The organism is Rhodococcus sp. HM1, assembly GCF_023218075.1.
In the GTDB taxonomy this organism is placed as follows: Bacteria; Actinomycetota; Actinomycetes; order Mycobacteriales; family Mycobacteriaceae; genus Rhodococcus.
Map to the genome: position 1 here is coordinate 1 of NZ_JALPTB010000033.1, position 56,841 is coordinate 56,841.

The window sequence follows — 56,841 nt, forward strand, 5'->3', positions numbered from 1 at the left end:
CCACCCGCCCCGGTCACCGCCTACCGCACGCCTGGTTGCTCGACGGCGACAACAAGATCTCCACGCACGACCTGATCCAGCCCGGCCGACTGGTGCTCATCGTCGACACCGACGGGCAGACCTGGGTCGAGACCGCCGAAAAGCTCGCCGAACAGCGCGGCATTCCCCTCGATGTCGTCACGGTCGGTCGACGTGCATCCGTGCGCCCGGTCGGCGACCACTGGCACGACATCCGCGGCATCCGTGACGACGGTGCGATTCTCGTGCGGCCCGACGGCCACATCGCCTTCCGCGCGCAGTCCATGCTCGATCACCCCACCCATGCGCTCGAGGCGGCGTTCGCCGCGTCGACGGCAACGTCCTGATCGAAAGGCCCCTCCCATGTCCTTCACTTCGAGCGGTCAGGCCGCCACCGATCCCCGTCGGATCGACGCTCTCACCACCGCCGCGCGCCTGGAGCGACTGCCCGTCGGCTCCTGGCACTGGAAACTGACCGCACTGGTCGGCATCGGCGCGTTCTATGAATACTTCGAGGTATTCCTCGGCGGCGTACTCGCCGCGGTCCTCGGGCCTCTCTGGGAACTGAGCACCTACGAGAAGGCCGGCCTGATCGCCTCGGTCTTCCTCGGTATGTTCGTCGGCGCCATCACCCTCGGCCGCGTCGCCGACCGCGTCGGTCGCAAGAAGATGTTCCTGATCAACCTCAGCATCTATCTGGCGTTCTCGCTACTCGCCGCGTTCTCCCCCAACGTGTGGTTCCTCATCGCCTGCCGGTTCATCGCCGGTATCGGTGCCGGCGCCGAAGCCGCTCTGATCCCCACCTATCTCGGCGAGTTCATCCCGCGCCACCGCCGCGGCCGGTACATCGGCTACGCGTTCACCCTCGCGTTCGTCGCCTACCCGCTCGTCGCCCTCGCCGGCGCCCCGCTGGCGAAGACCCACTTCCTCATGGACGGCTGGCGCTGGCTGCTCGTACTCGGTGCCAGCGGCATCATCGTGCTGCTGTGGATGCGGCGGAACATGCCCGAATCCCCCCGCTGGCTGGTCTCGGTGGGCCGCACCGCCGACGCCGACGCCGAACTGCGCAAAATCGAAGACGACGTGCGCCGCCGCACCGGGTCCGACCTGCCCGCCCCCGACTACACCGCCCTGCCCCCGGAGGTCGACGAACACCACAAGGCCAAGATCTCGGACCTGTTCCGCGGCAACACCCGGAACTCCATGATCGCCGTCGGATCCCTGTGGACCATCGGCGTGCTCGCCTACTACGGCTTCAGCTCCCTGGCGCCGGTGCTGCTGGTGGACAAGGGATACGACATCACCAAGTCCCTGTTGTACACGGCCGTGATTGCAGCCGGTTACCCCTTCGGCGCTCTGACCGCGGCGCTCGTGGCAGAAAAGCTCGAACGCCGCACGCTGACGGTGGTCACCGCACTGGCCACCGCCGTCGCCGGTCTGGTCTTCGGGTATGGATCCGGTGACGCCGTCATCATGGCCGCAGGATTCGCCATGGGCTTCGCCTCCAACGTCCATTCGAGCGGCGTGAACATGTATGCCTCCGAAGTGTTTCCGACGCGTCTGCGCTCGACCGCCATCGGACTGTGTTACGGATCGGGCCGGTTGTTCGCCTTCCTCATGCCCTTCCTCGGATTGACGATCCTCGACACCTTCGGCGGCTCGACCGTACTGTTGCTTTCAGCTGTCCTGTTCGCCATCACGGCGGTCCTCGTCTGGATCTTCGGACCCAAGACCACCGGCCGATCCCTCGAAGACATCTCGGAAGCCGTACCCACCGAGCGTTGAGGCACCGGTTCGGGGTTCCGCATCGACCCAGCGGAACCCCGAACCCCTGTTCCGAGGGCCCACGAGGCAGAGCACACCATCGAGGAGGATCATGTCCGTGTATTCCGGCAACCGCGCAAACGGCATGACCACTTCCCGTCGGCCTCGAGCCGGGGCTCCGGCCGTATTCCCGGTCCCCCGTCAGCGGTTGGCGATCGTCGGGCCGGATGTCGACCATCCGGCGGTCCTCACCACGAAACGACTCGCCGACAAACTCGGATGGCCCCATCTCGTCGTAACGGACCGCAGCAAGCTCGTGTGGGCAATCACTGTCAACAAGCCCGCACTCGTCGCTGTCGTCGGAGACGCGGACAACACTGCCCATCTCGACGACATCGGAGCACTACGGAACTCCTACAAGGGACCGATCGCCGTGCTCGGCGCACTGTCACCACAACTGACGGTGTCGGCGCTCGTCAACGGTGCCGACAGCGTCCTGCGGTCGGACCTGCGCGACGACGAACTCGGCGCGCGATTGCTCGCTTTGGTGCGGCGCACTGCCGAAGGCTCCGAATCGGGAGCGCGATACCTGACCGCGGAAGGCTTGCGTGTCGACCTGTGGCGGAAGGAAGTCACTCTCGATCGTACACCGCTCCACCTTTCCTCGACCGAGTACCGATTGCTGGTGTGCTTGATGGAAAGCGCGGGGCAAACGGTTCCCTGGAATCGGATCCTGCATCGTGTGTGGGGATGGGCCGACGCCGACGTCAATATGCTGCGTATCTACATCACCCGACTGCGCAAGGCGCTGGGCGAGACAGCGGCGTCCTCGAAGTTCATCAAATCCGTTCGCGGGCACGGATACATGTTCGCTCAGCCCGTGATCGAAGCTGCCGATCGTGAATCCGACACGGTCGACGGTGAATTACCTATGATGCAGCGCCTCGCCGCGAAGTGCACCGAACTGGCGACCGCCACGGATATTACGGGAGCAGCTTCTCGTATCGCGGAAAGTCTTGTCACCGAAGGCACCGTCGACGCGGTCGGACTGCACCTGACCGATGGTGAAATACTCCGACTGGTAGGTCATTTCGGATTCACAACCGAATGGGAACAGGTGGCCCGTGAACTCGCGCTCGCCGACGATCGCTATGCTTCCATTCAGTCGGTTCGTCGTGCGCAGCCGGTGCAGTTGCTTCGGCGGCGTTCCCACACCTTCCCCGGCACCAACGCCGCCGTCTCGTCGGATGCTCCCGGAACGTATCTGTTCGTTCCGATCAGCCATGCCGGAGAGACGATCGGCACCATGGGTGTCGTCCGCAGATCCGACGAGCCGTTCGGACCGTTGACCATCTCGTATCTCCAAGCCGTCGCCGCCCTGTGCGGAGCATGCCTAGGCCCGCAATGGGATTCGGGTCGCTCATCCCGCGCCGGGCGCCCCTGACCGATCACAACCACGGCCGTACCGTCGCGCCGTGAAGGAGGAACCACCATGTCCATCGTGTACACCGACGCCGCAACCGCCCTCGACGGTGTCCTGTTCGACGGGATGACCCTCGCCGTCGGAGGTTTCGGGCTCAGTGGCGTCCCTGTCGACCTCATCGAAGCCGTACGCGATTCGGGCGTGAAGGATCTGACCGTGGTGTCCAACAACATGGGTATCGACGGCAAGGGTCTGGGCATCCTGCTCGAAGACGGACAGGTCCGCAAGGTCATCGCCTCCTATGTCGGCGAGAACGCTCTGTTCGCGCAGCAGTATCTTTCCGGCGCCCTCGACATCGAATTCAATCCTCAGGGAACACTCGCTGAACGCCTGCGGGCCGGCGGAGCGGGGATCCCGGCCTTCTACACGGCCACAGGTGTCGGCACCGAGGTTGCCGAGGGTAAGCCGCATGCCGAATTCGACGGCCGCAACTATATTCTCGAGCGGGGCATCGTCGCCGACGTCTCCCTGGTCCGTGCTCATCGGGCCGACACGGACGGAAATCTCACTTACCGGTACACCGCCCGGAACTTCAACCCCGTCGTCGCGGCTGCTGGCAAGGTGACGATCGCCGAGGCCGAGGAAATCGTCGAGATCGGTGCTGTCGCACCCGATGCCGTGACCACCCCGGGCGTCTACGTCCAACGCGTCGTCAAGGCCTGCGCCCGGACCAAGGACATCGAACAGCGCACGGTCCGTCCCCGACCGGTGAGCGCCTCCGTCTGAACCCCTCGACCTACTTTCGAAAGGAGCTTCACCATGCCGTGGACTCGTGACGAGATGGCCGCCCTGGCGGCGTCCGAACTGAACGAGGGTGCCTACGTCAATCTGGGCATCGGGATCCCCACACTCGTGGCCAACAACCTGCCCGAAGGCCGCCGGGTGATCCTGCAGAGCGAGAACGGCCTGCTCGGGATGGGACCGTTCCCCTACGAGGGGGACGAGGACGCCGATCTGATCAATGCCGGCAAGCAGACCGTGACGATCGTGCCCGGTGGCAGCATCTTCGACTCGTCCGAGTCGTTCGGGATGATCCGCGGCGGCCACGTCCAGGTCGCCATCCTCGGCGCGATGCAGGTCTCCGCATCCGGAGATCTCGCGAACTGGAGCATTCCGGGCAAACTCGTCAAGGGCATGGGTGGCGCGATGGACCTGGTGGTCGGCACGCCTCGGGTGATCGTGCTGACCGAGCACGTTGCGAAGGACGGCTCCCCGAAGATCGTCGAGACGTGCACTCTTCCGCTGACCGGGGTAGGTGTCGTCGACTGCATCGTCAGCGACCGCGCCGTCTTCGACGTCGTCGACGGCGCGCTCGTGCTGCGCCGCCTCGCCCCCGGCGTCGACGTCGACGAACTGCGCGCGATCACCGGCGCTCCGTTCACGGTCGCCCTGGACGAGGAGCTGGTGGCATGAGCCTGCGCGACCGCTTCGGCACCGACGTCCTGGCCACCGGATGGGGTCATTCCCCGTTCGGCAAACTCCCCGACCAGACCCTCGAATCGCTTGTGGTGTCCGTCGCCCGCGACGCACTCGACACCGCCGGCATCGAACCCGGTCAGGTCGACGAGATCTACTTCGGCCAGTTCAACTCCGGAATGCACCCGCTCGGCTTCGCTTCGTCGCTGGCCCTGCAGCTCTCCGACGACCTCGCCGGGGTGCCCGCCACCCGCGTCGAGAACGCCTGCGGCTCGGGCAGCGCCGCGGTTCAGCAGGGTATCCGGGCCCTGCTGGCCGGCACCGCCCGCACCGTGCTGGTGATCGGTGCCGAAAAGATGACCCACGCCGGTCCCGACGTGGTCGGAGCCGCGCTGCTCGGCGCCGACTACGAGTCCGCCGGCAAGGAGTCGACGACGGGCTTCGCGGGGCTGTTCGCCCGAGTCGCCGATGCCTATGCCGATCGGTACGGGCCGGTCGCCGACCCCCTCGCCCACATCGCCGCGAAGAATCACCGCAACGGGGTCGCCAATCCGTACGCGCAGCTGCGCAAGGATCTCGGCTTCGACTTCTGTGCCACGGTCTCCGAGCGCAACCCGATCGTCGCCGGGCAGCTGCGCCGCACCGACTGCTCCCCGGTCTCCGACGGCGCCGCAGCCCTGGTGCTGACCACGGAACCGGTCTCCGGGGCGGCGCAGGCGCCGGTGCGGATCGCCGGGTTCGGGCAGGCCAACGATTTCCTGCCCGCCGCCAAGCGGGATCCGATCGAGTTCGCGGGCAGTGTCACAGCCTGGCAGCGCGCCATGGCCATGGCCGGCACCACCGTTGCGGATCTGGACTTCGCCGAGGTGCACGACTGCTTCACCATCGCCGAACTCGTCCTCTACGAGGTGATGGGGCTGGCCGAGCGCGGGAAGGGCCGGCAGGTGCTCGACCACGGCACCGTCCTGCCCGGCGGTGCCCTGCCGGTGAACCTGTCCGGCGGGCTGAAGTCCAAGGGGCATCCGGTGGGCGCGACGGGGGTGTCCCAGCACGTCATCGCCGCGATGCAGCTCAGCGGCACCGCCGGGGACATGCAGCTCGGTCGCGCCCGTCGAGGTGTCGTCCACAACATGGGTGGCCTCGCGGTGGCGAACTACGTCAGCGTGCTCGAAGCCGTCTGATCCCGTACGGGTGCTTCGGTCCGGATCCCGATTACGGATCCGGACCGAAGTGTTTCTGCCGGCGCCGGATCGGCCCGCCGAGCGTGCACTTGTTGTCGATATTTCCGGCATTTTTCGACAAGACGTGCACGCTCGACGCCCGGCACAGGGAGCGAAAACAGGTACCCCACCCCGCCGGTCGGCCGTTCCCGGAATCCTGCGCGCACACGATCCTCGAAGGACCGAAACGCTCCTTCCACCGGGAGGCACACATGCCCGAAACACCGGCCCCGCTGTCACCCGCTGCGGTGAGCGAACATGCTGCACCGATACCCCTGCGACGTCGCCGCTCCCATTCCCCCACCCGCATCGCGGACCGCGGCGCCCGGAGGTACCACGTCCAGCCGAATGCGGCGGCACCCTCGCACGACGTCGACTGGGTCCGGCGTTCCCTCATGACCTGCGACTTCCTCGCCGGCGTGCAGTCACTGGATCCCGGGGACCGGAAGCTGGTCGCCTTCGCCGTCGAATGGGCGCCCTTCGGCGGGGCCGGCCCGGAGGAACTGTTCATCACCTTCGGCGTGGGACGGACCAGGTTCCTGCATCTGCTGCAAGCCGCGATGATGACGAGACCGACCGACTCCGTACGACTGCGCGCCACCAAGTCCGCTCTCCGCGACGAGCTCCTCAGCGCATGGCGAGGATCGACGCCGGGACCTAGTCGTGCGTCTGCTCCGCAACCCAGGCCGCGACCTGCGCCCGGGAGGTGAAGCCGAGTTTGGCCAGGATGTGCTCCACATGCCCTTGTGCCGTGCGCGGTGAGATCACCAGGCGACGGGCGATGGCCTGGTTCGTCAGGCCCTCGCCGATGAGGTCGGCGACCTGACGTTCCCGCTTGGTCAGTCGCACCGACGTGTCGGTGTCGCGCGTGGAGGTGGCCGGCGGCTGCTCGTGGAGGGCGTAGGCAATGGCCGCGTCGAAGCCGAGTTGTTCACCTCGGCCGAATGCCGCGGCGAATGCTTCCCTACCGAGGTGCTGTCGGGCCTTCCGTTCGGATTCCCGATGGTAGGCAAGCAGATTGGAATGTATCACCGCAGCACTACCGATCGACCGTGCCATTCCTTCCGCCGCCCCCATCAGGACCGCTGCCCGCTTCAGGTCGCCCAGGTCGCTGGTGATCCAGGCCAGAGCCTCGAGGCACGACGTGACCACGCGCGGGTACCGCACCTGCCGGGCCAGGTTCAACGATTCCTCCAGGAGCCGCACCGCACGATCCGGTTCTTCCCGTCGCCACACGTCAACGGCCAAGGCCCACAGCGAAAGTGAACGATACATCTTGCCGCCGTGTCCTTCGGTCATTGCCAGCACACGTTCGTGACATTCGACGGCCTCCGGTATCCGGTCGGACAGCCCGAGGGCCAACCCCAGCGAATACAGCATGCCGATCTCGCGGGTGGGTTCCCCACGTCCACGGAAATGAGCGAGGGCGGCCTCGAGGTGAGAAATGGCGTGCGGGAGGTCGCCGCTGTGGAGCGCCAGCGAACCGTCGGCGGCATCGACCAGAGCGCGCATCAGGGGATCGTCGGTCTGCGCGATCAGCCTGCGCCCTGCCTCCAGGAACCCGGCTGCCGCCTGCAGGTCGCCCTGCACACTGGCCATCACGGTCGCACGGTAGAGCGTTTCGACCCACTCGACCGTGGGCGGCCCGCTCTGGCGGGCGAGCAGCCGTTCGTACCAGCGTCGCCCCTCGTTGTAGAAGCCTTGGGAGGCCCAGAAGAGGTAGAGCTCGCCGGCGATGCGCAGCCCGGCGGCGGGATCGTCCTCGAGGCTGAATTCGAGGGCCTCGCGCAGGTTCGGTAGTTCCCGCCTGAGGCGGGCGATCCAGTCGAGCTGACGCTCGCTGACCCACTCGGCCCGCGCGGCGATTGCCAACGCCTCGTACCAGTCCCGATGGAGGCGGCGCAACGCGAGCTCCTCGCCGGACTGCTCGAGTTTCTCGACACCGTAGTCGCGCAGCGTCTCGAGCATCCGGAACCGCACCACCGACCCGGCCTCCTCCCGGATCAGGATCGACTTGTCCACCAGGGAGGTCAGCGTATCGAGCAACTCGCCCGCGGCCAGGCCCTCGCCGCACACGTGCTCGGCCGCGTCGAGATCGAAGCTGCCCGCGAACACCGCCACCCGTCCCCACACGAGTTGTTCGGTGGCGGTGCACAATTCGAAGCTCCAGTCGATGCACCACCGCAGGGTCTGCTGCCGCGTCGGCGCACCCCGGGTGCCGCGGGTCAGCAAGGCGTAACGGTCGGTCAACCGTTCGAGGATCTGCTCGGGCGACAGCGCCCGCAACCGGGCCGCGGCCAGCTCGATCGGCAGCGGCAACCCGTCGAGCCGATGACAGATCCCCGCCACCGCCGCCGCATTCTCCTCGGTCAGCGCAAATCCTGGCACGGCGGCCGCGGCGCGGTCGGCGAACAATTTCACCGCGTCGTAGCGAGACAGCGCCCGCAACGAGTACGGCCGCTGTGGATCCGGAACGCCCAGCGGCGGAACTCGCAGCACGGCCTCTCCGCCGAGGCCCAACGGTTCGCGGCTGGTGGCCAGAATCCGCACTCGCGGACACCCCCGCAGAAGCCGGTCGGCGAGTGCGGCGGCCGCGTCGATCATGTGCTCGCAGTTGTCGAGAACCAGCAGCATCTCTTGCGGGGCGAGGAACTCGAGCAGCGCCTCCCGCACCGGCCGCGCCGAATGGTCCCGCAGCCCCACGGCGGTGGCCACCGCGTCGAGCAGCGACGACTCATCGTGCAGTGCACCGAGCTCGACCAGCCGCACCCCGTCGGCGTAGTCGCGCTGCACCGCCGCCGCGACATGCACCGCCAGGCGCGTCTTGCCGACACCGCCGATCCCGGTCAACGTCACCAGCCGCGAACCGGCCCGCAGGTTCTTCGCCTCGGTCAGCTCGTGCCGGCGGCCGACGAAACTGGTCAGGTCCAGCGGCAGATCGCCGGTCGCGCCCGCCCTGGCGGCAGCCGCGGTGCGACGTCGCTCACGCGGCACTCGTTCGGGGCCCCCGGCCTCCGCGACCTTCCCGGCCCCGACCTCGACAGACGCGCCCTCGACGGACCCGGCTTCGTTCTCGTTGCGCAGGGCCATCTCGTCGACCGGGAAACCGTGGGTGCGTTGCAAGGCTCGTAGTTCCTCCCCAAAGTCCGCAGCGGTAGCCGGACGCTGGTCCGGGGTCCGGGCCATCGCCCCCGTGATCGCCTCGGACACATCCTCGGGGATCCCGTGCTCCCGCAGGTCCGGTACCGGTTGCGAGGTGATCCGCAGGAACTGCGAGACGACCTGCTCCCCGCTGAGCCGTTCGAACGCGGCGTGACCGGTCAGCGCACTGAACAACGTCGCCCCGAGACCGTAGACGTCGGCGGCCGGACCGGGCGGATCCCCGGCCAGCACTTCCGGCGCGGTATAGGCCGGCGACCCGGTCACGGCGCCGGTGGCCGTCTTGAAACCGCCCGCGATCTGCGCGACACCGAAGTCGGCCAGCTGGGGTTCGTCGTAGTCGGTGAGCAGAATGTTCGCGGGTTTGACGTCGCGGTGCACGATCCCGAGCCGGTGCGCCGACTCGATCGCGCCGGCCATCTTCACCCCGAGCCGCAACGCTTGATCCAACGGCAGCGGACCCTGGCTGCGGATCCACGCATCGAGAGACCCCTGCTGGTGGTAGGGCATCGCCAGGTAGGGACGGCCGCTGCCGGTGGTACCGACCTGCAGGATGTGGACGATGTTCGGGTGCCCGGTCAGCCGTCCCATCGCCTGTTGCTCCCGGAAGAACCTCGCCCGGTTCTCCTCGTCGAGATCGACGGTGAGCACCTTGACCGCGACCGTGCGATCCAGGTCGGTCTGGGTGCATCGGTAGACCACTCCGAACCCGCCGTGGCCGATCTGCTCGACCCCCTCGAAACCGGCAGCGGCCAGCTCCCCGGCCGGGTCGGGTGGGTATGTCTGCGTGTCGAGCGGATCCGCTGCGCTCATCGGAACGTGCTACTCACTCCGTCGACTCGTAGTTCGCACGCACCGGTCCCGACGGCACGACCGGCGCAAGTTCCTCCGTACGCCCCCACCTCCTGGGCGTCCCCTCAAGAATATCGCCGCGTGTCGTCCGGGGATCACGCCGAATTGCGGTCGACCGAGGACGCCGTTACGTCGCGAAGGAGCACCTGACGCGAACTACATCGGGACACAACAGATGTTGCGGCTCGCAACTATTTCTCGGCGACGATCTGGATGAGATTGCCGCACGTGTCGTCGAAGACGGCGACGACCGCGGTGCCGATGTCCGTGGGCGGCATCGTGAACTCGACACCCTTGGCGGTGAGCCGGGCATGCTCGGCCTCCACGTCGTCGACGGCGAACTGCGCCAACGGGATTCCGTCCTCCCGCAGGGCGTCCCGATACGGCTTGACCGCCGGGTGCCCCGCGGGTTCGAGCAGCAGCTGCGGTCCGTCCGGTGCGTCGGGCGAGACGACGGTGAGCCACGAGGCGTCACCGATCGGAATGTCGTGGTGCTTCACGAAACCGAGCACGTCGGTGTAGAAGGCGAGGGCGGCTCGCTGGTCGTCGACGAACACGCTCGTCAGGTTGATCCTCATCGGTCTGTCCTTTCGCGAGTGGGCCACCGCTCGGTGATCCGGGCGAGCGGTGCGGGGTCGAAGTAGTGGAACTTGGATCGTCCGCGTCGCTCCGTGACGACCAGTCCGGCGGACTCGAGCACCGCGAGATGCTGCGAGATCGCCTGGCGTGTGAGACCGAGACCGTGACGCATCGCGAGCACGGAACAGATCTCGAACAGCGTGCGGCCGTCGCCGGCCGCGAGTTCGTCGAGGATGATGCGGCGCGTCCGATCGTCGAGCGCGTGGAAGACGTCGGCCACGAGCCCCACTATAGGCAAGTGGCCACTTGCCTATCAAGTGCCGACCGACCGCGACCGGGCGTCGTACCATCGGACCCATGCGCGCTGCGTCGCTCGTCGATTCGTTCGAGGAACACCGGCCCCACCTGTTGTCGGTCGCGTACCGGCTCACCGGCAGCGTCGCCGACGCCGAAGACGCCGTCCAGGATGCCTGGCTACGACTGGACGGCGCGGATTCCGACGGCATCGAGGACCTGCGGGCATGGCTGACCACCGTCGTCGGCCGGTTGTGCCTGGACCGGCTGCGCTCCGCGACGGTCCGGCGCGAAAAGTACATCGGCCAGTGGCTGCCCGAACCGATCGTCACCCCGCTGACCGGCGCCACACCCCCGGATCCGCTCGAACAGGTCGTGCAACTCGAGGACAACCGCCTCGCCGCGCTCGTCGTGCTCGACACCCTCACTCCCGCGCAACGGGTCGCGTTCGTCCTGCACGACGCGTTCGCCGTACCGTTCGGCGAGATCGCCGACATCCTCGGGGTGGAACCCGCCGCCGCCCGGCAACTCGCGTCCCGCGCGCGCCGCGTCGCGGGCGCCGCACCCCCACCGGTGAGCGACGACGAGCACAACGCCGCCGTGCAGCGGCTCATGGAGGCGATCGCCACCGGCGATCTCGAGGCGGTCGTCGCGGCACTCCACCCCGACGCCCGCATGATCGGCGATGCGAACGGCACCACCCGCACCGCCGTCAACGTCATCGTCGGACCGGAGAAGGCCGCCCGGTTCTTCCTCGGCCTCGTCCAGAAGTACGGCGAACAGTCCCTGCTCGGCTTCACGCCCGCCCTGGTCAACGGGCAGCTCGGGTTCGTCAACAGCGGATCCCCCGGTGACGCGACCCACCAGGGATTCCCGGGCCGCATCATGGCGTGCACGGTCGTCGACGGACAGGTCTGGGCGGCCTACGACATCGCGAACCCCGAGAAGCTGCGGCGCGTCAAGGTGCCGTCCCCCTGGACCGACTGACAAGAGCTGGGAGCACCCGCATGGAACAGCGCCTGAGCTTCGTGACCCTGGCCGTCGACGACGTCGCCCGCAGCCGCGCATTCTACGTCGACGGGCTGGGCTGGACGGCGACCGTCGATGCTCCGGGCGAGGTCCTCATGATCCAGGTCGGTGCGCACATCGTCCTGTCCCTCTGGGATCGTGCGCACTTCGAGGCCGAGGTCGGTGGAACCACATCCCGCGACGGCATCCCTCCGGTCACACTCGCGCACAACGTCGCATCCCACGACGAGGTGGACAGCGTGCTCGCCACGGCCCGTGCCGCAGGCGCCGGAACCGTCACCGGCGGTACGGACCGCGAATGGGGCGGTTACACCGGCTACTTCTCCGATCCCGACGGCTTCCGCTGGGAGGTCGCCTGGAATCCGGGGCCGGTCGGCGAACTCGTGCTGCCCTGAACGGCCGACTGGTCCGCCCACGGCACGCGGCAGGCGTCGGTGCTGAAGCCCTGGTCGTGGATGCCCAGCGCCGAGTTCATGCGGGCCCGCATGTTCTCCAGCGCGATGTTGTAGGTCAGTTCCACGAGCCCGGCCTGCCCGAAGCGGCGTTCGAGGTCCGCGACCTGCTCGTCGGTGACGTCCTCGCGGACGTTGCCGGTCATCGCATCGGCGTACTCGATGGCGGCGCGTTCGTCGTCGCTGTACAGGTCCGAGGTCTTGTAGTCGGCGATGTGCTCGAGTCGCTCGGTGTCGAGTCCGTCGAGGCGCTGCAGCATCGTCCCGAAGTCGACGCACCACGAGCATCCGACGTTCCAGGCCGTGCGGTACACCGCGATCTCCCGCACGTTCTTCGGCAACACCTTCGACGCCCGCTGCGCGAGCATTTCGTGCACGGCGTTGCTGCGCATCAGGCCCGGATGGTGGGCGAGCACCGTGAACGGCTCGGGCACCTCCCCGAACATCCGCGCGGCCATCTTGTACGCGACCTTGGTCGCAGGGCCGGCCTGGTCGGGGGTCACCACGGGAATGCGAGCCATGATCGTCTCCGTTCGTCACCGGCCCCGTATGGGCCGTTCATCTTCTTGGACGAGGTAGCCTTCCCGAATGTGACACTACTGCCCGATCGAACCCACCGCACCCCCGCTACGCTGGCGAAATGGCTGAGATGACGTCACCGCGACCGGTCCGCACGGTCAACCGGCTCCGACCGTTCGCGTCCACGATCTTCGCCGAGATGACCTCCCTGGCCATCCAGCACGACGCGGTGAACCTGGGGCAGGGTTTCCCCGACACGGACGGTCCTGCGGCGATGCTCGAGGTGGCCCGTCAGGCGATCTCGGACGGCGTCAACCAGTACCCGCCCGGTCCGGGCACGCCGGAGTTGCGCCGCGCGATCACCGACGACCGCGCCGCCCGGTACGGACTCGAATACGACCCCGACGGCGAGGTGCTGGTCACCGTCGGCGCGACCGAGGCGATCAGCGCCGCGATCCTCGGGCTCGTCGAACCCGGTGACGAGGTGCTGCTCACCGAGCCGTACTACGACTCGTACGCCGCGTCGGTGGCGCTGGCCGGGGCCTCCCGGCGCGCGGTCCCCCTGGAACGCTCCGGATCCGGTTTCGTGCTCGACGTCGACGCGCTGCGCGCCGCGGTCACCGACCGCACCACCATGCTGGTCGTCAACACCCCGCACAATCCGACGGGCACCGTGTACGACGACGCGACGCTGACCGCGGTCGCCGAACTCGCGTGCGAACGAGATCTGCTGGTGCTGTCGGACGAGGTGTACGAGCATCTGGTGTTCGACGGTCGCCGGCACACCCCGCTCGCGTCGTTGCCCGGCATGGCCGAACGCACCGTCACCGTGTCGAGCGCGGCGAAGATGTTCAACGTGACCGGCTGGAAGATCGGCTGGGCGCTCGGGCCGCGCGAGCTGATCGACGGCGTGCGCGCCGCCAAGCAGTTCATGTCGTTCGTCGCCGGGGCACCGTTCCAGCCGGCGGTCGCGTACGCGCTGAAGCACGAGCAGGCCTGGGTCGCCGCACAGCGCGACGACCTGCAACGCCGGCGCGATCTGCTGTCCACGGCATTGGCCGACGCGGGATTCGGTGTACTCGATTCGGCGGGAACATATTTCGTGTGCGCGGACGTCACCCCGATCGGCGTCACCGACGCTGTCGAGTTCTGTCGCAGCCTGCCCCGGCGGATCGGTGTCGCCGCGGTGCCGGTGAGTGCGTTCGTCGATCATCCCGAACGGTGGAATCATCTGGTGCGGTTCGCGTTCTGCAAACGCGACGAGATTCTCGCCGAAGGTGTGCGACGGCTGCGGACCCTGCGGGAGGCGCACTGACGTGTCGGCTCCCACCATTCCGTCCGATTTCGTGAGCCGGGCGGTCCAGCTCGCTGCCGCCGAAGGAGTCGATCTGGCGCCGGCGCTGGATGCGGCGCGGATCAGCCGGGCGGTGCTGGCGCAGCCGCACGCGCGCCTCACACCCGAGCAGGTCAGCCGGTTCACCCAGGTGACGTGGCAGATCACCGACGACGAACTGTTCGGACTCGGCTCGGGACCGGTTCCGCGCGGATCCTTCCGGGTGATGTGCCTGACCCTCATCCACTGTCCCGACCTGTCGCATGCCCTGACCCGCATGATCGAGGTCAACCGGGTCATGCGGACGCTGCCGACCCTGACGCTGACGCCGGGCCCGGAAACGACCTTCCTGGATGTGGGACTCCCCGACGTGGTGACCGAAAAGACCCGGGTCACCGTCGATTTCCTGTTGATGCTGCTGCACCGCTTCGCGGCGTGGCTGGTCGGCGGGCGGGTGCGCCTGGAATCGGTGGAAATGCCCTATCCGCAACCGGATCCGGTGCTCGCCCGCAGTTACGACGCAATCTTCGGTGTCCCCGTCACGTTCGGCGCCGACCGCGCGGCCCTGGAAATCGACAATGCCGCGCTGCGGTCCCCGCTCGTGCAGACCGAGAGCGGCCTCGAAGAATATCTGCGCGAGTCACCGAATCTCATGCTGTCGGAACGTGATTACGAATCGACGGCGTCGGCGCAGGTGCGCCGCATCTTCGAGTCGGGCATCAAGGGACGCACCGCCAGCGCGGAGGACATCGCCGACATGCTGTCGGTGAGCGCCCCGCACCTGCGTCGCCTGCTGCGGCAGGAGGGCACGTCGCTCGGTCATCTCCGGGAGGAGGTGCTGCGGGACGCGGCCATCGCGGGCCTGCGCCGCGGTGAGTCGGTGGACGATCTGTCCGCACGACTCGGCTTCTCGGAACCGAGCGCGTTCCGGCGCGCGTTCAAGCGCTGGACCGGATCCACACCACGCAGCTTCCGCTGACCTGCGGGCGGGCCCCGACCTCGGTCAGGCCACGCAGAATTCGTTTCCTTCCGGATCGGTCATGGTGACCCACTCGTACGGGCCCTGGCTTCCTCGGTACAGGACGGTCGCACCGGCCGCGACGAGCTTGTCGACGAGCGCGTCGCGGTCGTCGCCGGCGCGGATGTCGAAGTGCAGCCGGTTCTTCACCGTCTTGCCTTCCGGCACGAGCTGGAACAACACGCGCGGCCGGGCCGGGGTTTCCGGATCGGAGATCGCGGCACCGATCCTCCACACCAGTTTGCCTTCGAAGATCTCGGTATCGTCCTCCCGGGCCTGTCCGGCGGCGATGAGACCGCGGATGAAGTTCTCGTCGCTCGGCTCGACCCGCCATCCCAGCGCTTCCGCCCACCACTTCGCCTGCGTATGCGGGCTGTTCGAATCGACCGTCACCTGAAATTCGTATCCCATGTGCCGACGATACGACCGGGTACCGACAGATCAGGGACGGACGAGAATCCTGATCGGATTACCGACGTGGTTGTGCAGCTTCTCGATTCCCTCCGCGACGTTCTCGAGCGGCACGATCTCGCTGATCGAACGGGACAGATCGAGCCGGCCGCGGGAGACGAGCTCGGCGAGGACTTCGATGTCGACGTTCTTGTAGCCCAGATGCCCGAGCACCTGCTTCTGCGACAACCCGAAGTTCGCGGTCGGGCCGAGCGACGCCTCCTGACCGCTCAATCCGACGACGACCACCCGCCCGCCGCGGCGCACCGCCCCCAGCGCCTGATCGAATGTGACCTTCAGACCCGCGGAATCGAACGCGAGGTCGAGACCCTTGCCGTTCGTCGCCTCGGTGATCTTGGCGGGCAGGTCGAGGTCGCGGGTGTCGAAGGCGTAGTCGGCGCCGAGCTCGAGCGCCCGGTCGAGGACGACGGGATCGATGTCGAGGGCGATGACCGGGACGGCGCCGACGAGCCGCGCCAGCTGCACGATGTGCGTACCGACCCCGCCGACGCCCCACACGCCCACGGCCTCGCCGACCCGGACCTGCCCGGTCCGCACCACGGCGCCGTAGGGGGTCGAGACGGCATCGGCGAGAATCGCCGCCTGCTCGAACGAGACGTTGTCGGGGATGAGGGTCAGGCCGCCGGCCTGCGCGACCGTGTACTCCGCCCACGCGCCGTCGTAGGCGAAGGCCATCAGCTGGATGTTCTCGCAGTTGGTCAGGTCGCCGCGGCGGCAGCTGCGGCACTGGAAGCACGGGCGCCCGGCGGACGGAATCACCCGATCACCGACCTGCCAGCCGGTGACCCCGGCGCCCAGGGCGGCGATGGTGCCGGATGCTTCGTGCCCCTGCGTGACGACCGGCAGCAGCGGCGGGAAGGTGCCGTCGAGCAGGCTCAGATCGGAATGGCAGATCCCGCAGTACTCGACCTTCACCAGTACTTCCCCGGGCCCGGGCGAGGGAATCGGAACATCTTCCAGGACATTGGTTTTCGAATCGGCATGGAATCTCGCTGCCCGCATGGTGTCGGCCATCGTCCCTCGTTCGTGTCGGCAACCCTCGTCGCTCGCGACCCTACTACCGCGACGGCCCGCGCGGTCGCCATGTGTGTTTTCCGGTTCCGGGTGGACCGAGCAGGCGCCGAATCCGGCGGCGCGGAGGCGCAGTTCGGCGCCGGAGGTGTTGCGGCACCGGCAAAGGGTCCGGGACGCTCAGCCCCGTGCGGACGGGTCCATCCAGAAGATCTGCCAGGAGTGGCCGTCCGGGTCGTCGTAGCTGCGACCGTACATGAAGCCGTGATCCTCGCTGTCCCCTGCAGCACCGCCCGCGGCGACAGCACGATCCACCAGCGCGTCCACATCCTCACGGCTGTCGGCACCCAAGCAGATGACACATTCCTTCACCTCGGAGGCGTCCGCGGTCCGCGCCGGATGGAGAGAGTCGAAAGAGTCGCGCAGCATCAACATCACGAACCGGTTCTCACCCAGTACGAGCACCAGCGCGCGGCCGTCGCTGAACTTCTCGTCGAAGGTGTAACCGAGGTCTGTGAAGAACTGCCGCGAGCGATCGATGTCGGCGACAGGCAGGTTCACGAAGATCGTCGAGTGCATGGAAAGGCTCCTCCGGTCCGCGGCATCCGAAACCGGACGCCGTCACAGGGCTGGACTCCCCGCGCCCCCGAAACTCATCGGTCCGCGGCGAACGGCATCGCGTGGTGTCCCGGGAGTGTCGCCGACGTCTACGGCTGATCTGGGACGCCTCCCGATTAGGCTCGACGCCGTGAGCGTGCGTGCAGGAATAGTCGTGACCGGGACCGAGGTACTGACCGGGAGGATCGCCGACCAGAACGGACCGTGGTTGTCCCAGCAGCTCCTGAAACTCGGCGTCGACGTCGCCCACATCACGATCTGCGGCGACCGGCCCGCCGACCTGATCGCACAACTGCGCTTCCTCGCCGATCAGGGCGTCGACCTCATCGTCACCAGCGGAGGGCTCGGCCCGACCGCCGACGACCTCACCGTCGCGACCGTCGCCGATTTCTGTAACCGTGAGCTGCTGCTCGACCCCGAACTCGAAGAACACATCGCGGGTGTCATCGGCCGCTTCCGTCCGAACACCCCGGACCTGGACGCAGGGCCGACGCGTATCGGGATCCGCAAGCAGGCGCAGGTTCCCGCCGGTGCCACCGCCTTGCCGCCGACCGGCACAGCGCCGGGCGTGGTAATCCCAGCAGTGGGCGGTGACCGGCCGATCCCGACGTTCGTGATCCTGCCCGGGCCGCCCGGAGAGTTGCAGGCGATGTGGCCGAGCGCGGTCACCTCACCTGCGGTCGCCGAGGTACTGTCCCGAGCCGACGACCTGCAGCAGGAAACCGTGCGCGCCTACGGATTGCACGAGGCACAACTCGCCGAGACACTGCGCCGGGCCGAAGCAGAGATCGCCGACTTCGACCGGCTCGAGATCACCACATGTCTTCGAGGCGGCGAACTCGACATGGTGACCCGATTCGCCTCCGGCGACGCGGACGTCTACCGCCGTCTTCTCGGTGTTCTCACCGAATACCATGGGCGCCAGATCTTCTCCACCGACGGCTCCACCATCGACGACCAGCTGATCGACGTCCTCGACGGCCGGTCGATCGCGACCGCGGAATCGTGCACCGGCGGACTCGTCGCTGCGCGTCTCACCGCCCGACCCGGGTCGTCGGCCTATGTCATGGGCGGCGTCGTCTCGTACTCCAACGACGCCAAGTCCGACCTGATCGACGTACCGGCCGAGATGATCGCCGCACACGGTGCGGTCAGCGAACAGGTCGCCGCAGCGATGGCCGAGGGCGTCCGACGCCGTCTCGAAGCCGACGTCGCGGTCTCCACCACCGGGATCGCCGGCCCCGACGGCGGCACCGACACCAAACCGGTGGGCACCGTCTGCTTCGGCGTCGCGATCGACGGACGACCGACGTACACCGTCACCCGCCGTTTCCCCGGGGACCGCGAGCGGGTCCGAACCCTCACCACCACGGCCGCACTGCATCTCGTTGTCGCACAACTGAAACGATATTGAGTCTGCACCCGAGCCACCTCCCCACCGCTCTCGCCAACTTCCTCGACGTCGGGACCGCGACTCGTCGGCTTCAGCCCGTCGAGGTGATCCCGGTTTCGCTCCGCAGTGCGGCGAATGCAGCGCGGAGGTCTTCGGGGTCGTCGACCTGCAACGCCACGCGCCCGACCTGAGTGGTGGTGCGCCGGCGTTCGAGCAGATAGGGCAATTTCACCTCGATCGGTTCGCGCAGCAGCACGTCGACGTTGGTGCCGTCCGACCCGGGCAGATACAGCACGTCGTCCTCCACGATCGGCGAGGTGTGCTGGAATCTCCTGTGTATCAACGCTTTCTCGACGGTGCCGACAGGAAGGGTCGCGACCACCTGATGCCCGGACCGGACGACGAACCGGGCGTCGTCGAGCAGGTGCGGATGCACCACGCGGGAGGCGAGGATACCTAGCAGCGGCACGAAGCCGTACACCGAGACGACCAGCAGGGTGGTGCGCAGCCACGGCCAGGCACGAGCAGGTGGATGGCGACGGTTTCGACCACACACGCGATCAGGAAAGCGATGGGCATGCCCATCGTGCCCCTGGTGTAGCCGATCGCGACCATCCCGTCGCGCAGGCCGTCGCGGCGTCGCCGGGCGAACAGCCACAGCGATCGGTAGGCGCGCAGTTCCGCGCGGATCAGGCCGCAGCGGGGCCGGCGAGCTCGTCGAGCACGGCGTTCCAGGAGGCACCGGATCGACGCAGCGCCCGGATCCGCACGACGGTGACGGTGACGACGAGGGCGAACAACGGGAGTTCGACCGCGAGCCACAACACGAACGCGGTACCGGGGGCGAGGATGCCGACGGCGGCGAGCACCGCGTTCGTCAGCGCCGTCAGGATCGCCACCACCAGTGCGCCGCGGTGGATCCGCTGCGCGGTCACGACTCCACCGCCCGCGCTGCGATCGTCTCGATGACCCGGACCGCGACGGCGCGTTGCGCGGGATCGGGCAGGACCTCGGCCATGTGGGGACTGTCGGCGACATCGGCCGCGGTCGTCGCCCATTGCGCGAACATCCCGTCCGGGTCGTCGAGGTCGTCGAAGAAGGCGGCCAGGGCGTCGGCGGTCTCTTCGATGTGCTCGGTCACATCGGCGGGGTCGCGGCCGGCGAGCGCGCCGAACCGGCGATACAGGGCGACCAATTCGTGCCGGCATTCCGGGTCGGTCAGTGCTGCGGTTGCGGCGTCGACGAAGGGTTGCGGGGTCTGTCCGGACAGCGCGAGGATCTCCCAGCTGTCGCGTTCCCGGACGAACAACTCCCGCACGCGTGGATCGGTCTCACCGTCGACGAGTTCGGCGAACGCCTGCGCGAGCGGCGCGGACAGCGGCGAGAGCGGTTCACCGCGCCGGTGCAGGTCCAGCATCGCCGCGAGCGAATCGCGTTTGACCTGCAGGGTGCGCTGTTGTTCCTCGACGGCGGCGAGCAGCGCTTCGAGGTCGGCTCCGAGGTCGTCGGAGTCGTCCGTCGCACCGAGGACCGTGGCGACGGATCCGAGCGGCACCCCGGAGCGGGCGAGCCAGCGGATGCGCATGAGCCGGACCAGGTCCTCCAACGAATACACGCGGTACCCGTTGGAGGACCTCGGCGGTTCCGGCAGCAACCCGAGCCGGTGGTAGTGCCGAACCGTCCTGACGGTGGTCTCGGCCGCCTGCGCGAGCTCGCTGATTCTCATGCCCCCAGCATCAACCTTGACGTTGCGTCAGGGTCAAGTCTCCCGGTGGGCATGAGAGTGGGGTGGAGCGAGCCGTCAGGCGCGACGCGCGCGCACGGCGGCGGCGAGACGGTCGAGCTGGTCGGCGGTGGTCGCCCAGTCGATGCACGCGTCGGTGATGGACTTGCCGTACTCGAGCTCGTCGGCCTTGCCGAGGGTCAGGTCCTGACGACCCGCCTCGATGAAGCTCTCGAGCATGAGTCCGACGATGCCCTTCTCCCCCGCGACGATCCGCTCGGCGATGTCGGTGACGACGTCGACCTGCTTCTCGTGATTCTTGCTGCTGTTGCCGTGGCTGGCGTCGACGACGACCCGCTCCGGCAGACCCGCCTTACGCAGCCGGGCGAGGGTGTCGGCGACCGTCTCGACGTCGTAGTTCGGTCCGCTGCTGCCGCCGCGCAGGATGACGTGGCAGTCGGGGTTGCCGACGGTCTGGATCAGCGCGGCCTGGCCGTCGAGGTCGGTGCCGGGGAATACGTGGCTGGCGGCAGCGGCGCGCGTGCCGTCGACCGCGACCTGGACGTCGCCCTCGGTGGAGTTCTTGATGCCGACGGGCATGGACAGCGCCGAGCACAGCTGGCGGTGCACCTGGCTGGCGGCGGTGCGGGCACCGATCGCGCCGTAGGTGACCAGGTCCGCGTAGTACTGCGGGAGGATCGGGTCGAGGAACTCGCAGCCGACGGGCAGACCCAGGCTCGACACATCCAGCAGCAGCTTGCGGCCGATCCGCAGACCGGTGTTGATGTCGTACGTGCCGTCGAGGTGCGGGTCGTTGAGCAGGCCCTTCCAGCCCAGCGTGGTGCGCGGCTTCTCGAAGTAGACGCGCATGACGATGTGCAGGTCGTCGCGCAGTTCGTCGGCCTTCGCGGCGAGACGGCGGGCGTAGTCCATCGCGGCGGCCGGATCGTGCACGGAGCACGGTCCGACGACGACGAGCAGGCGGTCGTCGGTGCCGTCGAGGATGCCGACGGTGTCGGCGCGACCCGACCGCACGGTCGCGGCGGCGACCTCGTCGGGGGCGTGCTCGGTGCGCACGACGGACGGCGCCACGAGGGGGCTGATCCGCACGGTGCGCTGCTCGTCGAGATTCGAGGTCGAGATGCGGTCGATCTGGGTGCTCATGGGGTTCGGTTTCCTGTTCTCAGGCCGACCCACGAGAAGATGAGATTCCAGCGAGCCGGTCCGTTGTCCGGCTCGTAGGTGGTGAAGTCAGCGCTCGGTTACGCCGACCGACCCACCCCGGGCCGGCCTGCTAAACCAAAAATATGCGCGCTGCATGACGACGAGGGTAACAGACGCGTCCGCACCTGTCGGATCGGACCCCTGTCAACGTGGGCCCGTGGGCAGGACTACGCGCCCGAATGTCGTGCTGAGTACCCCGGCAGCGGAGCAGTACCACGCGCCGACGGCAGCGGCGAGTCCGAAGTAGCCACCGACCCTCGTCAGGCCGGTCACCTCCAGTAGCGCTCCGAGTGTCAGGAATACGAAAGCGACGAGGAGCACCGAGAAGGTGACGAAGAGGCCAATGCTGATCCGGGTGCTGGCAAACCACATGTAGAGGGTGAAGATGGTCCAGCCCAGCAGGAAGATTCCCACCCCCACGTGCCTCTCGTCGCCCATGTCCTCGGTGACGTAGGTGACCAGGTACCAGAAGCTCAACCAGAAGGCGCCGTACGAGCTGAAGGCCGTCGCCCCGAAGACGTTGCCCTTCAGGAACTCCCACATTCCGGCGGCGAGCTGGGTGAGACCGCCGTAGAACAACGCCACCCCGAAGACGGCAGCTTCCGCATCCGACGAGATGAATCCGGCGTTGGCGCAGGACAGGATGAACGTGGTGAGTGCAAATGCTGCCAGACCCAAAGGCCCGGGGTCGGCGATGTGAGCGCCTCTGTGAATGGGGACGGCGATTTCGTTGGGGTCGTCTTCGGTGTACGGCATCCGCCGGCTCCTTTCGGAGAAAGGACCCGGCACAGGCTCCCGGGGCCTCACATCGGATGATTCGAATATCTACAAGTGTGCGCCTCGGCCATCGGTGTGCGCGGGGCAATCGGATGCCACTTCCTGTCGGCAACCTCCCCGGGTGCAACCGATCGAGTCGGCTGCATATATCCGAAATGCCGGAGCATCCGCTGCCGGCGGGCAATCGAAGCGAGTGACCGGTTGTAGCGCAACAGAGTTGGACGATATCCGCAGATGCCGTAAACAGATCCGGGTGTGGCGGTCGCCGGTGGCAATTTCAGTGACGGTCGATCCCGGCCACTATCGAGTCGATGAGGCGATTCTCCTCGACCGGATCAGCCGGCCAGAGGAGCAGCGTCATGAACGATCTGACGGCGAATTCGGTCGAGGTGGTGTCGGATGGATCGATCCCGATGAGTTCGGCTGCAAGCGCGGCGACCGTATCCGAGGTGATGGCGGTGGGTGCCATCGTGATCAGGTGACCCGAGCGTAGGAACTGCCGAATCACTCGGTCCTGTCGGAGTTCTCGTAGTGCCACCGAGATCGCAACGCTTGCTCGGTCGCGACCGTCGAGGCCTGCGGTCGCGGTGCGGACGGCGGTGACGATGTGAGCCGATGCGGTCATCAGGACGGACTCGATGACGGCCGTGCGACCGCCGACGTGCCGGTAGACGGTCGCTCGCGAACAGTGTGCGTGCCGAACGAGGTCGTTGATGTCGAACTCGGTCACTCCACGCCTGGCGATCAGTTCTGCAGCGCAAGCGATCAGGCGGTCTCGGGCGACGTCGGAGCGCTTCCCGTCGATCAACCAGTCATAACCCACAGTCTCAGTATGAGACATCAGCAGATCGTTCTCGGCGGATCGGCGCAGGTCACAGGCCCGCGTTGAGACACGTACCGCGAAGGGTGAATCCAGACGTATCGACTTGGTGCCGAGGGGTTGTCAGCAGACGTCTCCGGTACGCAGCCTCGACGTATGCATGATCTCGACGATCCGTACGGCTACCTCGCGCAACTCCGACGTCGAGACCCGGTCCACCGACTCGGTGACTCACCGTTCTTTCTGGTCACATCCTGGGACCTGATCGCCGAAGCCGTGAGTCGACACGATGAGTTCTCGTCGAACCTCACCGCGACGATGGTGTGGCACCCCGATGGCACCGTCACCGCGTTTCCGATCGCCGAACTCGGGTCGCCGCTGCACGTGCTGGCCACCGCCGACGAACCTACGCACCGCGTTCACCGGGCGCTGGTAATGCCGTCTCTGACCGCCCGGCGGATCAGCCGCCTGGAGCCGTTCATCTCCGAGACGCTGAGCGCGCTGTGGACCGCGGGCCTCCAGCAAGGACGTATCGATTGGGTTCGCGCGGTCGCACAGCGTCTACCGATCAGGGTGGTCGCCGCACTGCTGGGCTTTCCCGCCTACGACACCGACGACCTCGTGCGGTGGTCCCTTGCCAGTACCGTTCTTCTCGACGGCGTGGTCACCGCCGACCAGCTCGAAGCAGCGACACAGGCCGTCGGCGAACTCGGCGTGTATCTCTCGGAGGCATTCGGCGCAGCCATGGAAGAGCCCGGCCACAACGTGATGGGAGACCTCGCCCGCACGGTCAGCGCCGGGGACCTCGACCACGACACAGCGGTGATGATCCTCATCCAACTCGTCACCGCGGGCATCGAATCCACCGTGAGCCTGATCGGTAACGCTGCCTGGCTTCTCGGAACCCACCCCGACATCCAACGTGAGGTGCGCGCCGATATCGCTCTCCTTCCGAGGTTCGTCGAAGAAGCACTGCGACTCGAGTCACCCTTCCGTGGCCACTACCGGTACGTCGTTGCCGACACCACCCTGGGTGGGGTCGCGCTGCCCGCAGGTTCACACCTATATCTGTCGTGGGCGGCGGCGAATCGCGACGATGCGACCCTCGACGTCCCGAATGCCATCGACCTCGGCTCGACAACTCACCGCCCTCACATGGCCTTCGGGAAGGGGATTCACCATTGCGTCGGAGCCGCCTTGGCTCGGCTCGAGGGCAACATGGCGCTCGAACACCTCCTCGGCGCCACCACTGACTTCAACATCGACGACCAGGAACCCGAATGGGAACACAGCCTGCTGGTCCGACGTCTTCGAACCCTGACGCTCGGGGTGACGCAATGAAACTTCTTCCTGAAAGCGAACCCGCCGAGAACGCGTGGCCGTCCGGTTGATCGCCCGAACAACACTGCGTCCACCGGGACGAGTTCTCGACCGCTGGAGCGGCACCACGGCCGAAGGTCCGAAAAGCCAGTTATGTCCTGGTACTTTCTTGCGAAACCGAAGAAACGGAGTTCCAGCGTGACCATCCGCCGCGTCCCCATGCTTCTCGTCTCGCTCGCAGCCTCCGTCGCACTCGTCGGGGCCGGATGTTCGTCGGATTCGGACGCCGGTTCGACGACCACCGCGCCGCCACCGGCCGGTTCCGTCGCCGGCGTGACCGTGCCGGATGCATTCACCGCGCTCACCCTCGACACGATCGGGAATCCGCCGCTGCCGTTCCGCGGAACGGACGGCAAGTACCACGTGGTCTACGACCTGCAGCTCACCAACGCCACCAAGGTGCCGGCGAGCCTGGACAGGATCGACGTGGTCGACGGCGAGGATCCGACGAAGGTGATCGCCAGTTTCTCCGGTTCCGCGCTGGTCGATCCGGCCTGTGTCTTCGGCGACTGCAATCGACTGCGCGACCTGCCCGCAGGCTACGTGGACAGCAACGCGATCCCGCCGCAGGAAAGCCGGGTCCTGTTCATCGACTTCACCCTGGACTCGCTCGACCAGGCTCCGAAGGCCCTGTTGCACCACCTCTACGGAACCGGCGCTGCCTCACCGGCATTCGGGATGCCGGGACCGATCGACTACCTGACGACGCCGATCGCCGTCTCCACACAGACCGTGCCGGTCATCGCTCCCCCGGTCCGTGGCGACAACTGGATCGCACTCAACGGATGCTGCGAACCGGGTTTCCCGCACCGCAGTTCGCTGATGTCGGTCAACGGCAAGCTGAACAACAGCCAGCGCTTCGCGATCGACTGGAAGCGCACCAATGAGCAGGGCGAGTTCTACACCGGCGACAAGACCAACAACGAGAGCTACGTCGACTACGGGACCGACATCCTCGCCGTCGCCGACGGCACCGTGGTCTCGATCCTCGACGGGATGGAGGCGAATGCCCCGGGTGTCCTGCCCGCGAGCAATCCGGAACTGGCGGCGAAATTGACCGTCGAGAACGTCGACGGCAACCACGTCGTGCTCGACCTGGGCAACGGCGTGTACGCCATGTACGCCCACATGATCTCCGGGTCGGTCACGGTGAAGCCCGGCGACAAGGTCACCGAGGGCCAGGTGCTCGGCAAGCTCGGCAACACCGGCAACGCGAACGCATCCCACCTGCATTTCCAGTTGATGGACGGTCCGAGCCTGCTCGAGGCGGATTCGCTGCCGTACGAGATCAAGGGCTTCGACTACGACGGGCAGGTCGCGCCACAGCAGATCGCCGATGCGGACGACTACCTGAGCGGCACGTTCCTGCAGGGCAAGCTGCCGGAACCGGAGTCGCGGACCGACGAGTTGCCGCTGAACCTGGCGATCGTGGACTTCCCCGAAGCCGGGTGATATCGCCCTGCCTTCAGGGCACCCTCGATCGTCGGATCCGTCTGTGCGAAAGGCGTCCCGCACATGGACGGTGATGTCGCCGGTCTCCTGTTCCATCGAGTGAGCCCGATTCCCTGAGAATATGACCGTTCTCCTGCTACAGTCCGGCCACCCTGTGAGGAGAATTGCGTTCTCACAGTGCGGCCGGAGGTGCTCACCGACGGCCGGCACGACCGTTGAACACCCCACCCGCCCAGCCGGGGCGGCGCCGGCATGGAGGAACCAGTGACGAAACTGCGAGTTGTCCAATGGACCACGGGAAAGGTCGGCAAGCTCAGTTTGCGCGGAATCCTCGACGACCCCCGGCTGGAATTGGTCGGGGTCTACGCCTACTCGCCCGAGAAGAACGGGGTGGACGCCGGCTCCCTGTGCGGTCGCCCCGACACCGGAGTCGTCGCCACGACCGATGTGGACGCGCTGATCGCCCTGGATCCCGACGTGGTGATCTACACGCCGTTCATGGCCGACCTCGATCACGCCGTGCGATTGCTGGAGAGCGGCCTCAACGTGATCAGCACCAATCTGTTTCTCAATGTCGGTGGGATCCAAGGAGAAACGGAGAAACAGCTGGCCGCCGCCTGCGAGCGCGGAAACAGCTCGCTCTACATCTCCGGTGTCAACCCCGGCTGGATCAACACGATGGTGACGGCGATGACCGCGGTGTGCCGAGACGTGGAAAGGGTGTCGATCTTCGAGTCGGCCGACGTATCGGTCTACGAATCGGCCGAGACCTGGCAGGCACTCGGCTTCTCGCTGCCCGAAGCGACGCCCGAGGCCGTGGAAATGTCGAAGCTGTGGCTGAGCACCTTCCGCGACTCGGTCCGTCGCATGGCCACCGCTCTGGGCTACCGACTGGACGACATGGAGTTCTTCATCGAACACGCCACGGCGTCGACAGATGTCGATCTCGGTTGGCTGCGCATCGACAAGGACACCATCGCAGCGATACGCGCCGGCTGGAACGGCACGATCGGAGGCAGGACGGTCGTCCAATCCAACGTCGCGTGGTATCTCACCAAAGAGCTCAACACGGACTGGCAGTTCGACGACAACCACTATCACGTCATCATCAAGGGTGAGCCCGAAGTGCAGACCCGCATCCGGTTCGTCCCTCCCGACACGTGGGGCAACCACGAATGGGACACGATGACGGCGATGCCCGCAGTCAACGCGGCCTTCGACGTGGTGGCCGCCCCGGCAGGGATCTCGACCCTCAAGGACATCGGTCTGGTCTGCGCACCTGCAGGAATCTGGCTGGACCACTCTGCGGAGTCCACACCGATGTGACACGGGAACAACCGGTTGCCTGACCCACCGCGGAGGGGAATCACGCTGACCCCCTCGGCGCGCCCCACCCCGTGCGCGTTTTCGGTAGTCACCGCTACCGAAAACACGCACGGGTCACAGGGTTCGGCGCAGGAACTCCACGACGTCGCGGGCCGCGGTGTGCGCCGCGGGCGCGACGCCGGGCAAGGCGACGAAACCGTGGATCGTGTCGGGATAGTGGTGGTGCTCGGTCTCCACCCCCGCCGCCCGTAGTGCGTCCGCGCAGCGGAATCCGTGGTCGCGCAACGGATCGTGCCCGGCGGTGAGGATCAGCGTCGGCGGCAGTGATTCGTGCGAGGCGGCGCGGATCGGGGACGCCCGCCAGTCCTCGGTGCCGTAGCCGTCGCCGAGGTAGAGCCGCCCGAACGTCCGCATCTGCTTCGACGTGAGCAGCGGCGCGTCCGCGTGGGCATCCTCGGACGGCCACCGCTCGTACATCTCCACCGCCGGATACACGAGCACCTGGGCACGCAGCGCGGGGCCGTCGGTGTCGCGGGCGTGCAGGGCCGCGACCGCGGCCAGGTTCCCGCCCGCGCTGTCGCCCATGACCGCGATCCGGGCCGGATCCCCGCCCAGTTCGGCCGCGTTCGCCCGCACCCACTGCAATGCCGTCCACGCGTCGTCGACCGCCGCCGGATACGGGTGTTCGGGGGCGAGGCGGTAGGTCGGGCACACGACGATCGCCCCGGCCTGCGCGGCGACCCGGCCCGCCATCCAGCGGGACTGCTCCGGCGATCCGATGCACCAGCCGCCGCCGTGGTAGTTCACCACGATCGGGCGCGGTCCGGTGCCGGCCGGGGTGTGGATGCGCAACCGGATTCCGTCGTCGATGTGCCGATCCGCCACGACCACCCCCGCCGCGTCCGTCCCGACGACGAGCCGTCCCGGTGCGGAGGCGATCAGCCGGGCCCGGCGTGCCCGCAACGCGACCATCTCCGGACCGTCGGACGGCTCGCGGGCCAGGACCCGCAGGACGGCACCGAACAGCCGGGTGCGGGCGGGCAGCGGCAAGACGGGGATCTGCTCCATCCCGCGAATATAGAACGTGCGAAAGTGCCCCTCGCCCGATTCGGGCGAGGGGCACCTGTCCACGTGCTTACCGGACGACGAGTTCGCCGTCCTCCACCGCGACCGTCACAGCGCTGCCTTCGACGAGTTCGTCGTCGAGCAGCAGGTCGGCGATGCGGTCGTCGACCTCGCGCTGGATGGCGCGGCGCAACGGCCGGGCCCCGAACTCGGGCTGGTGGCCGCGCTCGGCGATCCAGTCGACCGCGTCGGCCGCGATCTCGAGCTCGATTCCCTTGGCCTGCAATCGTGCCCGCGACTCGTCGAGCAGCAGATCCGTGATGCGGTGCAGCTGGTCGGTGTCGAGCTTGCGGAACAGCACGATCTCGTCGATGCGGTTGAGGAATTCCGGTCGCATCGATTCGCGCAGCCGACCCATCACCCGGTCCCGCAGCGGCTTCTCGGCGGCTTCGGCGTCACCGGTGGTGAAGCCGAGCGCCCCGCCGCGGCTGGAGATGATGTCCGAGCCCAGGTTGCTGGTCATGATCACCACGGTGTTGGTGAAGTCGACCGTGCGACCCTGGCCGTCGGTGAGCCGGCCGTCGTCGAGCACCTGCAGCAGCGTGTTGAACACGTCCGGGTGTGCCTTCTCGATCTCGTCGAGCAGGACCACCGAGTACGGGTTGCGCCGCACCTGCTCGGTGAGCTGACCGGCCTCGCCGTAGCCGACGTACCCGGGCGGGGCACCGACGAGGCGGCTGACGGTGTGCCGTTCGCCGAACTCGCTCATGTCGATGCGCAGCATCTTGTTCTCCTCGCCGAACAGCACCTCGGCCAGTGCCTTGGCCAGTTCGGTCTTGCCGACGCCGGTCGGCCCGAGGAACAGGAAGCTGCCGACGGGCCGGTGCGGATCCGACATGCCGGCGCGGCTGCGTCGCACGGCCCGCGCGACCGCGCGCGCCGCTTCGTCCTGCCCGACGACGCGCTTGTGCAGTTCGTCCTCGAGATTACGCAACCGGTCCTTCTCGGCCTGCGTCATGCGGGTCGCCGGGATTCCGGTTGCCCGCGAGACGATCTCGGCGATCACCTCGGAGTTCACCTCGGGCGCCTCGGCCGTCGGGTCCGCCTGACCGAGACGTGCCTGCACGGAAGCGATCTCGTCGCGCAGACGCGACGCCTGCTCGTACTGCTCCGCCTTGACGGCCTCGTCCTTCTCGGCCTCGAGCGCCGCGAGGCGGTCCCGCAGCTCGACGGTGTCGACGCGCGGCGTGCGCAGCCGCAGCCGGGCACCGGCCTGGTCGATCAGGTCGATCGCCTTGTCCGGCAGGTGCCGGTCCGGCAGGTACCGGACGGACAGGTCCACCGCGGCGTCGAGCGCGTCGTCGGTGTAGACGACGCCGTGGAACTCGGCGTACCGGTCACGCAGGCCGCGCAGGATCGCGACGGCATCCGCGTGGGTGGGTTCACCGACGGTGACGGGCTGGAACCGCCGTTCGAGAGCAGGGTCCTTCTCGATGTGCTTGCGGTACTCGTCGAGGGTCGTGGCGCCGACGACGTGCAGCTCGCCGCGCGCGAGCTTCGGCTTGAGGATGTTGCCCGCGTCCATGGCGCCTTCGCTGCCGCCGCCGCCCGCACCGACGACGGTGTGGATCTCGTCGATGAACACGATCAGCTCACCGGACTGCGCGGTGATCTCGTCGAGCACGTTCGTCAGGCGTTCCTCGAAGTCGCCGCGGTAGCGGGTCCCGGCGACCATCGCGGTCAGGTCGAGCTGGACGATGCGCTTGTCGCGCAGGCTGTCCGGCACGTCCCCGTCGACGATGCGCTGGGCGAGTCCTTCGACGATCGCGGTCTTGCCGACACCGGCCTCACCGACGAGCACCGGGTTGTTCTTGGTGCGCCGGGACAGGATCTCGACGGTCTGCTCGATCTCGTCGGCCCGGCCGATGACCGGGTCGATCTGCCCGTCCCGCGCACGGGCGGTCAGGTCGACGCCGAACTTGTCGAGGGTCGGGGTGGTGGACTCGGCCTGCGGCGGCGCGGTGGCCGGTTGCAGGGCGGCCTGCAGCGACTGCGGGGTCACCCCCAGCGACGCGAGCAGCCGGCCCGGGCCGCGGGTGCGGTCGGCGGCGAGCGCGAAGAACACGTGCTCGGGATCGATGTAGGTCGAGCCGAGCGCGCGTGCGAGTTGGTGCGCCTCGAGCAGCGCGGTCCGGACGGTGCCGCTGAGCACCGGCGCGGTCGCACCGTCTCCGGCGCCCGGCGCCGGGAGGCGTTCGTCGACGGCGGCGACGACCGCGGTGGGATCGGCTCCGGCGCGGGTCATGAGCGTCCGGGCCGGGTCCTGCTCCGCCATGACGCGGAGAATGTGCAGCGCATCGAGGTCCGCGTCGCCGCGTTCGGTGGCGAAGCGTGCCGCAGCTGCCATGAGGTCCTGCGTGCCGCGGCCGAGGAAGCGGGAGATGTCGATGCGGCCAGGGCCACCAGGCCCGAAGAATGACGGCATTCCGAAGCCTTTCTTCCGAGACTTGAGTCTTACGAACTCAACTAACGTGCCGGATCCCCGATCAATTCCCGGAGATGCGTGAGCTGCATCACCCGGATGGTTGCGCCCATTTATATTGTGCACAACATAACCGTGCACTACATTCATGGTCGTGTCCGACGCATTCGCTCTCGACCAGCAGGTCTGCTTCGCCCTCTACACCGCCTCGCGGGCCACCACCGCCGTCTACCGGCCGCACCTCGACCGGCTCGGCATCACCTATCCGCAGTACCTGGTGATGCTGGCGCTGTGGGAACGCGACGGTCGCGGGGTCCAGGACCTGTGCGATGCGCTCGATCTCGATACGGGGACACTCTCGCCGCTCCTCAAGCGGCTCGAAGCCGCCGGGCTGATCGAACGACGCCGGCAGAGCACCGACGAACGCCGCGTCGTCGTGCACCTGACCGACGCCGGCACCGAGATGCGCTCGGCCGCGCAGGACATCCCGGAATGCATCGCCCGGGCATCGGGGCTCGACATCGCCGAACTGGTCGCCCTGCGCGACACGCTCCACCGAATGACCGCGGCGCTCCACACCGCAACATCGACAACGACAGGGAGCACGACATGAACGTCCTCTACACCGCCGAAGCCCTCTCCACCGGCGCCGGCCGCAACGGCAACGTCCGCACCGCCGACGGCCGCCTCGACCTGCAGCTCGCCATGCCGACCGAAATGGGCGGCTCCGGCGACGGCACCAATCCCGAGCAGCTCTTCGCCGCCGGTTACGCCGCGTGCTTCCACTCGGCGCTGCAGCTCATCGCGCGGCAGGAGAAGGCAGACATCACCGACTCGGCCGTGGGAGCGCGCGTGGCCATCGGCCCGAACGACGACGGCGGCTTCGAGCTGACCGTCACGCTCGAGGTCACCCTCCCGAACGTGCCGCGCGAGCAGGCACTCGCGCTGACCGAGAAGGCGCACCAGGTGTGCCCGTACTCCAACGCGACCCGCGGCAACATCGAGGTCGCTCTCGAGGTCGCGGAGGACTGACCTCCCCGCGGTGTGCCTTTGTGGCGGCCCTGACCGCCACAAAGGCACACCGGGCCGAAGGCCCTACTGTGGTGAGTGTGTGCAAGCAGGACGAATCCCGGCTCGCGAGATTCACGGCGACCCTCGGTTTCGCCCTCGACGACTTCCAGCTCCGCGCATGCCGCGCGCTCGACGAGGGTCGGGACGTGCTGGTGTGCGCACCCACCGGGTCGGGCAAGACCGTGGTCGGCGAGTTCGCCGCGACCCTCGCGCTCGCCGGTGAGGGCAAGTGCTTCTACACCACCCCGATCAAGGCGCTGAGCAACCAGAAGTACAGCGATCTCGCCGCCCGGTTCGGGGACGACCACGTCGGGCTGCTCACCGGCGACCTCTCGCTGCGCCCGCACGCCCCGGTGGTCGTGATGACGACCGAGGTGCTGCGCAGCATGCTGCACGGCGGTTCCCCGCTGCTCGCCGGGCTGACCCACGTCGTGATGGACGAGGTGCACTATCTCGCCGACCGCGACCGCGGCGCCGTGTGGGAGGAAACGATCCTCACCCTCCCCCCTGCCGTACGCCTGGTGAGCCTGTCGGCGACGGTGAGCAACGCCGAGGAATTCGGCGAATGGATCGGCCGGGTGCGCGGGCCGACGACTGTCGTCGTCGAGGAGCACCGGCCGGTGCCGCTGTGGCAGCACGTCCTGGCCGGTGGCCGGCTGTTCGACCTGTTCTCCCCCGTCACCGGCACCGTCGACGAGCAGCTCGTCCGGTACATCGCGCACCGCCAGCTCGTCGAGGCGGCGCCCGCGGTTCCCGGCCGCGCACGTCGCCGCCGACGCACCGCGACTCCCGGCCCGGCGGGCGCCGACCGTCCCGAACTGGTGGCGCGGCTCGAGGCCGAGGATCTGCTGCCCGCGATCTGGTTCCGGTTCAGCCGGGCCGGCTGCGACGCCGCCGTCGACGAATGCCTGCGCTCGTCGCTGCGGCTGACCGATTCCGGGGATGTCGACCGGATCCGTTCCGTCGTCGAAATGCACACGGCGACAGTGTCACCCGCGGACCTCGATGCACTCGGTTTCGCCGAGTGGCTGGACGGGCTCGAACGCGGCTTCGCGGCCCACCACGCGGGGATGGTGCCGGTGTTCCGGCACGCCGTGGAGGAATTGTTCGGCCTCGGGCTGGTCCGCGTCGTCTTCGCCACCGAGACCCTCGCGGTCGGCGTGAACATGCCGGCACGCACCGTCGTTCTCGAACGCCTCGTCAAACCCACCGCGGACGGCCCCGAGCGGCTCACCCCCGGCGAGTACACCCAGCTCACCGGCCGCGCCGGTCGCCGCGGCATCGACACGGAGGGGCACGCGGTGGTGCTGTGGACCCCCGAGGTGCAACCGGCGACCGTCGCCGGTCTCGCGTCCACCCGCACCTATCCGCTGACCAGTTCGCTGCGCGTCGGCTACAACACGGCCGTGAACCTGGTGGACCGGCTCGGCGCGCCCGCCGCCCGCGACCTCCTGCGTCGTTCCTTCGCCCAGTACCAGGCCGAGAAGTCCGTCGCTGCCCTCACCGCCGCGGCCCGCACCAACACCGCGCGGCTGCGCGACATGGACTCGGAACTCGCTGCTGCGGAAGGCTTTCCGGAGTACCTCGCGTTGCGCGACCGTCTCGTCTCCGCGCGCGGCACGGCCCCGTCGGAGACGGTGACGGCGCTGGCGCGGGCGGTGCGCTCACATCCGGTGCACCGCCGCGGCGACCGCGACCGCCTGCTCGCACTCGCGGACCGGCGGCACACTCTGGACGACGACACCGACACGATGCGCACCCGCATCGCGACCGTCACCGACCGCCTCACCGACACGTTCGACGGGGTGCTGGCCCTGCTCGACGAACGCGGCCACGTCCTACTCGATCCGCACGGCGGCCACGCGTATGTCACCGACGACGGGCGACGGCTGGCCCGGATCTATTGCGCGAACGATCTTCTCGTCGCCGAATGCCTCCGCAACGGCGTGTGGGCGGGTCTCGACGCGGCCGAGCTGGCGGCGGTCGCGTCGAGCGTGCTCGGCGAATCGCGCAGCCGTGTCCCGGCACGGGCGGGTCGTGCGACCGCTGCGGTGGACGCCGCGCTGCGCGCGACCGGGCGGGTGTGGACGGACCTGGCCACCGCCGAGCAGCGGCTCGGGCTCCCGCCCTCGCCCGAACCGGACCCGGTCGCGGTCGTCGCGATCCACCGGCTCGCGCGCGGCGACGGGCTGGCCGCGGCCTTGCGCGCCGTCGACAGCGACATCTCGGCCGGCGACCTGCTGCGCCGCTACCTGCGCACGCTGGATCTGGTGGGCCAGACGGGGTTGTGCGAACGCGATGCGCTGCCGGTGCCGGGGGCGTGCGCGCCCGGGACCTCGACCTCGGATTTCAGGTGAGCGAGCACAACCTTTCGGACAGCTCCCACAATTGCCGCGCGACGGTCTCGTCGTGCGAGCGGGCGTTCGACCGCACCCGATGCGGGTGACCGCGCATCTCGAAAAACTTGTCGGGTCCGTAGAATCCGCCGGGAACGACGTCCGGTGAGGTCGCCGCGTACAGCAACGGCAGCGCACCCTTCTCCGCGGACTGCCCGATGATCGGATCGCTGATATTCATCATCCAATCCTGGATCGACTCGGTGCGCGATTGCAGATTCGTCCGGGCATATCCGGGATGCGCGGCCAGCGACAGCACCGTCGAGCCCTGCGCGGTCAGCCGGCGCTGCATCTCGTATGCGAACAGCAGGTTCGCCAGCTTCGACTGTCCGTAGGCGAGCCAGCGATCGTAGCGGCGGCGCTCCCAGTTCAGGTCGTCGAGACCGATGCGCCCGATCCTGTGCATCGCACTCGAGACGGTGACGACCCGATCGGTGATGCGGTCGAGCAGCAGGTTGGTCAGCGCGAAGTGCCCGAGGTGGTTGGTGCCGATCTGCATCTCGAAACCGTCGGCGGTCCGGCGCAACGGCACCGCCATGACCCCCGCATTGTTGACGAGGACGTCGACCTTCTCGATACCGGCGGCGAATTCGCGGACCGAGGCCAGATCCGCGAGATCGAGGCGCTTCACCTGCGCGCGGGGACCGATCGACGCGGCGACGTCCTCCCCCTTTGCCACGTCGCGGCACGCGAGGACGACGTCCGCGCCGGCCTTCGCGAGGGCACGGGCGGTCTGCTCCCCCAATCCGCTGTTGGCGCCGGTGACGACGACGGTGCGCCCCTGCTGATCCGGAATGTCCCTTGTGGTCCAAGCGGTCATGGCCGCCACCCTACGCCGGACCGCACCGCCCACGACACGTGTCCGAAACATCACGGGGATACCGTCACGGTCGTTGCCGTGCCGAAAGGAATACGTGTGCCGAAAGGAGTTCGCGTGCCGCCACGTCACCGATCGGCCCTGCTCGCCCAGTTCGACGTCGACCGACCCGGCCGCCCGCAGCAGGCGATCCTCGACGAGTTGCGCCGCGTGATCCTGTCCGGCGCGGCCCCGCCCGGCACGGCGATTCCGGTCGGTGAGATCGCGGAGCTGTTCGGGGTGAGCCGGATACCGATTCGCGAAGCACTCAAGACGCTGATCGGTGAGGGACTCGTCGACCACCGGCAGAACGGCGGCTACACCGTCGCCCGGCTGACCGCGGCCGAGTTCCGCGAGATGTACCTGGTGCGGGAAACCCTCGAGACGGCGTCGCTGACCGCCGCGGTCGTGCACGCGACCGAGGCCGACCATGCGCTGGCACGCGCCAGCCACGAGCGGCTCGAACAGGCCGTCGCCGAGGACGATCCGGTCGCCTACCATCGGGAGAGCCGGGTGTTCCACATGGCGCTGACCGCGCCGTCGCGCATGCACCGGCTGCTGCACATGCTCGAATCTGCTTGGAACATCACCGAACCCGTTCAGCCGATGGTCCACGTGACGGCAGCCCACCGCGCCGTCCTTCACGCCGATCACGGCCGCATGCTCGACTGCTTCCTCGCGCGCGACGTTCCGGGGCTGCTCGCTGCCGCCGAGACGCACAATCGCAGGCTCGATTCGACGATCGAGACTCTCCCGGTCGACACGGGTCTGCTGACCCGGGAAGATATACATTTCGAGTAATACGGCGGCAACACGACGTCGATAGCGTTTCCGGCATCGGACGTCATCGCCGTTGCTGGCGTTCCGGGCACACACCGTTTCTACGGGACCACACCGATCCGCTCGGCGAACAGCCCGATCGGTGCAGTATCCCGTCGATGCCAGGAGCACCCATGACCGAAGTGATCTCACCCCCCGTCACCGCCGCCACCGCGTCGTCCGCGCCACCCTACGATCCGCGGTTGACCAACGACGATCTGGCTCCGCTGAAGGATCAGCGGTGGGGCTCGTACAACATCTTCGCGTTCTGGATGTCCGACGTGCACAGTGTCGGCGGATACGTCACGGCCGGAAGTCTTTTCGCGCTCGGTCTGGCGAGCTGGCAGGTGCTGGTCTCACTGCTGGTCGGAATCACGATCGTCTACTTCTTCTGCAATCTGGTCGCCAAACCCAGCCAGGTGACGGGTGTGCCCTATCCCGTGATCTGCCGCAGCGTGTTCGGCGTGCTCGGCGCGAACATCCCGGCGATCATCCGAGGGTTGATCGCGGTGGCCTGGTACGGCATCCAGACGTTCCTCGCCTCGGCGGCACTGGACGTGGTGCTCGTCAAGCTGTTTCCGTCGCTGGCGCCGTACGCCGTCGTGGAGGACTACGGCTTCGCCGGCCTGTCCGCGCTCGGCTGGGTCAGCTTCCTGACGCTGTGGGTCCTGCAGGCGTGCGTGTTCTGGCGCGGCATGGAATCGATCCGCAGGTTCATCGACTTCTGCGGTCCCGCCGTGTACGTGGTGATGTTCCTGCTGTGCGGCTACCTGATCTCGAAGGCCGGCTGGAGCGCGATCGACCTGAACCTGGGCTCCGTCACCCACACCGGCTGGTCCTCGATTCCGGTCATGCTCGGCGCCATCGCACTGGTGGTCTCGTACTTCTCCGGCCCGATGCTCAACTTCGGTGACTTCTCCCGGTACGGCAAGTCCTTCGCCGCCGTCAAGCGCGGTAACTTCCTCGGGCTGCCCGTCAACTTCCTGGTGTTCTCGCTCCTCGTGGTTGTCACCGCGTCGCTGACGCTGCCGGTGTACGGCGAGCTGATCACCGACCCGGTCGAGACGGTCGCGCGCATCGACTCGACGTTCGCGATCGTCCTGGGCGCGCTCACCTTCGCGATCGCCACCGTGGGCATCAACATCGTCGCGAACTTCATCTCGCCCGCGTTCGACTTCTCGAACGTGAGCCCGCAGAAGATCAGCTGGCGTGCCGGCGGCATGATCGCCGCGGTCGGCTCGGTGCTGATCACCCCGTGGAACCTGTACAACAACCCGGACGTCATCCACTACACGCTCGAGACGCTCGGCGCGTTCATCGGCCCGCTGTTCGGCATCCTCATCGCCGACTACTACCTGGTCCGCAAGCAGAAGGTGATCGTCGACGACCTGTTCACCATGTCCGAGAAGGGCGCCTACTGGTACCGCAAGGGTTACAACCCGGCCGCGGTGGTCGCGACCGTCGTCGGCGCCGTCGTCGCGATGATCCCGGTGCTGTTCAACAACGCCCCCGGCATGCACACGGCCGCGCAGTACAGCTGGTTCATCGGCTGCGGACTCGGGTTCGTCACCTACCACCTGCTCGCGACCCGCACCCGGCTCGCGGTGCAGATCCCCGAATCATCGTCCGTCACACAGGAAGTCGTCTGACCATATGTTCATCAAGGTCATCAACCCGAACACCACGTGGTCGATGACCGCCACGATCGAGGCGTGTGCCCGGGCCGTCGCAGGCCCGGGCACACGCGTCGAGGCGGTCAGCCCCGAGATGGGGCCCGCGTCGATCGAAAGCCACTACGACGAATCCCTGGCCGTACCCGGCCTTCTCGCCGAGATCGCGAAAGGGGAAGAAGACGGCGCCGACGGCTACGTGATCGCGTGCTTCGGAGACCCGGGCCTGGACGCCGCCCGCGAGGTCGCGACCGGACCGGTCGTGGGGATCGCCGAGGCGGCGATGCACACCGCGAGCTTCCTGGGCCGGGGTTTCTCCGTCGTCACGACCCTCGGCCGCACCACGGGCCGGGCCCGGGACCTGGCCGAGCGCTACGGATTCCGCGACGCGTGCCGGGGTATCCACGCGTGCGAGATTCCGGTGCTCGACCTCGAGACCGACCCCGACGCCCGCAAGATCATCACCGAGGCATGCCACGAGGCCCTCGAGACCGACGGCTCCGACGCGATCGTGCTGGGCTGCGCGGGGATGGCCGATCTGTGCGCGCGGATCTCCGCCGACATCGGCGCCCCCGTGGTCGACGGCGTTGCGGCCGCGACCCTCACGGTGCAGTCGCTGGTCACGATGGGCCTGACAACCGGCAAACGCGGCGAGTTCGCGCCGCCGCCGCCGAAGCCCTACACGGGAATCCTGAAGGGCTTCACAACAATCCGGTGAGCCGGCGCGACCCCTCGTGCAGGAATCGCAACTGCTCGTAGTCGGTCGGCGAGACGCGCAGCGGAGAGCCCTGCAGGCACAGTCCCCCGACGACCTCGGCCGCGTGGTTACGGATCGGCACCGCCAGCGCCGACCGGCCCAGCCGGCACTCCTGGTTCTCGAACGCGTGCCCGTCGAGCTGCGCCTGCATCAGTTCGGCGCGCAGCACCTCCGGATCGCACACCGTGAAGTCGGTGAGACGGCGCAGTTCGAGCCTCTCGTTCAACGCCGGGTTGTGCGCGAGCATCACCTTGCCCAGTGCGTTCGCGTGCAGGTTCTTCGCGAGCAGCGTGATCCCGACGATCTCGTGATCGGGGTCCTGGTCGACGAACCGCAGCCGCCCTCCCGCGAACGACGCCACGTGCAGCCCGAACCGGGTGTGCGAGCGCAGTTCCTCGACGGTTTCGTGCAGGGTCGGTGACGTGTCCGTCGCGACCGCCGCGCGGGACAGCTCGGCGGTGCGCCGGCCGAGCGCGAACCCCGACAGGTCCGGCACCCGAACCAGGAATCCGTCCGCGACGAGCAGATTGAGCATGCGGTAGGCGGTGGTGGGCGCGACCCCCGCGAACCGGGCGATCTCCTTCGCGGTCGCTCCCGGGCCGAGGTGTGCAACGGCCTCGAGCATGACGAGGGCCTTGCGCACCGCTTTCGGCTGCTGACCGCTGAACCCGACCTCGGCCTCGACGTGTGCGGTCATGCCCCGAACCCCGCGCCGGATTGCACCGACACGACCTGGGGCCGACCGTCGTCGTCCAGCACGAGTTCACCCGAGCCCGGGAGCAGGTCGATGGTTTCGATACTGTCGAAAGTCCCCATCGTCGTGAGGGACTCGGGTCGGAGTCGTCTCAGCAGCCACGCCCAGATCGTGCCGGACACGCCGACGATGAGCACCGCGACCGGCATTGCCCACGATCCGTGCGTCACGCCGTCGACGACCAGGTAGGCGAGCAGTCCCGCACCGACAAGGGCGATCCCGGCCGACAGCGCGGTGGTGGACGGTGCGTCCTCGCCGATCCGCCGCAGGAACCGCAGGCACGACACCGCGAGCAGGGTGTAGGCGATGACGATCGCGACCTCGACGAAGCTCTCGAAAGGGGTCGAATCCGCCACGAACACCAGCAGATACACACATGCGCCGGTGACGCTCGCCAGGCTGAACCACCCCACGGCGACGTACGGCGTGCGCAGCCGACGGTGGACCCGCGACAGGGACCTCGGCGCGGTTCCTTCGATGCCCATCGCCAGCAGAAGACGGGATCCGGCCTGCGCACAGCCGAGGGTGGAGGCGAGCCAGGAGCAGGTGACACCGACCTTCACGGCGATGACCATCCCGAGGCTCGCCCCGGATGCCGTGCCGTCGAAATAGGCGGCGACGACCGCATCCGCGTGACCGGACATGGCGGCCCACCCGGCGAAGACGAACGCGGCGCCGCACACCATCGGGGTGACGAGCACCGCGCGCGAGACGGTCGTCAGCGGCCGTCGCGCCTCGGCCCCGAAGAAGGCGGCGCTCTCGAAACCGGCCATGCTGAACACGACCAGCATCGCGAGGAACGGCAGGGTTCCGGATATGGCCGGGGTACCGACGGTTTCGTCGAGGTCCGGACCTGCGACCATCAATACGCCGATCAGGACGAGCGAGCAGGCCTCGACGACGAGGATTGCGCGGGTCGCGAATCGCACCCCGCGCACGGTGATCAGCGCGACCGTCCCGGCGACCAGTGCGGTGGTCACCAGCAGCGGTGCCGTGCCCGGCAAGTCGATCCCGAGTGCCGTCCCGATTCCCAGCAGGCTGACGGCCGAGTTCGCCAGCACCGAGATCGAGATGCCGAGATAGCCGAGCAGGAGCGCCGCCCCGACGGTCAGTGTCGCGCGGCGCGAGAGCCCGTGGAATGCGAAGCTGTACAGCGATCCCGCTGCGGCGAGACGCCGCGTGAACTGGGTGATGCAGAAGGCGACGGCAACCACGACCGCGGTGGTTCCGACGATCGCGGCGAGACCGGCGAAGCCCGGTTCCGCGGTGATGATCCAGGCGGCGATGAAGATCATTCCGGTCGCCGGCGCGATGGTCGACAGGGACTGCCCGATCAGATCGATCTGGGACAGCTGCCGACGGCCCAGCGCACGCAGCGGGGAGAACACCGGTGGCGCCTTCGGTTCGCTGTTGCGCGACCGCGCGATCGCAGCGGCGAGCGCGCCGCCGATCCGTGAACCACTACCGCCACGTCTGCCGCTACTCACCCCGGCCACCGTTCCCTTCGTAGGCCCGCGATCTCGACCGGGCCATCCGTAGGGACCGTATGGAGTGTTTGTTTCAGACAGATTTCCTACCCGTGTGCCGGGAATTGCGATTCTCGTCACGCTGTTTGCGCAGCCTAACGATCAGTGACAGCCGCGTATCTCCGAGAGCACGATGGACAGGCGCGCATGTCGGGGGCTGTTGCCGAAGCAGGTGGGGCTCCGCCAGAAGAAGGCCCGGGTCCACAACCGCTTGTCACTGCACAAGGCTTTTCACCGCACAACGGGGATCTGTCCGCTTGCCGGTAGGGGAGGTCGAAGATGCGTCGACTCGTCGTGTGCTGCGACGGCACCTGGAACACACCGGGCCAATTAGCGCCTTCGAATGTGCGCCGCTTGTACAACGCCCTGGTGGACACTGCGACGGACGGGCAGACCGAGGGGCAGGAGCAGCTGACTCGGTACCAGCCCGGGGTGGGGACCGTCAGTGGTGATCTGCTCGGCTGGCTACTGGGAGGAGCAACCGGGTTCGGGCTGTCGAGAGACGTGACGGACGCCTACCACTGGCTGACCACCACGTACCGGCCCGGGGACTCCATCGCGCTGTTCGGTTTCAGCCGCGGCGCCTTCACCGCGCGCAGCGTCGCCGGGATGATCGGAGCGTGCGGGCTGATCGAGACCGACTGCCTCGATCCGGCGACGATCCGGCGTCGGATCCGGCACGTCTACCGGCAGCGGTACCGGCGGGGAGCCGCCGCCGATCCCGGCTGGCGCGACGGCCTCCGCTTCTCCTACGACCCCGCTCAGCCGGATCGGATCCCGGTGGACTTCATCGGTGTGTGGGACACCGTCGGAGCGCTGGGCATCCCGGACACGCTCGGCTGGACCAACCTGCTGGACCCTCCGACGCGGTACGCCTTCCACGACGTCAAACTCAACCGGCATGTGAAGCACGGGCGCCACGCGGTGGCGCTCGACGAGCAGCGGGCAGCGTTCACTCCGACGTTGTGGTCCGACCCGGAGCCGGGCCAAACCGTCGAGCAGGTGTGGTTCCCGGGCAGCCACATGGATGTCGGTGGCGGGCACCCACAGACGGGCCTGAGCGACGGTGCACTGCAATGGATGATCGACGAGTCGCGCGCCGCTGTCGGGCTCGCGTTCCGCGATGCGGTCGAGAAACAGATCCAACCCGACCCACTCGGCCAGATGCACGACGACAACCAAGGCATCTACGGTCTGCTCGAGCCGCTGTACGAGCCCATCCTGCGACCGCTGATCGAGCCGTTCATGCAGCCGCGGCCCCGCGCCACCCCCATGATCGACGCAGGTGGGAACAACCTCTCGCTGCACTCGTCGGTGTACAGGCGTCACGAGACACCACCGATTACCAGCGGCCCCTACCGACCCACCCGAACCCTTGCACCCGGAGAATCCGCCACCGTCGACGTATCCGCCAACAATCCGTGGAACTGGACCGGCCTCTACCTCGACGCCGGCGAGTACACCTTCGCCGCCGGCGGCGAATGGATGGATCTCCATATCGCGTCCGGTCCGGCCGGCACCACCGGCCGGCAGCAGTTTCACCCCCGGGAGGCGTTCCGCCTGGCCAGCAGCGCACTGGGTCTGGGCGAGCGGTTGTTCCGGCTCGTGACCGGGAACCCGCAGGCCGACTTCCTGCTGACCCGCAGGTACGAAGACCTGCCGTGGATGTCGCTGATCGGTGTCGTCGCCAACGACGCGATCCCCCTCAAGGGTGCCGAGGCCCTGCATCAGCGCATCGCCATCGGCGCAGGAACCACCGATCGGGTGTGCCGATCCGGATACCTCTACGCCTTTGCCAACGACGCGTGGGGCTTCTACGGCAACAATCGGGGCAGTGTGCGCCTCACGGTGACCAGGACGCGGTGACGCTACGGCCCTGTTGCCGACCTTCTCACCGCGTGCCCGCAATTCGGCGGTGAGCCGCGGCGATCCGTCGCTTCCCTTCCTCCGGACCTTGTGCAATCAGTAATCCCCTGACGGGTGATTGCCGAGCGGACGGCCTCTCCGTCGCGGCACGCCCTCGTGTGTGACGGACACCGCGTCCACCGTTTCGGTGGTGTAACCCCAAGTGGAAATCCGCTCGGCGGCGACCGTCCGCAGATTGAGATCGCCCGCGGTCGGGCGCGCCCATCCGGCCCCGAGGAATGCCACTACCAGCGCAAACCGCGCAAATCACCCACGGCATCCGGTTTCCACTCGGCGACCGCACAGTTGTTTCCTCCGCGCAGCAAGACCGCCTCATCTGCTCGTCAGGATTTCCCCGACGACAGAGAGGACGAAATCCATGATCTGGGTGGTGCTCGCATCGATCCTCGGTGGGACGCTTCTGCTCGCGGGCATTCCGAAGCTCCGCGACCGGGACGGGCTGCTGACGGTGGTGAAGGGATACCGGCTGCTGCCGGCCCCCGCGGAACGCGCGGTGGCGGCGACGCTGCCGTTCGTCGAGGTCGTGGTCGGTGCCCTGCTGATCCTCGGGATCGGCGGCCGGTGGCCGGCTGTGGCCGCAGCCCTGCTGTTCACGGCCTTCACCACGGGACTGACCGTGAACCTGGCGCGCGGCCGTCGCGACCTCGACTGCGGATGCTTCGCGTTCGGTACCCACGAGGTCCCGCAGATCGGCTGGTTCCACGCGGCACGGGCGGCGTCGTTCACGGTGGCCGCGCTGGTGCTCGCTTTGGCCGGGTCCGTGTCCGTCACGGTGCCCGAACGTCTGGCCGCGGTGGCCGGCGGACTGCTGGTCGTGCTGGCCGTCGTCGCCGTCGCGCAGATCCGCTCGGTCGTGCACGTCGGACGGCGTCCGGTCGACGACTACCTGAGCGCCGCCTCGATCCGGCTGCGGGCGACGAGCACCGTCTCCCGCTACGGTTCGTGACTCTCTTTTTCCCGAAACAACTTTCGTAGACAGGACTGAATCGATGACGAACTTTCTGCTGGTGGCCGTCGTCGTGCTGACAATCGCGGTCGCACTGCTGTTCCTCATGACTCTGGCGCTCGCCCGGGAGATCGGCCGCGTCCAGGTGCGGCTCGGCCCGCTCGGCGCGCGGATGATGGACACCGGACCGAAGATCGAGCAGGCCGGCCCGTCGTTCTCCGGTCTCGTCGATCACCTCGGACGCTCGGTGAAGGTCGGCGGTCACCGCGACAAGCCGCAGCTGCTGATGTTCACGGCGCCGAGCTGCAGCACCTGTAAGAGCCTGCTGCCCGGTCTGCGTGCGATGGCCCGCGCCGAATCCGACCTCGACGTCGTGATCATCTCCGACGGAACACCCGAGGAGCACAAGCAGTTCCTGGCCGGCGCAAACATCGGCACCGAACTCAGCTATGTCGACGCCCGTGACGTGGGCATCGCCTACCAGGTCGGGACCACGCCGTACGGCGTGATCCTCGACGAGCACGGCAAGATCCGCGGCAAGGGCCTGACCAACCACATGGCGCAGGTCGAGAGTCTGCTCAACGCACTCGAATCCGGCACGCCGTCCCTCCAGCACCTCCACGCGCAGGCGAAGTCCGCCTGACCCACCCCCCGATAGAAGGAGGCGAACCGCCATGCAACACAACAATCCGGAACCGCATGAGGTGACGGAGCAGCGATATCCGGTCGACGAGGCCACCGTCCGTGAACAGGCCGCGTGGATGGCCGGTCAGGGCGGTTCCTTCATGAGCCGCACGGGACGCAAACTGTCCGAACGCACTTCGCGCCGCTCGATGCTCGGCAGGATCGGACGCTGGACGATGGGCGTCTCGGGTGTCGCGCTGATCAGCTCGCTGCCCGTCACGCGCACCGCGATGGCCCAGGAAACCCCGGCGCCGCCGCCCGCTCCGGATGCACCCGACCCCCAGTTCATCACGTTCGACGGCAAGGATCCGGCCGAGTGCGAGTACTGGCGCTGGTGCAACATGGACGGCACCTCGTGCGCGGCCTGCAACGGCGGCGGCGTGACCACCTGCGCTCCCGGCAGCAAGCCGGGCGCCGAGTTCTGGGTCGGTTGCTGCACGAACCCCGACACCGGAAAGACCTACCTGATCGCCTACTACGACTGCTGTGGCGCACCGTCGTGTTCCAACGCGTTCTGCGGCGAGCCCGACATGCAGGCGATCATGTACAACCCGGTCTCGGGCAGCAACGACCAGGAGATCATCTGGTGCGTCTCCGACGAGTCCCAGGCCTACACCTGCACGATGGCTCCGATCATCGGCGAGGACTGCCAGACCCGTCCGGCCGCACGCCCGAAGGTCGGTGCCGGCGCATGAAATCCGAACGCACCAAGCGTCTTTCCCGGTCCGCCGCGGTAGTGGCGGCTCCGCTCGCCGCCGCGCTCGTCCTGACGGGCTGCAGCTCGGACGACGACAGCGCGTCCTCCGGCGAGGTCACCTATCCCACCGTGCCGGTCATCCCACCCGGGGAGGGCATCTCCCTCGGCCACGACGACCAGGAGATCGGCGACACCATCCCGGAGCCCGTGCACGTCGGGTCGATCGATCCGATCAAGCCGACGGATCTGCTCGCCGTCGCCGGCGGCTTCGGCAAGCTCGAACTCGGCGTCAACGCCCTCGACCCGGTCACCGGTGTCGCGGGCAGCCGCTTCGTCGTGGGACCGGGCATCTGGGATCCGGTCATCCACGGGTTCGTCGGCGAAACACCGGACGACCCCGCCGTCCTCGCGGCGGAGGTGTGGCGTCCGCGCGGGTCGCGCGGCGCCGCGGACTTCACGGTCAGCACCTACTCGGGCAACCTGCTCGAACCTTCGGAGGTCCTGCTCCCCGACTACGCCCGCGTCCACTCCCGGCCGGGATCCAACGCCGTGACCTCGGACGGCAAGTACTTCGTGACCTGGGACGACGGCCTGTACGGCGTCCGTGTCGTGGATCTGGAGGCGAAGAAGGAAAGCGGCTCCCTGCAGATCATCGGCTGCGGTCCGTTCACGTGGCTCGACGGGCACGAGCTGTACAGCGTCTGTGAGGAGAACCGTGAGCTGATCCAGATCTCGATCGACGACGCCGGCGTGCCGACCGAGACGAAGCGAGCGAAGGTTCTGCCCGACGACTTCGTCAGTACCCGCAAGGTCACCTGGGCCGCCGACGCGAAGAAGGCGCTGCTGGTGAGCGAGAACGGCGACGTGTTCGTCTTCGACTTCTCGAACGGTCTGCCGGAGTCCGCGGTGGCACCGATCGGCAACGCCGGACAGGACGGCGGCCGGTTCGCCGCAAACACCATCAACAACACCGGCAGCCGCGTCGCGATCGAGTACACGGACAGCGTGGTCCACCCCCACTCGGCTCGTGGCGGCAACGTGGTGAAGATCGAGCTGACCGACGCATCGAACTTCGCGCCGGTCAAGACGCTCGATTTCGCTGCGCTCGGCCTGACGAGCATCGACAGCATGACCTTCTCCGTCGACGGCAGCACGCTGTACGTCCTCGGTGCCGGCCCCGAGGTCGACGGCGAATCCAAGCAGACGATCGTCGGCATCTCGTCCGAAACCGGCGACAAGGTCAGCTCGGCCGAGATTACCGGCAACGTCGAGGATTTCGGAACACTACTCACCCCTCAGGTATTGGAATGACCCGATCAGGACCGATCCTGGATCGCCGCGGGTTCCTCCGCATCGGCTCCCTCGGAGCCGGTGCGGTGGGCCTCGGCATCCTGGGTCTGGGTGCGGCGTCCTGCAGTTCGGCCGATGCGGCCGACTCAGGCGCCCCGCCCGACTACATCTCGCCCACCGACCCCGAGATCGCCGCGGCCGAACAGGCCCGCCGTTGGAACGGAAAGGAGGTTCCGGTAGCGCTCGCCGCGGGCGTGGCCACCGTCGATCTCGGCGGCCGGTTCGTCGACACCTGGTCGTACGGCGGCCGCGCGGTGGCACCTGAACTGCGGGCGAGTGTGCGCGACAAGATGCTCGTGTCGGTGCGCAACGACCTGGGTGTGGACACCACACTGCACTGGCACGGAATCCGGATCCGCAACGACATGGACGGTGCGGCACCGGTGACGCAGGATCCGATCGCACCGGCGGGCGAGTTCGTGTACGACTTCGTCGTTCCCGACCCAGGAACGCACTGGTACCACTCGCACAGCGGCCTGCAGGCCGATCGCGGATTGTTCGGGGCTCTCGTCGTCGAGGACCCGGACGACCGCTCGGGCGCGGATGTCGACGTCGTGCTCGTGCTCGACGACTGGATCGACGGGCTCGGTACCACTCCGGAAGCGGTTCTGGCAGCACTCAATCCGGCGATGGCCGGAGGCCACGGCGGGCACGGCGGCGGCACGGCCGTCGAACACAGTGCCGAGCAGATGTCGGTGGCCGAAGCCGCCGTCTCCGGTGGGCACGGTTCCTCGACGCCGCTCGGCGGGATGACCCAGCACATCGGGTACCCGCTGCACCTGATCAACGGGCGCCCGCCCAACGACCCCGAGGTCGTGACGGCGGCGCCGGGCAGTCGGGTGCGCCTGCGGATCATCAATGCGGCCGCCGAGACGCCGTACCGCTTCGCGATCGCCGGGCACGAACTGACGGTGATCGCGGCGGACGGCTTCGACGTCACCCCGACGACCACCGACACCCTGATCATCGGGATGGCGCAGCGCTACGACGTGCTCGTCACGTTGAAGTCCGGCGCCTGGCCGGTGGTCGCGAAAGTCGAGGGCCGGGACGGTCACGCGTCGACCGTGCTGCGCTCCACCGATGCCGCTCCCCTGTCGAATCCCGATGTGGGGCCGGTCATCCCGGAACTCGCCGGTAGGCTGCTCGCCGAGAGCGCGCTGCGGCCGGCCGATGCGGTCCGGCTCGATTCGCGGCCCGTCGACCGGGACTACCGGGTCGAGCTGATCCAGGCCGGCGACCGGTACGTGTGGGGCATGGCCGGACCCGACGCCGGGAAACTGGTCATGCGCCAAGGGGAACGGGTGCGCATCACGATGGCGAACACCACAACGATGTGGCATCCGATGCACACCCACGGACACACGTTCGCGATTCCCGAATACGGCGGTCTGCGCCGTGACACCGTCAATGTCCTACCCGGCACCGAACTCGCGATCGAGTTCGACGCCGACAATCCGGGCGAGTGGATGTTCCACTGCCACAATGCCTATCACTTCGAGGCGGGTATGACCGCGAACCTGCGGTATATCCGATGAGAGGACACCCCGTGAAGAAACTGCTTCCACTGGCCGCGGCACTGATCGCCGCTTCCGGACTGACCGCGTGCGGATCGTCCGATGCGGCGACCGAACCCGCCGTCGTGATCGACGTGACGAACATGTCGTACTCGCCCGCGTCGGTCACCATCGAGAAGGGCCAGACCGTCCAGTGGCGGTTCGACGACAACGGGTTGCCCCACGACGTCGCCGGTGACGGCCCGCTCGACGGTGTGCTGCAGAGCGAACTGCTCACCGAGGGCACCTACGAATTCACCTTCGACGAGGCCGGCACGTTCACGTACCACTGCACACCGCACGCGTCGATGGTCGGCACAGTGATCGTGCAATAGTGCAGCCGCGCAGACTCGTTCGGCATCGCTGGATCCTCGCCTGCGGTGTCCTCGCCACCGCGGCGGCCGGATGCGCCGGAGAGGAAGCGCCCGACGCGGTGATCGAGATCAGCAACGTGCAGTTCAGCCCGATGGACGTCGTCGTGCCGGTCGGCGGCACCGTCGAATGGCGGTTCGAGGACGGCGGTGTCCTCCACCACGTCGAGTCGCCCGGTGCCTTCGACAGCGGGATCACCGGCGACGGCACCTACACGCACACGTTCGACCAGGCCGGGACGTACACGTACACGTGCTCGATCCATCCGTACATGACCGGCACCGTCACCGTCCGCTGACACCCCAGCGGAAGTTCGAAGACAGCAACCGACCAGGAGGTTCCCATGACCGCCGTCCTGTCCCATCAACCGATCGAGACCGATCTCCCCGACATCCGCCCGACCCTCGAAGGCGCGGTGTCCGTGCAGGCACGCCTCGGCATGGCTGCCGGTGCCGCCGTCGTCGGCGCGGGTGTCGCGACTCTCGCCTCCCCGACGACGTCGACGGCGCTGACCGCCGCGGTCGTCGGCGCGGGCCTCGTCACCTCGCTGGCCGCGAACTGGTCGACATGTGGCATGTCGGTCGCCGGGGTCGTCGCGGCACCGAAGCAGCCCAACCGCAAGGGCTCATCGACGCCGCTGCGCCGGCTCGGCTGGCACGCGCTGGGCTCGGTGAGCACCGGCGCGGTCACCGGTGCGCTGCTCGGCGCGATCGGATCGGTCACCGCCGCACACCTGTCGCCGCTGTGGCTGCTCGCCGGATGGGCCCTGTTCGCGCTCGCCTACGGCCTGCACGAGATCGGTGTGCTCACGATGCCGGCGCCGATGCGCCGTCAGCAGCTCCCCCGGCACCTGCGTCGGACCATGGAGCCGTGGAAGGTGTCGCTGCTGTTCGGCGCGATCATCGGCCCCGGTTTCATGATCTTCATCCGGTCCAGCGCGTACTACCTGCTGGTGCTCGGCGTGCTCGCGGTCGGCTCCCCCGCCCTGGGCGCGGCGATGTTCACCGTCGTCTCGCTCGGCCGCTGCATGCCGAGCGTCGCGGCGATCATCCACTCCCGCCGCGGCGGCACGATGCCGGGCTTCCTGTCGGTGATGTGCGTCGTCGATCGTCGCGTGCAGGCAGTGACCGGCGCTGCGCTCGTCGGCCTGGCCGCGTTCGCCGCGATCGCGCTGATCTGAGGTTCCGACCCACGGGGTTCAGCCCTGGCTGTGCAGAAGTTGTCGCGGTGCCTCGGCGCGCCGCGACAACTTCTGCACGTTCACCCCGAGGGGTGACACGTAGGGTGGTCCGGACCCGTCGAGGTGGAGGTGCGGAACACGATGAGCGACCCCGGATCCGGTACGTCGCGCGCTGTCACGGCGTGGACGTACGGCCTGTCGTTCGTCGCGATCACCGCGTGCGGGGTGATCGTCAGCGGGCTGCTCCACGACCCGGAACCCGAATTGACCACCGCTCCCCCGACGACCACGACAACCGCAGCTCCCGTCCCCGAGGACTACACCTACGTCACCGAACCGGTGACCTACCCGACGACCATCCCCGGGTGCGAGAGCGTCGAACCACCCGGTGACGACGCGGGATTCCTCTCCTTTGCCGGCGGCGACTTCGGGTACGACAATCCCACCTATCCGTGGTTCTCGGGACCGAAGGCGGTCGCGATGACCGACGCGGCAGTCCGCGCGCTGCCCGGCGACGCCGACATGATCTTCGCGTCGCCACGGCAGTCCCTGCTGTTCGGACCGATCCTCGATCCGTCTTTCGAGAACGACGCGGACCGCGCCCTGTTCGGCGGTTTCACGACGGCATATGCGACGATCCGCCGCGGCGAGGACGCCGGGGCGCTGTCCCTGTCCGTCCGGGCGTCGACGACGCCCGTCCCGCCGTGTGTCGCCGGCAGGCTCGATGAACGCCGCGTGCTCGACGACGGCACCGTCGTGGACGTCGATGACACGTGGTCCGAAACCAACGGGGTGCGAACGGTGTTCCGGAGCGCGCAGGCGTACGCTCCCGACGGCTCCGAGATCAGCGCGCACATCGACGACACCGACAGCACGACCGGGGACGCCGTCCAGTCTGGCCATCCCCCGCTGACCGTCGACGAACTCGTCGCCCTGGTCTCCATACCCGAACTGCGTGTGAGCGCACCGGTTCCGCCCGGCACGCCGACCGTCCCGGAATCGTGCTCCTCGCCCTCGGACAGTGACCCGATCGACGCCGCGACCGCCGCCCGGCTGGACGGTGTGCTGGCGGGGATTCCCGTCGCCGACCTCGCGGTGGATAGCCCGCTCGGTGAACTGCGACCCGCAGGTTTCGACGGCGCAGGATTGTGCCAGGCCGTGCGCGTCACGACGCCCGGAAGCGAATCGACGCTGACCGTCGCGGTCGCGGCGGGACAACCACGCCCGTCCACCACGCCCGACGAGGCGCCCACCCCGGCCACCGGGAGCGGGTTCGTCGAAACCCGGGAACTACCGGACGGCACGGTGATCCAGCAGAGGGAGTACACCCTCACGACGCAGGGGCTCGCGGCGGGTTCGGTCGCGACGACGAGCGTGACCCGGACGGTGACCGTGACCCGCCCGTCGGGCACCCGGGTCGACGTCACCTCTCGCGCCGATGTTCCGGCCGAACCGCTTCCGATGGAGCGTCTCGAACAGATCGCGTCGACGCCGGGCCTGGAGGTGTGACGGTGGCGGTAACCAGGGAGATTCGAAACCTCTTGTGTGCCGCGGTCGCCGCCGTCGTGACCACGGCCGGCGCTGTCGCGGTGATCGCCCACGCCGAGGGCGACGGCACCCGCAAGATCACCGGAACCGTCGATGCGGCGCCGGGTCTCGGCTGGACCGTCGAGGCGCAGAGCGTCCACGGACACGAGTCGGCGCAGTTCCGGGATCCGGTATACGGCAGCGAATACGACTGGGGCATACCGGGTTTCCTCGATCTCGGCGATACCCTCGTCGCGCTCGTCGGCGTCCAGGGCGGCATGGCCCTGGACGATGCGCACCTCGTCGGTGTCGACGCCGACTCCGGACGGATCCGGTGGCTCAGCCCCGCGGGCGACCTGGCCGGATGCGCGGATTCCGCGGTGGATGCAACCCTGGTGTGCTTCACTCCGGGCTGGTCCGGCGATCCGGCGCTGGTCGGCTACGACCTCGTGACGGGTGAGATCACCCGCGTCCCCACCGAGTGGGGCACCTTCGCGATCGCCGCCACCGACGACCGTCTCTACGTCGCGGAAGGCAGCGTCGAGAACGACGACGTGCGGGTGCACGCAGGAACTCTCCTCGATCCCGACGCGCACTTCACCCGCGCGTTCGACATGGGCACCGGCTGGGACGACACCGCCCTACCCGACGCCCTCGATGTGCGCCACGGACAGGGACTGCTCACGCTCGGTACCGACATCGCCGGATTCGACCTCGACACCGGCGACGAGACGTGGACCGCGCAGGCGGACGGCTGCTCCCGCGTCCAGCCGACGCTCGGCGCGCTGGTCGTGCGCGTGCACGTCGAGTGCGACGGTCTCCGTGTCACCGGATCCGACCTGCTCGACGGCACCGGAGCCGTCATCGCCGCCACCGACAGCGCCGCGGCGCACTCCCCTGCGTTCGACGGCCCCGCCGACGACACCGTACCGGTCCTGCTCGGCGACGGCGCGTACGACCGGGCCACCGGTGACCCGGTGTGGTCCGCCCCGGAACTCGTGTCGGTGCCACGGGAACCGGACGAGTACAACGCCAACACCCGGTTGGGCACGGTGCGTGCCGTGCTCGGCGACGTCGCGCTGCTGACCGATCACACCGCCCACACCGAGACCGGACTCGACCTGCGCACCGGGACCAGGCTGTGGCAGAACGTGCCCGAACGGTCCGGCACGGTGCTGGGCCACACCGAAGACCTCATCGTGCAGTCCGATTTCACCGGCCTGTGGGCGATGGACGTCCGGACCGGGGACCTCGAGTGGGATATCCCGTTCCTTGCGGTCGACAACGATCCGGACGCGCTCGGTGACGGGGGAACGCTCAGCGTCCGCCCCGGCGACCGGTACGTCTACGTTTCGGCGCGCTCGATTATCGGCCTGCGCCCACTCTGACTGTCGGGCAACGGCATTCGAGTGCATGTTCACCACTCCACGCTCACCGAAAATCCTTGTCGGCGGTGTCGAGCACGATCCGGAGGACGGCCTTCGATGCCGGGTTGGGGTCGTCGCGTCGCCATGCCACACGAAGGTCGACGTCGGGGGTGGACTCGTCGAGCGGAACGAACACGACATGGGGATCGTTGACGTTCGCCGCCACCGACGCCAGGGTCAGGTGACACCCGACCTCGGCGCTGACCAGCGCCAATGCCGTCTGGGTGTCCGGAGCGACCTGGACCACGTCGGGGACGAAACCTCCGGCGCGCGCGAGCCGGCGCAACCGATCGGGAAGGACCGCGCCCTCGTGCGGGGGCAGGGAGACGAAGCCTTCCGCAGCGAACCGAGCGATCGACAGTCGCTGTTCCCCCGCCAGCGGATGGGTGTCCGGTAGTGCTACGACGAGCGAGTCCTGCATCACCACGCGTACGGCCACCTCGGCGGGGACGATGTCCCAGCGGCCCAGCGCGATGTCGGTCTCGCCGCTCACGAGCTTCTTCATCGCGGGCTGGGCGAAGTTCTGGCTGGAGAGCTCGAGCTGGATGCCGGGCCGCTGCGAACGCACCACCCGGGCGAGTCGAGCGACGAGCTGGTGGGTCGACGCCCCGGCGAACGCGATGCGGACGAGTCCGACGTCTCCGTCGTCGGCGGCGCGGACCGCGGCCTCGGCCCGGCGCAGCGCGTCGAGTACGTCCCGGGCAGGGCCGACGAGCGCCTCTCCACTCGCCGTGAGTTTCACCGCCCGGGTGCTGCGGGAGAACAACTCGGTGTCGAGTTCGCGTTCGAGTTGCTTGATGGTGCGGCTCAGTGGGGGCTGCGCTCGATGCAGCTTCTCGGCTGCACGACCGAAGTGCAGTTCCTCGGCAACCGCCAGGAACGCCTGGAGTTGTGAGATCTCCACCTGATCCGCCCTTCTACCTCGGGTGATGCTTTTCATGTCATTTCAGAACTACCGATTAGGTATTGGACCGATCATAATCCCGTCGCCATAGTTGGTGACATGTCCCTCCTCGAAACCGAAGTCCCCGACGACGTCTTCGCCGACATCCTCGGGCACGTCAGAGAATTCGTCCGCACTCGCGTGGTCCCTCGGGAGCAGGAGATCGCCGAGACCGACGCCATCCCCGACGACATCCGGGCCGCCGTCAAGGAGATGGGCCTGTTCGGCTACGCCGTTCCGCAGGAATGGGGCGGCCTGGGCCTGAACCTGATGCAGGACGTCGAACTCGCCATGGAACTGGGATACACCACCCTGTCGCTGCGCTCGATGTTCGGAACCAACAACGGCATCGCCGGGCAGGTCCTGGTCAACTTCGGCACCGACGAGCAGAAGAAGCGGTGGCTCGAAGGTATCGCCTCCGGCGACGTCGTCGCCTCCTTCGCCCTGACGGAGCCGGGTGCCGGTTCGAACCCCGCCGGACTGCGCACCAAGGCCGTGCGCGACGGCGACGACTGGATCATCACGGGCGAGAAGCGGTTCATCACCAACGCACCGATCGCCGATCTGTTCGTCGTCTTCGCGCGCACGCGTCCGGCCGACGAGAACGGCACCGGCATCGCGGTCTTCCTCGTCCCGGCGGACGCCGACGGTGTGCAGGTGGGCAACAAGGACGCCAAGATGGGCCAGGCCGGCGCCTGGACCGCGGACGTGCACTTCGACCAGGTCCGGGTTCCCGCGGCAGCGCTGGTCGGCGGCAACGAGGACGTGGGCTACAAGGCCGCGATGATCTCGCTCGCCCGCGGCCGCGTGCATATCGCCGCGCTGGCCGTCGGGCAGGCACAGCGCGCCCTCGACGAATCGGTCGCGTACGCGGCTGCGGCAACTCAGGGCGGCACCCCGATCGGCAACTTCCAGCTGGTGCAGGCGATGATCGCCGATCAGCAGACCGGGGTGATGGCCGGCCGTGCGCTCGTCCGTGACGCCGCAAAGGCATGGGTCGAGGAGACCGACCGCCGTATCGCCCCCTCGGTGGCGAAGCTGTACTGCACCGAAATGGTCGGCAAGGTCGCCGATCTCGCCGTGCAGATCCACGGCGGCACCGGTTACATGCGCGAGGTTCCCGTCGAACGGATCTACCGCGACGTGCGCCTGCTGCGCCTGTACGAGGGCACCAGCGAAATCCAGCGCCTGATCATCGGGGGCGGACTCGTGAAGCAGGAACAGAAGGCAAAATGACACTCCCCCTCGAGGGCGTGACCGTCGTCGCGCTCGAACAAGCCGTGGCGGCACCGCTGGCCACGCGGAACCTTGCCGATCTCGGAGCCCGCGTGATCAAGGTCGAACGCCCCGACGGTGGCGACCTCGCGCGCGGCTACGACCACGTGGTGCACGGCACGGGCGCGCACTTCGTGTGGCTCAACCGAGGCAAGGAATCGATCGCCGTCGATCTCAAGCGGCCGGAAGGACGCACGGCCGTACGGAATCTCGTCGATCGTGCGGATGTCTTCCTGCAGAACCTCGCGCCCGGCGCGGCCGAGCGACTCGGGTTCGGAGCCGAACAACTGCGTGCCGATCACCCCGAACTGATCGTGGTGAACCTCTCCGGGTTCGGCGCGGGCGGGCCGATGGAACAACGCAAGGCCTACGACATGCTCGTACAGGCCGAGGCGGGCCTGATCTCGATCACGGGCACGCCCGAAACCCCGGTGAAGACAGGTATCCCCACGGCCGATATCGCGTCCGGAATGTATTGTGCCCAAGCGGTTCTTGCAGCCCTGTTGCGGCGGGGACGTACGGGTGAAGGATCTGTGATCGACGTGTCGATGCTCGAGGCCACGGTCGAGTGGATGGGCCACTCGATGTACACGCAGATGTACACGGGCGAGCAGCCACCGCGCATGGGGCTGAGCCACACGTCGATCGCGCCGTACGACGCGTATCCCACTCGAGACGGCCAGGTACTGATCGGTGTGCAGAGCGAGAACGGTTGGCGCGCACTGGTCCACGACGTCCTCGAAGCGCCCGAACTCGCCGACGATCCCCGCTTCGCGACAAACATCGACCGCGTGAAACATCGAGCCGAGTGCGACGCCGCGGTGGCCGAACGAACCGCTCACCGGTCGACCGCCGAACTCGATGCGAAACTTGCCGCTGCCGGTGTTCCCGCGGCGCAGGTCAAGCAGATCGAGCAGGTCGTCGCCCATCCGCAACTCGCCGCCAGAAACCGCTGGCGCACCGTCGGCACCGAGAACGCCGAGGTCGAGGCGCTGCTTCCCCCGGCGACCTTCAGCGATGTCGAGGCCCGCATGGGCGACGTCCCCGCGCTCGGTCAGCACACTCGTGCACTGCTCGAGGAATCCGGAATGGATTCGGCCGACGTCGAATCCGCCCTCGAAGCGGGAATCGCCGTGCAATCGACCAAGCTCCATTCCGCTTCGACGCGGTGACACACACGGACCCGACCGAGTCGGGTCACAAGGAAAGGATTCTCATGCTGTCAGGACGCACCGCGGTGATCACCGGAGGCGCTCAGGGGATCGGATACGCGATCGCCCGTACGTTCGCCGACAACGGCGCCCGGGTCGTGATCGGCGACCTCGATGAGTCCAAGGCGAAGGATGCTGCTGCTTCGCTGGGAACCGATGCGCTCGGCGTCGGCTGCAACGTGGTCTCCTCCGACGACGTGGCCCGTCTGCTCGACGCTGCCGTCGAATCGTTCGGATCCCTCGACATCATGGTCAACAACGCCGGCATCACCCGCGACGCGACGATGCGCAAGATGACCGAACAGCAGTTCGACGACGTGATCTCTGTTCACCTGCGCGGATGCTGGAACGGCACCCGTCAGGCGGCCGGGATCATGCGTGAGAACGGCGGCGGATCGATCATCAACCTGTCCTCGATCTCCGGCAAGGTCGGTTTCGTGGGTCAGACGAACTACTCCGCGGCCAAGGCCGGAATCGTCGGCCTGACGAAGGCGGCTGCCAAGGAGGTCGCACATCTCGGGGTACGGATCAACGCCGTTCAGCCCGGTCTCATCCGCACGGCGATGACCGAAGCGATGCCACAGAAGGCGTGGGACCAGAAGATGTCCGAGATCCCCATGCAGCGGGCCGGCGAACCGTCCGAAATAGCTTCCGTCGCCCTCTTCTACGCGTCGAACCTGTCCTCGTACATGACCGGCACCGTCGCGGAGGTCACCGGCGGACGCTACATGTAGAGCGGACTGTTCCACATCGGAACACCGTCACTTCGGCCTGTCGCTCTAGCGTGGGAGCGGTAGCCATGGTGCCCGTCACATCGGTGACACCGCGGCGGACGACAACACATCGGGACGCGAACCGACCGTGTCCTGCGAGCCGACAGGACGACCTCATGACCACAGACATGACCACAGAACGCTTCCAGCGAGGCCTCGACCGCATGATGGGGCTCGTCTCCACCGAGCACTCCAACACGTTCGATCACGCCAAGCTCGTCGAGTCCTACAAGGATCTCGACACCGAGCT

At 67.9% G+C, this 56,841-nt stretch carries 54 protein-coding genes and 1 pseudogene (1 of these 55 only partly in view); 36 read left to right on the top strand and 19 right to left on the bottom strand.

Going from position 1 to position 56,841, the window contains the following annotated elements; all coding sequences use genetic code 11:
* From M1M07_RS17645 to M1M07_RS17675, 7 genes and pseudogenes are all read left to right on the top strand, one after another.
* Positions 1-365 (top strand): annotated as a pseudogene (locus M1M07_RS17645) (hypothetical protein); the annotation flags it as partial.
* A gap of 16 nt (positions 366-381) precedes the next feature.
* On the top strand, positions 382-1,803 hold the full coding sequence (locus M1M07_RS17650; RefSeq protein WP_197250045.1) for an MFS transporter: 1,422 nt from the start codon (positions 382-384) through the stop codon (positions 1,801-1,803).
* Between the two features lie 91 nt (positions 1,804-1,894).
* The gene (locus tag M1M07_RS17655; RefSeq protein ID WP_197250046.1) at positions 1,895-3,226 is read left to right on the top strand and encodes a winged helix-turn-helix domain-containing protein; all 1,332 of its coding nucleotides are present in this window, start codon (positions 1,895-1,897) and stop codon (positions 3,224-3,226) included.
* Between the two features lie 48 nt (positions 3,227-3,274).
* The gene (locus M1M07_RS17660; RefSeq protein WP_197250047.1) at positions 3,275-3,991 is read left to right on the top strand and encodes a CoA transferase subunit A; all 717 of its coding nucleotides are present in this window, start codon (positions 3,275-3,277) and stop codon (positions 3,989-3,991) included.
* 33 nt (positions 3,992-4,024) lie between these two features.
* A complete protein-coding gene (locus tag M1M07_RS17665; RefSeq protein WP_197250048.1) occupies positions 4,025-4,678 on the top strand; it encodes a CoA transferase subunit B in 654 nt (217 codons plus the stop codon).
* Complete coding sequence (locus tag M1M07_RS17670) at positions 4,675-5,862, top strand: acetyl-CoA acetyltransferase (protein ID WP_197250049.1); 1,188 nt, start codon at positions 4,675-4,677, stop codon at positions 5,860-5,862. The genes M1M07_RS17665 and M1M07_RS17670 overlap by 4 nt, the downstream gene beginning before the upstream one ends.
* A gap of 251 nt (positions 5,863-6,113) precedes the next feature.
* Positions 6,114-6,611: a hypothetical protein gene (locus tag M1M07_RS17675; protein ID WP_248675027.1), complete on the top strand. Its 498-nt coding sequence runs from the start codon at positions 6,114-6,116 to the stop codon at positions 6,609-6,611.
* Here the strand turns inward: M1M07_RS17675 and M1M07_RS17680 are convergent.
* From M1M07_RS17680 to M1M07_RS17690, 3 genes are all read right to left on the bottom strand, one after another.
* Positions 6,559-9,873: a protein kinase gene (locus tag M1M07_RS17680; RefSeq protein WP_248675028.1), complete on the bottom strand. Its 3,315-nt coding sequence runs from the start codon at positions 9,871-9,873 to the stop codon at positions 6,559-6,561. The two genes, M1M07_RS17675 and M1M07_RS17680, sit on opposite strands and share 53 nt — an antisense overlap.
* Positions 9,874-10,103: 230 nt before the next feature.
* Positions 10,104-10,490: a VOC family protein gene (locus M1M07_RS17685; RefSeq protein ID WP_197250050.1), complete on the bottom strand. Its 387-nt coding sequence runs from the start codon at positions 10,488-10,490 to the stop codon at positions 10,104-10,106.
* Complete coding sequence (locus M1M07_RS17690) at positions 10,487-10,771, bottom strand: metalloregulator ArsR/SmtB family transcription factor (protein ID WP_197250051.1); 285 nt, start codon at positions 10,769-10,771, stop codon at positions 10,487-10,489. The genes M1M07_RS17685 and M1M07_RS17690 overlap by 4 nt, the downstream gene beginning before the upstream one ends.
* 77 nt (positions 10,772-10,848) lie before the next feature.
* Here M1M07_RS17690 and M1M07_RS17695 point away from each other — a divergent pair, with 77 nt between their 5' ends.
* A complete protein-coding gene (locus M1M07_RS17695) occupies positions 10,849-11,772 on the top strand; it encodes a sigma-70 family RNA polymerase sigma factor (RefSeq protein ID WP_248675029.1) in 924 nt (307 codons plus the stop codon).
* A gap of 20 nt (positions 11,773-11,792) precedes the next feature.
* Complete coding sequence (locus M1M07_RS17700) at positions 11,793-12,209, top strand: VOC family protein (protein ID WP_197250053.1); 417 nt, start codon at positions 11,793-11,795, stop codon at positions 12,207-12,209.
* On the opposite strand, the gene M1M07_RS17705 is transcribed toward M1M07_RS17700, so the two are convergent.
* On the bottom strand, positions 12,131-12,787 hold the full coding sequence (locus M1M07_RS17705) for a carboxymuconolactone decarboxylase family protein (RefSeq protein ID WP_197250054.1): 657 nt from the start codon (positions 12,785-12,787) through the stop codon (positions 12,131-12,133). The two genes, M1M07_RS17700 and M1M07_RS17705, sit on opposite strands and share 79 nt — an antisense overlap.
* 119 nt (positions 12,788-12,906) lie before the next feature.
* Between M1M07_RS17705 and M1M07_RS17710 the strand changes: the two genes are divergently transcribed.
* Both M1M07_RS17710 and M1M07_RS17715 read left to right on the top strand, forming a co-directional pair.
* Positions 12,907-14,100: a pyridoxal phosphate-dependent aminotransferase gene (locus M1M07_RS17710; protein WP_248675030.1), complete on the top strand. Its 1,194-nt coding sequence runs from the start codon at positions 12,907-12,909 to the stop codon at positions 14,098-14,100.
* A gap of 1 nt (position 14,101) precedes the next feature.
* On the top strand, positions 14,102-15,097 hold the full coding sequence (locus tag M1M07_RS17715) for an AraC family transcriptional regulator (RefSeq protein WP_197250056.1): 996 nt from the start codon (positions 14,102-14,104) through the stop codon (positions 15,095-15,097).
* A gap of 24 nt (positions 15,098-15,121) precedes the next feature.
* Here M1M07_RS17715 and M1M07_RS17720 read toward each other — a convergent pair whose 3' ends face one another.
* From M1M07_RS17720 to M1M07_RS17730, 3 genes are all read right to left on the bottom strand, one after another.
* Positions 15,122-15,547 (bottom strand): VOC family protein, encoded by a 426-nt coding sequence (locus M1M07_RS17720; protein WP_197250057.1) that lies wholly within the window; start codon positions 15,545-15,547, stop codon positions 15,122-15,124.
* A gap of 30 nt (positions 15,548-15,577) precedes the next feature.
* Positions 15,578-16,621, bottom strand: a complete 1,044-nt coding sequence (locus M1M07_RS17725) for a zinc-binding dehydrogenase (protein WP_248675031.1) — start codon at positions 16,619-16,621, stop codon at positions 15,578-15,580.
* Positions 16,622-16,798: 177 nt separating this feature from the next.
* Positions 16,799-17,197, bottom strand: coding sequence for a VOC family protein (locus M1M07_RS17730; protein WP_248675032.1), 399 nt, complete (start codon positions 17,195-17,197; stop codon positions 16,799-16,801).
* A gap of 169 nt (positions 17,198-17,366) precedes the next feature.
* On the opposite strand from M1M07_RS17730, the gene M1M07_RS17735 reads away from it, so the two are divergent.
* Positions 17,367-18,650 (top strand): competence/damage-inducible protein A, encoded by a 1,284-nt coding sequence (locus tag M1M07_RS17735; RefSeq protein ID WP_248675033.1) that lies wholly within the window; start codon positions 17,367-17,369, stop codon positions 18,648-18,650.
* Positions 18,651-18,720: 70 nt separating this feature from the next.
* Here M1M07_RS17735 and M1M07_RS17740 read toward each other — a convergent pair whose 3' ends face one another.
* From M1M07_RS17740 to M1M07_RS17765, 6 genes are all read right to left on the bottom strand, one after another.
* A complete protein-coding gene (locus M1M07_RS17740) occupies positions 18,721-19,185 on the bottom strand; it encodes a hypothetical protein (protein ID WP_248675034.1) in 465 nt (154 codons plus the stop codon).
* A 133-nt stretch (positions 19,186-19,318) separates the two neighbouring features.
* Entirely contained in the window at positions 19,319-19,564 is a 246-nt protein-coding gene (locus M1M07_RS17745) for a hypothetical protein (RefSeq protein ID WP_248675035.1), read from the bottom strand.
* Positions 19,561-20,355: a MerR family transcriptional regulator gene (locus M1M07_RS17750; protein WP_197250062.1), complete on the bottom strand. Its 795-nt coding sequence runs from the start codon at positions 20,353-20,355 to the stop codon at positions 19,561-19,563. Before M1M07_RS17750 ends, M1M07_RS17745 begins: the two co-directional genes overlap by 4 nt.
* 75 nt (positions 20,356-20,430) lie before the next feature.
* The gene (locus M1M07_RS17755; RefSeq protein ID WP_248675036.1) at positions 20,431-21,516 is read right to left on the bottom strand and encodes a 3-deoxy-7-phosphoheptulonate synthase; all 1,086 of its coding nucleotides are present in this window, start codon (positions 21,514-21,516) and stop codon (positions 20,431-20,433) included.
* 204 nt (positions 21,517-21,720) lie between these two features.
* Complete coding sequence (locus M1M07_RS17760; RefSeq protein WP_197250063.1) at positions 21,721-22,332, bottom strand: acetate uptake transporter; 612 nt, start codon at positions 22,330-22,332, stop codon at positions 21,721-21,723.
* Positions 22,333-22,630: 298 nt separating this feature from the next.
* Positions 22,631-23,176, bottom strand: a complete 546-nt coding sequence (locus M1M07_RS17765; RefSeq protein ID WP_248675037.1) for a TetR family transcriptional regulator — start codon at positions 23,174-23,176, stop codon at positions 22,631-22,633.
* Positions 23,177-23,329: 153 nt separating this feature from the next.
* Here M1M07_RS17765 and M1M07_RS17770 point away from each other — a divergent pair, with 153 nt between their 5' ends.
* The 3 genes from M1M07_RS17770 (at position 23,330) to M1M07_RS17780 (ending at position 27,331) form a co-directional block, all read left to right on the top strand.
* On the top strand, positions 23,330-24,514 hold the full coding sequence (locus M1M07_RS17770) for a cytochrome P450 (RefSeq protein ID WP_248675038.1): 1,185 nt from the start codon (positions 23,330-23,332) through the stop codon (positions 24,512-24,514).
* 177 nt (positions 24,515-24,691) lie between these two features.
* On the top strand, positions 24,692-26,005 hold the full coding sequence (locus M1M07_RS17775) for a M23 family metallopeptidase (RefSeq protein WP_248675039.1): 1,314 nt from the start codon (positions 24,692-24,694) through the stop codon (positions 26,003-26,005).
* Between the two features lie 252 nt (positions 26,006-26,257).
* The gene (locus tag M1M07_RS17780) at positions 26,258-27,331 is read left to right on the top strand and encodes a hypothetical protein (RefSeq protein WP_197250066.1); all 1,074 of its coding nucleotides are present in this window, start codon (positions 26,258-26,260) and stop codon (positions 27,329-27,331) included.
* A 114-nt stretch (positions 27,332-27,445) separates the two neighbouring features.
* On the opposite strand, the gene M1M07_RS17785 is transcribed toward M1M07_RS17780, so the two are convergent.
* Entirely contained in the window at positions 27,446-28,399 is a 954-nt protein-coding gene (locus M1M07_RS17785; RefSeq protein ID WP_248675040.1) for an alpha/beta hydrolase, read from the bottom strand.
* Between the two features lie 67 nt (positions 28,400-28,466).
* Positions 28,467-30,881, bottom strand: coding sequence for an ATP-dependent Clp protease ATP-binding subunit (locus tag M1M07_RS17790; protein WP_197250068.1), 2,415 nt, complete (start codon positions 30,879-30,881; stop codon positions 28,467-28,469).
* A 151-nt stretch (positions 30,882-31,032) separates the two neighbouring features.
* Here M1M07_RS17790 and M1M07_RS17795 point away from each other — a divergent pair, with 151 nt between their 5' ends.
* The 3 genes from M1M07_RS17795 to M1M07_RS17805 all read left to right on the top strand — a co-directional run bounded on the left by M1M07_RS17795 (position 31,033) and on the right by M1M07_RS17805 (position 34,306).
* Positions 31,033-31,491 (top strand): MarR family transcriptional regulator, encoded by a 459-nt coding sequence (locus M1M07_RS17795; protein ID WP_307845964.1) that lies wholly within the window; start codon positions 31,033-31,035, stop codon positions 31,489-31,491.
* The gene (locus M1M07_RS17800; protein WP_197250070.1) at positions 31,488-31,910 is read left to right on the top strand and encodes an organic hydroperoxide resistance protein; all 423 of its coding nucleotides are present in this window, start codon (positions 31,488-31,490) and stop codon (positions 31,908-31,910) included. The genes M1M07_RS17795 and M1M07_RS17800 overlap by 4 nt, the downstream gene beginning before the upstream one ends.
* Positions 31,911-31,987: 77 nt before the next feature.
* Complete coding sequence (locus M1M07_RS17805; protein ID WP_248675041.1) at positions 31,988-34,306, top strand: RNA helicase; 2,319 nt, start codon at positions 31,988-31,990, stop codon at positions 34,304-34,306.
* Here M1M07_RS17805 and M1M07_RS17810 read toward each other — a convergent pair.
* On the bottom strand, positions 34,299-35,165 hold the full coding sequence (locus tag M1M07_RS17810; protein WP_248675042.1) for an oxidoreductase: 867 nt from the start codon (positions 35,163-35,165) through the stop codon (positions 34,299-34,301). The genes M1M07_RS17805 and M1M07_RS17810 overlap by 8 nt on opposite strands.
* Before the next feature lie 114 nt (positions 35,166-35,279).
* Here M1M07_RS17810 and M1M07_RS17815 point away from each other — a divergent pair, with 114 nt between their 5' ends.
* From M1M07_RS17815 to M1M07_RS17825, 3 genes are all read left to right on the top strand, one after another.
* Positions 35,280-36,002, top strand: coding sequence for a GntR family transcriptional regulator (locus tag M1M07_RS17815; RefSeq protein ID WP_197250073.1), 723 nt, complete (start codon positions 35,280-35,282; stop codon positions 36,000-36,002).
* Positions 36,003-36,154: 152 nt separating this feature from the next.
* Positions 36,155-37,669 (top strand): NCS1 family nucleobase:cation symporter-1, encoded by a 1,515-nt coding sequence (locus M1M07_RS17820; RefSeq protein ID WP_248675043.1) that lies wholly within the window; start codon positions 36,155-36,157, stop codon positions 37,667-37,669.
* A 4-nt stretch (positions 37,670-37,673) separates the two neighbouring features.
* Complete coding sequence (locus tag M1M07_RS17825; RefSeq protein WP_248675044.1) at positions 37,674-38,408, top strand: aspartate/glutamate racemase family protein; 735 nt, start codon at positions 37,674-37,676, stop codon at positions 38,406-38,408.
* On the opposite strand, the gene M1M07_RS17830 is transcribed toward M1M07_RS17825, so the two are convergent.
* The gene (locus tag M1M07_RS17830) at positions 38,392-39,144 is read right to left on the bottom strand and encodes an IclR family transcriptional regulator (RefSeq protein WP_248675045.1); all 753 of its coding nucleotides are present in this window, start codon (positions 39,142-39,144) and stop codon (positions 38,392-38,394) included. The genes M1M07_RS17825 and M1M07_RS17830 overlap by 17 nt on opposite strands.
* A complete protein-coding gene (locus M1M07_RS17835; RefSeq protein WP_248675046.1) occupies positions 39,141-40,688 on the bottom strand; it encodes an APC family permease in 1,548 nt (515 codons plus the stop codon). Before M1M07_RS17835 ends, M1M07_RS17830 begins: the two co-directional genes overlap by 4 nt.
* Before the next feature lie 318 nt (positions 40,689-41,006).
* On the opposite strand from M1M07_RS17835, the gene M1M07_RS17840 reads away from it, so the two are divergent.
* The 11 genes from M1M07_RS17840 (at position 41,007) to M1M07_RS17890 (ending at position 52,350) form a co-directional block, all read left to right on the top strand.
* Complete coding sequence (locus M1M07_RS17840) at positions 41,007-42,593, top strand: DUF2235 domain-containing protein (protein WP_248675047.1); 1,587 nt, start codon at positions 41,007-41,009, stop codon at positions 42,591-42,593.
* Positions 42,594-43,011: 418 nt separating this feature from the next.
* Positions 43,012-43,599 (top strand): MauE/DoxX family redox-associated membrane protein, encoded by a 588-nt coding sequence (locus M1M07_RS17845; RefSeq protein ID WP_248675048.1) that lies wholly within the window; start codon positions 43,012-43,014, stop codon positions 43,597-43,599.
* A 43-nt stretch (positions 43,600-43,642) separates the two neighbouring features.
* The gene (locus M1M07_RS17850) at positions 43,643-44,242 is read left to right on the top strand and encodes a redoxin domain-containing protein (RefSeq protein WP_197250080.1); all 600 of its coding nucleotides are present in this window, start codon (positions 43,643-43,645) and stop codon (positions 44,240-44,242) included.
* Between the two features lie 31 nt (positions 44,243-44,273).
* Entirely contained in the window at positions 44,274-44,978 is a 705-nt protein-coding gene (locus M1M07_RS17855; protein WP_197250081.1) for a methylamine dehydrogenase light chain, read from the top strand.
* On the top strand, positions 44,975-46,291 hold the full coding sequence (locus M1M07_RS17860) for a hypothetical protein (RefSeq protein ID WP_197250082.1): 1,317 nt from the start codon (positions 44,975-44,977) through the stop codon (positions 46,289-46,291). Before M1M07_RS17855 ends, M1M07_RS17860 begins: the two co-directional genes overlap by 4 nt.
* Positions 46,288-47,865 carry a multicopper oxidase family protein gene (locus M1M07_RS17865; protein WP_197250083.1) on the top strand — a complete coding sequence of 526 codons (1,578 nt, stop codon included), beginning with the start codon at positions 46,288-46,290 and terminating at the stop codon, positions 47,863-47,865. The genes M1M07_RS17860 and M1M07_RS17865 overlap by 4 nt, the downstream gene beginning before the upstream one ends.
* A gap of 11 nt (positions 47,866-47,876) precedes the next feature.
* The gene (locus tag M1M07_RS17870) at positions 47,877-48,218 is read left to right on the top strand and encodes a plastocyanin/azurin family copper-binding protein (protein ID WP_197250084.1); all 342 of its coding nucleotides are present in this window, start codon (positions 47,877-47,879) and stop codon (positions 48,216-48,218) included.
* A gap of 32 nt (positions 48,219-48,250) precedes the next feature.
* Entirely contained in the window at positions 48,251-48,553 is a 303-nt protein-coding gene (locus tag M1M07_RS17875; RefSeq protein WP_197250092.1) for a cupredoxin domain-containing protein, read from the top strand.
* Between the two features lie 45 nt (positions 48,554-48,598).
* A complete protein-coding gene (locus M1M07_RS17880; RefSeq protein ID WP_197250085.1) occupies positions 48,599-49,435 on the top strand; it encodes a methylamine utilization protein in 837 nt (278 codons plus the stop codon).
* Positions 49,436-49,576: 141 nt separating this feature from the next.
* Positions 49,577-50,944, top strand: coding sequence for a hypothetical protein (locus M1M07_RS17885; protein ID WP_248675049.1), 1,368 nt, complete (start codon positions 49,577-49,579; stop codon positions 50,942-50,944).
* A gap of 2 nt (positions 50,945-50,946) precedes the next feature.
* Positions 50,947-52,350, top strand: coding sequence for a PQQ-binding-like beta-propeller repeat protein (locus M1M07_RS17890; protein WP_197251629.1), 1,404 nt, complete (start codon positions 50,947-50,949; stop codon positions 52,348-52,350).
* 43 nt (positions 52,351-52,393) lie between these two features.
* On the opposite strand, the gene M1M07_RS17895 is transcribed toward M1M07_RS17890, so the two are convergent.
* Positions 52,394-53,293, bottom strand: a complete 900-nt coding sequence (locus M1M07_RS17895; protein WP_197251628.1) for a LysR family transcriptional regulator — start codon at positions 53,291-53,293, stop codon at positions 52,394-52,396.
* 99 nt (positions 53,294-53,392) lie between these two features.
* Between M1M07_RS17895 and M1M07_RS17900 the strand changes: the two genes are divergently transcribed.
* The 4 genes from M1M07_RS17900 to M1M07_RS17915 form a co-directional block, all read left to right on the top strand.
* Entirely contained in the window at positions 53,393-54,568 is a 1,176-nt protein-coding gene (locus M1M07_RS17900; RefSeq protein ID WP_248675050.1) for an acyl-CoA dehydrogenase family protein, read from the top strand.
* Positions 54,565-55,779 (top strand): CaiB/BaiF CoA-transferase family protein, encoded by a 1,215-nt coding sequence (locus tag M1M07_RS17905; RefSeq protein ID WP_248675051.1) that lies wholly within the window; start codon positions 54,565-54,567, stop codon positions 55,777-55,779. The genes M1M07_RS17900 and M1M07_RS17905 overlap by 4 nt, the downstream gene beginning before the upstream one ends.
* Positions 55,780-55,823: 44 nt before the next feature.
* Entirely contained in the window at positions 55,824-56,552 is a 729-nt protein-coding gene (gene fabG / locus M1M07_RS17910; RefSeq protein WP_197251625.1) for a 3-oxoacyl-ACP reductase FabG, read from the top strand.
* Positions 56,553-56,707: 155 nt separating this feature from the next.
* Positions 56,708-56,841, top strand: the 5' portion of a protein-coding gene (locus M1M07_RS17915) for a carboxymuconolactone decarboxylase family protein (RefSeq protein WP_231610343.1). Its footprint extends 292 nt past the window's final position; 134 of the gene's 426 nt are visible here — the first part of the coding sequence; it begins with the start codon at positions 56,708-56,710; its stop codon lies off the right edge, out of view.

What these genes read in the sequence shown, in the direction of transcription:
- M1M07_RS17650 (WP_197250045.1), top strand. Translation starts at nt 382, where the DNA reads ATGTCCTTCACTTCGAGCGGTCAGGCCGCCACCGATCCCCGTCGGATC.
- M1M07_RS17655 (WP_197250046.1), top strand. Translation starts at nt 1,895, where the DNA reads ATGTCCGTGTATTCCGGCAACCGCGCAAACGGCATGACCACTTCCCGT.
- M1M07_RS17660 (WP_197250047.1), top strand. Translation starts at nt 3,275, where the DNA reads ATGTCCATCGTGTACACCGACGCCGCAACCGCCCTCGACGGTGTCCTG.
- M1M07_RS17665 (WP_197250048.1), top strand. Translation starts at nt 4,025, where the DNA reads ATGCCGTGGACTCGTGACGAGATGGCCGCCCTGGCGGCGTCCGAACTG.
- M1M07_RS17670 (WP_197250049.1), top strand. Translation starts at nt 4,675, where the DNA reads ATGAGCCTGCGCGACCGCTTCGGCACCGACGTCCTGGCCACCGGATGG.
- M1M07_RS17675 (WP_248675027.1), top strand. Translation starts at nt 6,114, where the DNA reads ATGCCCGAAACACCGGCCCCGCTGTCACCCGCTGCGGTGAGCGAACAT.
- M1M07_RS17680 (WP_248675028.1), bottom strand. Translation starts at nt 9,873, where the DNA reads ATGAGCGCAGCGGATCCGCTCGACACGCAGACATACCCACCCGACCCG.
- M1M07_RS17685 (WP_197250050.1), bottom strand. Translation starts at nt 10,490, where the DNA reads ATGAGGATCAACCTGACGAGCGTGTTCGTCGACGACCAGCGAGCCGCC.
- M1M07_RS17695 (WP_248675029.1), top strand. Translation starts at nt 10,849, where the DNA reads ATGCGCGCTGCGTCGCTCGTCGATTCGTTCGAGGAACACCGGCCCCAC.
- M1M07_RS17700 (WP_197250053.1), top strand. Translation starts at nt 11,793, where the DNA reads ATGGAACAGCGCCTGAGCTTCGTGACCCTGGCCGTCGACGACGTCGCC.
- M1M07_RS17705 (WP_197250054.1), bottom strand. Translation starts at nt 12,787, where the DNA reads ATGGCTCGCATTCCCGTGGTGACCCCCGACCAGGCCGGCCCTGCGACC.
- M1M07_RS17710 (WP_248675030.1), top strand. Translation starts at nt 12,907, where the DNA reads ATGGCTGAGATGACGTCACCGCGACCGGTCCGCACGGTCAACCGGCTC.
- M1M07_RS17720 (WP_197250057.1), bottom strand. Translation starts at nt 15,547, where the DNA reads ATGGGATACGAATTTCAGGTGACGGTCGATTCGAACAGCCCGCATACG.
- M1M07_RS17725 (WP_248675031.1), bottom strand. Translation starts at nt 16,621, where the DNA reads ATGGCCGACACCATGCGGGCAGCGAGATTCCATGCCGATTCGAAAACC.
- M1M07_RS17730 (WP_248675032.1), bottom strand. Translation starts at nt 17,197, where the DNA reads ATGCACTCGACGATCTTCGTGAACCTGCCTGTCGCCGACATCGATCGC.
- M1M07_RS17750 (WP_197250062.1), bottom strand. Translation starts at nt 20,355, where the DNA reads ATGAGAATCAGCGAGCTCGCGCAGGCGGCCGAGACCACCGTCAGGACG.
- M1M07_RS17755 (WP_248675036.1), bottom strand. Translation starts at nt 21,516, where the DNA reads ATGAGCACCCAGATCGACCGCATCTCGACCTCGAATCTCGACGAGCAG.
- M1M07_RS17760 (WP_197250063.1), bottom strand. Translation starts at nt 22,332, where the DNA reads ATGCCGTACACCGAAGACGACCCCAACGAAATCGCCGTCCCCATTCAC.
- M1M07_RS17770 (WP_248675038.1), top strand. Translation starts at nt 23,330, where the DNA reads ATGCATGATCTCGACGATCCGTACGGCTACCTCGCGCAACTCCGACGT.
- M1M07_RS17780 (WP_197250066.1), top strand. Translation starts at nt 26,258, where the DNA reads ATGGAGGAACCAGTGACGAAACTGCGAGTTGTCCAATGGACCACGGGA.
- M1M07_RS17785 (WP_248675040.1), bottom strand. Translation starts at nt 28,399, where the DNA reads ATGGAGCAGATCCCCGTCTTGCCGCTGCCCGCCCGCACCCGGCTGTTC.
- M1M07_RS17790 (WP_197250068.1), bottom strand. Translation starts at nt 30,881, where the DNA reads ATGCCGTCATTCTTCGGGCCTGGTGGCCCTGGCCGCATCGACATCTCC.
- M1M07_RS17800 (WP_197250070.1), top strand. Translation starts at nt 31,488, where the DNA reads ATGAACGTCCTCTACACCGCCGAAGCCCTCTCCACCGGCGCCGGCCGC.
- M1M07_RS17810 (WP_248675042.1), bottom strand. Translation starts at nt 35,165, where the DNA reads ATGACCGCTTGGACCACAAGGGACATTCCGGATCAGCAGGGGCGCACC.
- M1M07_RS17820 (WP_248675043.1), top strand. Translation starts at nt 36,155, where the DNA reads ATGACCGAAGTGATCTCACCCCCCGTCACCGCCGCCACCGCGTCGTCC.
- M1M07_RS17825 (WP_248675044.1), top strand. Translation starts at nt 37,674, where the DNA reads ATGTTCATCAAGGTCATCAACCCGAACACCACGTGGTCGATGACCGCC.
- M1M07_RS17830 (WP_248675045.1), bottom strand. Translation starts at nt 39,144, where the DNA reads ATGACCGCACACGTCGAGGCCGAGGTCGGGTTCAGCGGTCAGCAGCCG.
- M1M07_RS17840 (WP_248675047.1), top strand. Translation starts at nt 41,007, where the DNA reads ATGCGTCGACTCGTCGTGTGCTGCGACGGCACCTGGAACACACCGGGC.
- M1M07_RS17845 (WP_248675048.1), top strand. Translation starts at nt 43,012, where the DNA reads ATGATCTGGGTGGTGCTCGCATCGATCCTCGGTGGGACGCTTCTGCTC.
- M1M07_RS17850 (WP_197250080.1), top strand. Translation starts at nt 43,643, where the DNA reads ATGACGAACTTTCTGCTGGTGGCCGTCGTCGTGCTGACAATCGCGGTC.
- M1M07_RS17855 (WP_197250081.1), top strand. Translation starts at nt 44,274, where the DNA reads ATGCAACACAACAATCCGGAACCGCATGAGGTGACGGAGCAGCGATAT.
- M1M07_RS17860 (WP_197250082.1), top strand. Translation starts at nt 44,975, where the DNA reads ATGAAATCCGAACGCACCAAGCGTCTTTCCCGGTCCGCCGCGGTAGTG.
- M1M07_RS17865 (WP_197250083.1), top strand. Translation starts at nt 46,288, where the DNA reads ATGACCCGATCAGGACCGATCCTGGATCGCCGCGGGTTCCTCCGCATC.
- M1M07_RS17880 (WP_197250085.1), top strand. Translation starts at nt 48,599, where the DNA reads ATGACCGCCGTCCTGTCCCATCAACCGATCGAGACCGATCTCCCCGAC.
- M1M07_RS17885 (WP_248675049.1), top strand. Translation starts at nt 49,577, where the DNA reads ATGAGCGACCCCGGATCCGGTACGTCGCGCGCTGTCACGGCGTGGACG.
- M1M07_RS17900 (WP_248675050.1), top strand. Translation starts at nt 53,393, where the DNA reads ATGTCCCTCCTCGAAACCGAAGTCCCCGACGACGTCTTCGCCGACATC.
- M1M07_RS17905 (WP_248675051.1), top strand. Translation starts at nt 54,565, where the DNA reads ATGACACTCCCCCTCGAGGGCGTGACCGTCGTCGCGCTCGAACAAGCC.
- fabG (WP_197251625.1), top strand. Translation starts at nt 55,824, where the DNA reads ATGCTGTCAGGACGCACCGCGGTGATCACCGGAGGCGCTCAGGGGATC.